This window comes from Paenibacillus sp. FSL M8-0334 (assembly GCF_038000405.1).
In the GTDB taxonomy this organism is placed as follows: domain Bacteria; phylum Bacillota; class Bacilli; order Paenibacillales; family Paenibacillaceae; genus Paenibacillus_AQ; species Paenibacillus_AQ campinasensis.
In genome coordinates, this window is the sequence record NZ_JBBOCH010000001.1 from 1,498,060 (window position 1) to 1,555,730 (window position 57,671).

General features: G+C 53.8%; 48 protein-coding genes and 1 riboswitch (1 of these 49 running past the window's edge). Of the genes, 14 read left to right on the plus strand and 34 right to left on the minus strand.

Features of this window, described 5'->3' with window-relative positions; translation table 11 throughout:
• Window positions 1-112: 112 nt before the first annotated feature.
• The 11 genes from MKX64_RS06515 to bcp form a co-directional block, all read right to left on the minus strand.
• Window positions 113-1,426: an aspartate aminotransferase family protein gene (locus tag MKX64_RS06515; RefSeq protein WP_341035554.1), complete on the minus strand. Its 1,314-nt coding sequence runs from the start codon at window positions 1,424-1,426 to the stop codon at window positions 113-115.
• 102 nt (window positions 1,427-1,528) lie between these two features.
• Window positions 1,529-3,481 (minus strand): peptidase U32 family protein, encoded by a 1,953-nt coding sequence (locus MKX64_RS06520; RefSeq protein ID WP_341035555.1) that lies wholly within the window; start codon window positions 3,479-3,481, stop codon window positions 1,529-1,531.
• Window positions 3,482-4,066: 585 nt separating this feature from the next.
• Window positions 4,067-5,437: an NCS2 family permease gene (locus MKX64_RS06525; RefSeq protein ID WP_155618769.1), complete on the minus strand. Its 1,371-nt coding sequence runs from the start codon at window positions 5,435-5,437 to the stop codon at window positions 4,067-4,069.
• Between the two features lie 151 nt (window positions 5,438-5,588).
• Window positions 5,589-5,689: riboswitch (purine riboswitch) on the minus strand.
• Window positions 5,690-5,946: 257 nt separating this feature from the next.
• Window positions 5,947-7,485 (minus strand): glutamine-hydrolyzing GMP synthase, encoded by a 1,539-nt coding sequence (gene guaA, locus MKX64_RS06530; protein ID WP_095266037.1) that lies wholly within the window; start codon window positions 7,483-7,485, stop codon window positions 5,947-5,949.
• A gap of 78 nt (window positions 7,486-7,563) precedes the next feature.
• Window positions 7,564-10,026, minus strand: coding sequence for a transglutaminase-like domain-containing protein (locus MKX64_RS06535; protein WP_341035557.1), 2,463 nt, complete (start codon window positions 10,024-10,026; stop codon window positions 7,564-7,566).
• The gene (locus tag MKX64_RS06540; RefSeq protein ID WP_341035558.1) at window positions 9,995-11,836 is read right to left on the minus strand and encodes a DUF58 domain-containing protein; all 1,842 of its coding nucleotides are present in this window, start codon (window positions 11,834-11,836) and stop codon (window positions 9,995-9,997) included. The genes MKX64_RS06535 and MKX64_RS06540 overlap by 32 nt, the downstream gene beginning before the upstream one ends.
• Window positions 11,833-12,843 (minus strand): AAA family ATPase, encoded by a 1,011-nt coding sequence (locus tag MKX64_RS06545; protein WP_341035560.1) that lies wholly within the window; start codon window positions 12,841-12,843, stop codon window positions 11,833-11,835. The genes MKX64_RS06540 and MKX64_RS06545 overlap by 4 nt, the downstream gene beginning before the upstream one ends.
• A gap of 544 nt (window positions 12,844-13,387) precedes the next feature.
• Window positions 13,388-14,566 carry an NAD(P)/FAD-dependent oxidoreductase gene (locus MKX64_RS06550; protein WP_095266058.1) on the minus strand — a complete coding sequence of 393 codons (1,179 nt, stop codon included), beginning with the start codon at window positions 14,564-14,566 and terminating at the stop codon, window positions 13,388-13,390.
• Window positions 14,567-14,599: 33 nt separating this feature from the next.
• A complete protein-coding gene (locus tag MKX64_RS06555; protein ID WP_095266034.1) occupies window positions 14,600-15,064 on the minus strand; it encodes a DUF1641 domain-containing protein in 465 nt (154 codons plus the stop codon).
• A gap of 280 nt (window positions 15,065-15,344) precedes the next feature.
• Window positions 15,345-16,607: a polysaccharide deacetylase gene (locus tag MKX64_RS06560; RefSeq protein ID WP_341035562.1), complete on the minus strand. Its 1,263-nt coding sequence runs from the start codon at window positions 16,605-16,607 to the stop codon at window positions 15,345-15,347.
• Window positions 16,608-16,944: 337 nt separating this feature from the next.
• The gene (gene bcp / locus MKX64_RS06565; protein ID WP_095398587.1) at window positions 16,945-17,418 is read right to left on the minus strand and encodes a thioredoxin-dependent thiol peroxidase; all 474 of its coding nucleotides are present in this window, start codon (window positions 17,416-17,418) and stop codon (window positions 16,945-16,947) included.
• Between the two features lie 145 nt (window positions 17,419-17,563).
• On the opposite strand from bcp, the gene MKX64_RS06570 reads away from it, so the two are divergent.
• From MKX64_RS06570 to MKX64_RS06580, 3 genes are all read left to right on the plus strand, one after another.
• The gene (locus MKX64_RS06570) at window positions 17,564-18,634 is read left to right on the plus strand and encodes an LCP family protein (protein WP_155618775.1); all 1,071 of its coding nucleotides are present in this window, start codon (window positions 17,564-17,566) and stop codon (window positions 18,632-18,634) included.
• An 80-nt stretch (window positions 18,635-18,714) separates the two neighbouring features.
• Entirely contained in the window at window positions 18,715-20,034 is a 1,320-nt protein-coding gene (locus MKX64_RS06575) for a glutamate-1-semialdehyde 2,1-aminomutase (RefSeq protein ID WP_095266032.1), read from the plus strand.
• 316 nt (window positions 20,035-20,350) lie between these two features.
• On the plus strand, window positions 20,351-21,223 hold the full coding sequence (locus MKX64_RS06580) for an aminoglycoside 6-adenylyltransferase (RefSeq protein ID WP_341036266.1): 873 nt from the start codon (window positions 20,351-20,353) through the stop codon (window positions 21,221-21,223).
• 98 nt (window positions 21,224-21,321) lie between these two features.
• Here MKX64_RS06580 and MKX64_RS06585 read toward each other — a convergent pair whose 3' ends face one another.
• The 7 genes from MKX64_RS06585 to MKX64_RS06615 all read right to left on the minus strand — a co-directional run bounded on the left by MKX64_RS06585 (window position 21,322) and on the right by MKX64_RS06615 (window position 28,012).
• A complete protein-coding gene (locus MKX64_RS06585; RefSeq protein ID WP_155618777.1) occupies window positions 21,322-22,587 on the minus strand; it encodes a stalk domain-containing protein in 1,266 nt (421 codons plus the stop codon).
• 166 nt (window positions 22,588-22,753) lie between these two features.
• Window positions 22,754-23,026 carry a hypothetical protein gene (locus MKX64_RS06590; protein WP_095266029.1) on the minus strand — a complete coding sequence of 91 codons (273 nt, stop codon included), beginning with the start codon at window positions 23,024-23,026 and terminating at the stop codon, window positions 22,754-22,756.
• Between the two features lie 89 nt (window positions 23,027-23,115).
• The gene (locus MKX64_RS06595) at window positions 23,116-23,973 is read right to left on the minus strand and encodes an inositol monophosphatase family protein (protein WP_155618779.1); all 858 of its coding nucleotides are present in this window, start codon (window positions 23,971-23,973) and stop codon (window positions 23,116-23,118) included.
• A gap of 187 nt (window positions 23,974-24,160) precedes the next feature.
• Window positions 24,161-25,162 carry a UV DNA damage repair endonuclease UvsE gene (gene uvsE, locus MKX64_RS06600; protein ID WP_095266027.1) on the minus strand — a complete coding sequence of 334 codons (1,002 nt, stop codon included), beginning with the start codon at window positions 25,160-25,162 and terminating at the stop codon, window positions 24,161-24,163.
• Window positions 25,159-25,476 (minus strand): hypothetical protein, encoded by a 318-nt coding sequence (locus tag MKX64_RS06605; protein ID WP_095266026.1) that lies wholly within the window; start codon window positions 25,474-25,476, stop codon window positions 25,159-25,161. Before MKX64_RS06605 ends, uvsE begins: the two co-directional genes overlap by 4 nt.
• Window positions 25,477-25,802: 326 nt before the next feature.
• On the minus strand, window positions 25,803-26,897 hold the full coding sequence (locus MKX64_RS06610; protein WP_095398583.1) for a D-alanine--D-alanine ligase: 1,095 nt from the start codon (window positions 26,895-26,897) through the stop codon (window positions 25,803-25,805).
• Window positions 26,898-26,992: 95 nt separating this feature from the next.
• Window positions 26,993-28,012, minus strand: a complete 1,020-nt coding sequence (locus tag MKX64_RS06615; RefSeq protein WP_095266024.1) for an amidase domain-containing protein — start codon at window positions 28,010-28,012, stop codon at window positions 26,993-26,995.
• A 308-nt stretch (window positions 28,013-28,320) separates the two neighbouring features.
• Between MKX64_RS06615 and acnA the strand changes: the two genes are divergently transcribed.
• From acnA to MKX64_RS06635, 4 genes are all read left to right on the plus strand, one after another.
• A complete protein-coding gene (acnA, locus tag MKX64_RS06620) occupies window positions 28,321-31,038 on the plus strand; it encodes an aconitate hydratase AcnA (RefSeq protein ID WP_095398582.1) in 2,718 nt (905 codons plus the stop codon).
• A gap of 200 nt (window positions 31,039-31,238) precedes the next feature.
• Complete coding sequence (locus MKX64_RS06625; RefSeq protein ID WP_176475578.1) at window positions 31,239-31,391, plus strand: hypothetical protein; 153 nt, start codon at window positions 31,239-31,241, stop codon at window positions 31,389-31,391.
• Window positions 31,392-31,525: 134 nt separating this feature from the next.
• Entirely contained in the window at window positions 31,526-31,927 is a 402-nt protein-coding gene (locus MKX64_RS06630) for a GntR family transcriptional regulator (RefSeq protein ID WP_095398581.1), read from the plus strand.
• Window positions 31,924-33,024 carry a DUF1648 domain-containing protein gene (locus MKX64_RS06635; protein WP_341035564.1) on the plus strand — a complete coding sequence of 367 codons (1,101 nt, stop codon included), beginning with the start codon at window positions 31,924-31,926 and terminating at the stop codon, window positions 33,022-33,024. Before MKX64_RS06630 ends, MKX64_RS06635 begins: the two co-directional genes overlap by 4 nt.
• A gap of 144 nt (window positions 33,025-33,168) precedes the next feature.
• Here MKX64_RS06635 and MKX64_RS06640 read toward each other — a convergent pair whose 3' ends face one another.
• Window positions 33,169-33,909, minus strand: a complete 741-nt coding sequence (locus MKX64_RS06640; protein ID WP_095266020.1) for an IclR family transcriptional regulator — start codon at window positions 33,907-33,909, stop codon at window positions 33,169-33,171.
• A gap of 209 nt (window positions 33,910-34,118) precedes the next feature.
• Between MKX64_RS06640 and MKX64_RS06645 the strand changes: the two genes are divergently transcribed.
• From MKX64_RS06645 to MKX64_RS06665, 5 genes are all read left to right on the plus strand, one after another.
• A complete protein-coding gene (locus tag MKX64_RS06645) occupies window positions 34,119-35,108 on the plus strand; it encodes an alpha/beta hydrolase (RefSeq protein ID WP_155618781.1) in 990 nt (329 codons plus the stop codon).
• 130 nt (window positions 35,109-35,238) lie between these two features.
• Window positions 35,239-36,609: a Fe-Mn family superoxide dismutase gene (locus MKX64_RS06650; protein ID WP_341035565.1), complete on the plus strand. Its 1,371-nt coding sequence runs from the start codon at window positions 35,239-35,241 to the stop codon at window positions 36,607-36,609.
• 380 nt (window positions 36,610-36,989) lie between these two features.
• Window positions 36,990-37,298, plus strand: a complete 309-nt coding sequence (locus MKX64_RS06655) for a hypothetical protein (RefSeq protein ID WP_095266017.1) — start codon at window positions 36,990-36,992, stop codon at window positions 37,296-37,298.
• A gap of 24 nt (window positions 37,299-37,322) precedes the next feature.
• Window positions 37,323-38,561: a lipase family protein gene (locus tag MKX64_RS06660; RefSeq protein WP_341035566.1), complete on the plus strand. Its 1,239-nt coding sequence runs from the start codon at window positions 37,323-37,325 to the stop codon at window positions 38,559-38,561.
• A gap of 32 nt (window positions 38,562-38,593) precedes the next feature.
• Window positions 38,594-38,866, plus strand: coding sequence for a hypothetical protein (locus MKX64_RS06665; protein ID WP_095398577.1), 273 nt, complete (start codon window positions 38,594-38,596; stop codon window positions 38,864-38,866).
• Window positions 38,867-39,032: 166 nt separating this feature from the next.
• Here MKX64_RS06665 and folE read toward each other — a convergent pair whose 3' ends face one another.
• From folE to MKX64_RS06710, 9 genes are all read right to left on the minus strand, one after another.
• Window positions 39,033-39,626 (minus strand): GTP cyclohydrolase I FolE, encoded by a 594-nt coding sequence (gene folE, locus MKX64_RS06670; protein WP_095266014.1) that lies wholly within the window; start codon window positions 39,624-39,626, stop codon window positions 39,033-39,035.
• 120 nt (window positions 39,627-39,746) lie between these two features.
• A complete protein-coding gene (locus MKX64_RS06675; protein ID WP_095266013.1) occupies window positions 39,747-39,980 on the minus strand; it encodes a YneF family protein in 234 nt (77 codons plus the stop codon).
• Between the two features lie 140 nt (window positions 39,981-40,120).
• A complete protein-coding gene (gene queG / locus MKX64_RS06680; RefSeq protein ID WP_341035568.1) occupies window positions 40,121-41,971 on the minus strand; it encodes a tRNA epoxyqueuosine(34) reductase QueG in 1,851 nt (616 codons plus the stop codon).
• Between the two features lie 36 nt (window positions 41,972-42,007).
• Window positions 42,008-42,610: a signal peptidase I gene (gene lepB, locus MKX64_RS06685; protein WP_095266011.1), complete on the minus strand. Its 603-nt coding sequence runs from the start codon at window positions 42,608-42,610 to the stop codon at window positions 42,008-42,010.
• 204 nt (window positions 42,611-42,814) lie between these two features.
• Complete coding sequence (locus tag MKX64_RS06690; protein WP_095266010.1) at window positions 42,815-43,240, minus strand: GNAT family N-acetyltransferase; 426 nt, start codon at window positions 43,238-43,240, stop codon at window positions 42,815-42,817.
• Between the two features lie 371 nt (window positions 43,241-43,611).
• Window positions 43,612-44,718 carry an efflux RND transporter periplasmic adaptor subunit gene (locus MKX64_RS06695; RefSeq protein ID WP_155618789.1) on the minus strand — a complete coding sequence of 369 codons (1,107 nt, stop codon included), beginning with the start codon at window positions 44,716-44,718 and terminating at the stop codon, window positions 43,612-43,614.
• 35 nt (window positions 44,719-44,753) lie between these two features.
• Window positions 44,754-46,028, minus strand: coding sequence for an ABC transporter permease (locus MKX64_RS06700; protein ID WP_230875816.1), 1,275 nt, complete (start codon window positions 46,026-46,028; stop codon window positions 44,754-44,756).
• 68 nt (window positions 46,029-46,096) lie between these two features.
• Window positions 46,097-46,888, minus strand: coding sequence for an ABC transporter ATP-binding protein (locus tag MKX64_RS06705; RefSeq protein WP_230875817.1), 792 nt, complete (start codon window positions 46,886-46,888; stop codon window positions 46,097-46,099).
• A 30-nt stretch (window positions 46,889-46,918) separates the two neighbouring features.
• A complete protein-coding gene (locus MKX64_RS06710; RefSeq protein WP_155618790.1) occupies window positions 46,919-49,489 on the minus strand; it encodes a hypothetical protein in 2,571 nt (856 codons plus the stop codon).
• A gap of 291 nt (window positions 49,490-49,780) precedes the next feature.
• Between MKX64_RS06710 and MKX64_RS06715 the strand changes: the two genes are divergently transcribed.
• Complete coding sequence (locus MKX64_RS06715) at window positions 49,781-50,389, plus strand: superoxide dismutase (protein ID WP_095266007.1); 609 nt, start codon at window positions 49,781-49,783, stop codon at window positions 50,387-50,389.
• A gap of 121 nt (window positions 50,390-50,510) precedes the next feature.
• On the opposite strand, the gene MKX64_RS06720 is transcribed toward MKX64_RS06715, so the two are convergent.
• The 6 genes from MKX64_RS06720 to MKX64_RS06745 form a co-directional block, all read right to left on the minus strand.
• Window positions 50,511-51,749 carry an MFS transporter gene (locus tag MKX64_RS06720; RefSeq protein WP_155618791.1) on the minus strand — a complete coding sequence of 413 codons (1,239 nt, stop codon included), beginning with the start codon at window positions 51,747-51,749 and terminating at the stop codon, window positions 50,511-50,513.
• A gap of 63 nt (window positions 51,750-51,812) precedes the next feature.
• Complete coding sequence (mutY, locus tag MKX64_RS06725) at window positions 51,813-52,961, minus strand: A/G-specific adenine glycosylase (protein WP_095266005.1); 1,149 nt, start codon at window positions 52,959-52,961, stop codon at window positions 51,813-51,815.
• A 27-nt stretch (window positions 52,962-52,988) separates the two neighbouring features.
• Window positions 52,989-53,387: a holo-ACP synthase gene (acpS, locus tag MKX64_RS06730; protein ID WP_095266004.1), complete on the minus strand. Its 399-nt coding sequence runs from the start codon at window positions 53,385-53,387 to the stop codon at window positions 52,989-52,991.
• 182 nt (window positions 53,388-53,569) lie between these two features.
• Window positions 53,570-54,379, minus strand: a complete 810-nt coding sequence (gene nadE, locus MKX64_RS06735) for an ammonia-dependent NAD(+) synthetase (RefSeq protein WP_095266003.1) — start codon at window positions 54,377-54,379, stop codon at window positions 53,570-53,572.
• 89 nt (window positions 54,380-54,468) lie between these two features.
• Window positions 54,469-54,903, minus strand: coding sequence for a BrxA/BrxB family bacilliredoxin (locus MKX64_RS06740; RefSeq protein WP_095266002.1), 435 nt, complete (start codon window positions 54,901-54,903; stop codon window positions 54,469-54,471).
• Between the two features lie 478 nt (window positions 54,904-55,381).
• The gene (locus MKX64_RS06745) at window positions 55,382-57,121 is read right to left on the minus strand and encodes a two-component system sensor histidine kinase NtrB (RefSeq protein WP_341035571.1); all 1,740 of its coding nucleotides are present in this window, start codon (window positions 57,119-57,121) and stop codon (window positions 55,382-55,384) included.
• A gap of 214 nt (window positions 57,122-57,335) precedes the next feature.
• Here MKX64_RS06745 and MKX64_RS06750 point away from each other — a divergent pair, with 214 nt between their 5' ends.
• Window positions 57,336-57,671: the 5' end (the start) of a BaiN/RdsA family NAD(P)/FAD-dependent oxidoreductase gene (locus MKX64_RS06750; RefSeq protein WP_095398571.1), read on the plus strand. It continues 939 nt past the right edge of the window; only the first 336 of its 1,275 coding nucleotides appear in the window; it begins with the start codon at window positions 57,336-57,338; the stop codon falls past the right edge of the window.

Sequence of the window (57,671 nt, forward strand, 5' to 3'; positions counted from 1 at the left end):
TCCATTCCTTGAGGTCCAACCTGCATCAGTCCGAACCTCTCTAGCGCTCACGAAACCTTCTGAATCGCCAAAAACAAAAACAGCTCATAAAAAATACAGCCCCTATCCCACATTACAGGGACTGGTAAGATTCAGCCGATACGTCAGCCAGTACACCATCAAGCGCTCCCAGCATGCCATCAATATCGTCCGCAGAAATGATCATCGCTGGTTGAAAAGCAAGCACATTCCGCTTCACGCCATTTTTGCCGATAATATAGCCGCGGTCCTTCATCCGTTCCAACACGGTATCCGTCATCTCCGCGTCTGTTCGTTCGCCGCATCCCTTCAGCTCAGCGCCAACCATCAGCCCTTTGCCCCGCACCTCAGCCACGATGTCTGGGTATTTCTTCTGCACAATGCACAGTCCGTTCATTAGCCGTTCCCCCAACACCATCGCCTGATCCACCAGCCCATGCCGCTCAATATAGTCCAGTACAGCCAGGGCCGTAGCAGAGGACACCGGATTGCCTCCAAACGTCGAAGCCGAAGGCCGGTTATAACTGGCCGCAATCTCATCCGTCATCGAAAAAGCGCCTATCGGCACCCCATTGCCAAGCGCCTTTGCCATCGATATGATATCGGGCGTCACCTCATAATGCTCCATCGCAAACATCCGCCCAGTGCGCCCCATCCCGGTCTGGATTTCATCGGCAATGAGCAGAATGCCATGCTCCTCGAGCATCTTCTTCAGCTCCCGGTAATACCAGTCAGGCGGCGTGATGATGCCCCCATTGCCCTGAATCGGCTCCACGATCATCGCGGCGAATGTCTCCCCCTTGTCCGCCAGCACAGCGGCCAGCGCTTCAAGCGAGCGCCGGGCAGCCGCATTCGGCTCGAGCCCGTCGCACCACGGGCGGGGGATAAAGGTCGCCGTATCAGAATCAAACCAGTCGTCAGCACGCCACATCGGAATGCCGGTTACGTTCATCGTCAGAAACGTGCGCCCATGCAGGCCGTACTCCAACGCCAGGAAATTTCGCCGTCCGGTATGCAGCCTTGCCGCCAGGAGCGCCCCTTCATTCGCCTCCGATCCGCTGTTGCAGAAGAATGTCCGACGCACTGCCCCGGGCAGAACATCCGCAAGCCGTTCGGCAAGCTCAACCATTGGCTGGGTCAAATAAATCGTAGACGTATGCTGCAGCCTCCGCAGCTGTTCGACCGTTCGCTCCGTAATCGCCTCATTGCAGTGACCGCAGGCCACAACCGATACCCCGGTGAAAAAATCAACATACCTGCGTCCCTCCTGATCGTACAAATACTGCATGCTGCCCCGAACAATATGCGGAGGATTGCTGTAGAAATGGGCGGTGCAAGGCAGCCCATACTTCTTCCGCCGCTCCACAATCGCCTCTGGTCCCATCATGGCTCCTGTAGGATCAAGCATGGCTTTCATCTCCTTTTTTTCTCTATGTTGATCCATCTCTTCAACCATCCAACAATCACCCGGATCCCTACCATTTCATCATTCCGTCTGCTGGCGCCGGGCTTACCCGAACTGAAGCGCCCCCAGCGTATATCCGGCATACACCGGCTTCATCACCGCAAACTTGTCACCACACAGCTCCAGCTGCTCCAGTGCCTCACGGTACGTCCGCACCAATTCCCTCAGCTGATCTGTTGTATACGACTTGCCCTCAATTCGGAAATGACGCACACCTGCTTCATACAGTTCCTTCAAGAACGGCATGCCGCACAGCTCCTTCGACAACGCCAGATGATTGCGCCCGTCCTGATCACGGTATACCGGGTTTTCGCCCTTGTCGGTCATCAGAACGAGGTGCTTGTTGTCGACATATCTGTTGTCTTCCTGACCGATCGGCTCCATATACTCTGCGTTGGCATACAGGTCCAGGTCCAAATACATCACAATCGGGGAGCCATGAACAATCGCCTCGACCGGCAGCGGAGCGTGTTGAATCAGCTTGGCATAATCCTGCAGCGGCAGCTCCAGCGACGGCGTCATCCGAACAGCACCAAATTGCTTTTGATATAACGAAGCCGCCATATAATTGTAGATATTCAGATTAAAGTCGGCGATCATCGGCAGTCCCAAATACCGCAGCCGCCGAAACGCGCCCAGATTCGATACCAGCAGACCATCGATGCCGTAGAAGCCGGATACCTTCCCCATCTCGAGAAAATGCTGATATCGGTCCAGCTGCAGCTCATTCATCATGCGAGGCATGCCGAGCACCAGTTCCGCATCACCTTTGATGGCCGCAAGCTCCTCAATCTCTTCTCTGCCAAAAGGCTGATCCGGCTGGAACACATCCCCCGCCAGATACACCACCTTCGCCCCTTCCTCCATAGCGGCACGCGCCTGCTGCACATTGTTCACATGAACCGTAAGGGCTGGAGATATTCCGGCCACGCCAGAATCCCGCTTGACCTGTCGCAGCGCTTCCTTCACTTCCTCCACTCTGTCGGCCTTGATCTCCCGTTCCGCTGTCGGCGTGCTGAACACCTTGCCTGTGCTGTAGAACTTCCCGGTTCCTTCATAACGGCGATTGACGAAATCAAGCCCCGGATTGCCAAACGCATAGGCCGTTGAGAAATCCCGCTTCCGGTTCTGGTGCAGCAGCTCCGCATCCTTGCGGCGGTCGAACCCAAGCGGATCGGCGATATAACGATCAATCGCATCCCCATAGCTGTTCACCAGCATCAGCAGAAAATCTTTGTCGCGCATGCGCCCTTCGATTTTGAAAGAGGTGATGCCCGCCTGAATCAGCTCGGGAATATGCTCGTACATATACATATCTTTAGCGGCCAGAGGGTATTCCGTCGGATAGACCTCTCCATCCTTCTTCACCCGATAGTCCCAGCGGCATGGCTTCATGCAGCGTCCGCGGCTCGAGCTGTTTCCGAACAGCAGCGCGCTGTAATAACAGTTGGCCCCATGAACCGTACACATATCACCATGGATAAAATATTCAAATTCCATCCCGCTCTTCGCCTGCAGCACCTCGCATGTTTTCAGATCCATCTCCCGCGAAGCCACGATCCGGCTGACGCCCATATCCCGAACCGCCTTGATCATATCCAGATTGTGAACGTTCATCATGACCGAGGAATGCACCGGGATCTTGGCATCATTCAACTGCTGAATCAGCGGAAACACGGCCATGTCCTGTGCGATGATCGCATCGGGCTGAACCTCGTTCAGAAAGGCAAAATACCGTTTCGCCTCGTCCAGATCCTCCTCGTTCAGTAGATTGTTAACGGTGATGTAAGCCCGCTTTCCCCGATCATGCGCCATCTGAACCGCCCTCGCGACCTCCTCATAAGTGAGATTGTAGCCTTTTCGCATCATGCGCATATTCAAGGACGGTCCGCCAAAATACACCGCATCACAATTGGCATCAATCACCTCGGTAAAAATGTCATAGGTGCCAGCAGGAGCCAACAATTCAACCTCTTTGCCGTTAAAATATCTCGCCATACGCCAATCCCCCTGTACTTATGCGTGAATTTGTTAATGATTGCCGACATCTCTTTGATTGTGAAATTAATCACATTAAAGTGGGTATGATTGCACTTGTGCCAGTCCATGCTCATCTGGCTGTCTCTACCGGTTCATACCACGGTTAACGCAACGCTCCTTGACGGCTTTACGATGGCGTCCCTTGCACCGTTCGTTTGCCTCTCGTTCCCTCTCGTTCGCCACCCACTACGCTTGCGTCATATTTCGACATGCTTCCGCTAAATCCGTCAGCAATCCTCCCTCACGTCTACTCTACCAAATCTGCGCGGCTTCAAATGCAATATTCATCACACCCAGCCTGGCCCTCGACCCTGAATGTAGTTACCACACCCTCGTTCATAACCCGTTTCTTCTATAATAAGAAGTACGCCAATAAGAAAGATCTGCACGCTCCCGCTCACACGGGAAATAGAAAAGCCCGCTGCAGTCTGTGCCGCCCTATTCGGCGAACAGCAATTGCAGCGGGCTTTGCTTTGTGAACCCTTAATAATAAACCCTTAATAACTCCATACTCGGAGGGCGCAAACGCGAGTTTTGTGTATGTTACTCTGCGCCCATGAAGGCATACCGTATGAGGATAATTACGAATAATATCCACATCAGCCAATGCACCTTCGCATTGATGCGTCCAGTCGCCTTACCGATTGCCGCCAGAATGACAAAGGAGATAATCCCTGCCGAGATCCCGTTCGCAATGCCGCCGGTGAACGGCATCAGCACGATTGTCAGGAATGCCGGGAACGCCTGGAAGAAATCGTCCCAATCGATTTTGCGAACCTGATTCATCATCAGCACGCCCACAACGACCAGCGCCGGAGCAGTCGCCGCCGATGGAACCACCAGCGCGATCGGAGCCAGGAACAGCGCCAGAATGAACAGTATACCGGTCGTTACTGCCGTCAGACCTGTGCGTCCGCCTTCAGCGACGCCCGCAGTACTTTCAACATAAGCTGTGATCGTACTTGTACCAAGGAATGCACCGGCGCTGACGCCGCCTGCATCAACGAGCATCGCTTTTCCAAGCTTCTTCTCGCCTTCTTCCTTGTTCTTCAGCAGCCCTGCGCGTCCCGCCGTTCCGACGAGCGTGCCAAATGTATCAAACAGCTCTACAAACGTAAAGATAAAGATCACTTCAAGAAGTCCAATGCCAATGGCACCCTTCAGATCCATCTGACCTACAGCCAGGTTCTCAAAAGAAGGGAACCAGCTTGCACCGTTCAGGCTGGACAGATCCGTAACGCCCATCGGAATCCCGATCAGCGTAGTCAGTACGATACCGATCAGCAAAGCGCCTTTCAGCTTCAGCACCATCATGACCGCAATCAAGAGCAGACCGATCAGGGCCAGCAGCGTATCCTTATGATCGATAAAATTGCCCATCCCCAGATTGAAAGCTCCGCCCGCAACAGGCTGGCTCACATCTGTCCCCGGATTGATCGAGACCGTCACCAGATTACCGAGCTTCAAACCGATGATCGTAATGAACAGACCAATACCGACCGTAATTGCAATTTTCAGGTTGTCCGGCACGGCTGTTAACAAGATCTGACGAATCTTCGTAACGGTCAGAATCAGGAATACGATACCGGATAGAAATACCGCACCAAGTGCAGCCTGCCACGTAATCGCCCCGTTCGAGCTTAGAACCACCGTCATGAAGTATGCGTTCAGACCCATACCAGGAGCCAGCGCGACCGGAATGTTAACAAACAGACCCATCACAATCGTCACCAGACCTGCGCCGACAGCGGTGGCGAAGAATACGCCTTCTGCCGGAATTCCTGCGCCATCAGGGCCGAGGAACAGGTTGTTGACCAAGAGGATGTAGGCCATCGTCATGAAAGTCGTCAAGCCTGCAATCATCTCGGTTCTGACATTGGTCCCGTGTTCCTTTAACTTAAAGAAACGTTCCATTGTAGAGATATCCCCCTTAAAAGTATGTACGAATGAACACGATGTGAACGACAAACAACCCGGGTATATCCTAATTCCCCGGGTCCTCGCTGTAAGCACGGAAAAGGTACAGGTCGCCTGAACAAGATTGCTCTTCTCCAAAGCACAACCCTCTATCCTCATCCCTCTTCGTAGCCAGATCATTTACGGTGACCTCGTAGAAACTTCCGGGCCAATTCCCGGAATTATACGAATTGCTATTCCTATTGTCAGGCGTTCCCGCCATCATGTTCCATCAGTTTCACAAATCATATTGTAGGCATGTCCGTTCAGGTTGTCAATGAAAAAAACGAATATTAAATCTATTTTTACATTTTAACGTTCGTGATTTTTACAAAAGCTATTACTTCCAGTATTTCCAGCCTCCTGAGGAATATAAGCAGCCAACGCAAAAAGTGCGGCAGCGAAGGACTCGCTGCCGCACTACATCGGATTCAGATCAAACGTTCAAACCTTCGTTTTTCGTGGTCTTATTCCCACTCAATCGTTGCTGGTGGCTTGGACGTCACGTCATACACGATCCGGTTGACGTTCTCCACTTCGTTGACGATACGCACCGAAATCTTCTCCAGCACGTCCCACGGAATACGCGCCCAGTCGGCGGTCATGCCGTCGATGGAGGTTACGGCGCGGATGCCGACGGTGTAGGAATAGGTACGGGCATCCCCCATAACACCAACACTCTTCATGTTCGGCAGGGCGGTGAAGTACTGCCAGATCTCACGGTCAAGGCCAGCCTTTGCAATCTCTTCACGCAGGATGTAATCGGAGTCGCGCACAATTTGCAGCTTCTCCTCGGTAACCTCGCCCAGCACCCGAATCGCCAGACCCGGACCCGGGAATGGCTGACGGTGTACGATTTCGTCCGGCAAGCCCAGTTCGGCACCGACCTTGCGAACCTCATCCTTAAAGAGAGCCTTCAGCGGCTCGATCAGCTTAAACTTCATGTCCTCCGGCAGTCCGCCGACATTATGATGCGACTTGATCGTATGTGCCGTGTCCGTGCCGCTCTCCACAATGTCGGTGTACAGCGTGCCTTGTGCAAGGAAAGCAAAATCATCGAACTTGCTGGATTCCTCGTCAAACACATAAATGAACTCGTTGCCGATGATTTTCCGTTTTTTCTCCGGATCCTCCACGCCCTTAAGCTTGGACATAAAACGATCGCGCGCATCGATCTTAACGACCTTCATGTCGAACTTGCCGACAAAAGTGTCCATGACGCTCTCCGCCTCGCCTTTGCGGAGCAAACCGTGGTCGATAAACATACAGGTGAGCTGATCGCCAATCGCTTTATGAATCAGCATCGCCACGACGGAAGAATCGACACCGCCGCTAAGCGCACACAGCACCTTTTGCTCCCCGACCACTTCACGGATCTCGCGGACCTGGTCCTCGATGAAGGTTTCCATGCTCCAGTTGCCTTCGCATTGACACACTTCATACAGGAAGTTCTTGATCATCTCGTTACCTTGAACGGAATGGCGTACTTCCGGATGGAATTGCACCGCGTACATCTTCTTCTCTTCATTGCTCATCGCCGCGATTGGAGCAGATTCCGTACCGGCATCCAGCTTGAACCCTGTTGGCAGCGTGACGACATGGTCGCCGTGGCTCATCCATACTGTCTGCTTCAGCTCCAGCCCTTTGATCAGCGTTGTATCCGGCTTGAACTCCAGCTCGGCCTTGCCGTACTCGCGCTTGGACGCGCGCTCTACCTTGCCGTCCAGCTGCTGGGCCATCAGCTGCATACCATAGCAAATGCCGAAGATCGGCACGCCCAGATCATAGATCGCAGGATCGACATGCGGAGCATTCTCCGAATATACGCTGGATGGTCCGCCAGAGAATACGATTCCGCGAGGCGACATCGCCTTAATCTTCTCGACAGGCGTATTATATGGCAGCAGTTCGCTATATACGCCCAGATCACGAATGCGTCGTGCTATAAGTTGGTTGTACTGTCCACCGAAGTCCATAACTACGATGATTTCATTAGGCTTGTTCATTACCGGGCCTCCCTTGATTAATGAAATTAATTATACGCAACCTGAATTCATACCGTCAAGAAAGAGGCCCCGACGTTTTCATACCAGTTTTTTGACAATCCGGATACATTGCCGCAAAAAGGCTGTCTTTTCCGTGCGCGACCACCGCAAATCCACATAGGCCGCCCGCTCCCAGCGGGATGCAAACAGCGCGATCTCCGCTTTCAGCTCATCGTCAGCAATCGGCAAGGCATCCATATATTGACGCATGGTCTGTCCCTTTCCAAGCGGGCCGAAGGACTTCTGCAGCCTGTCCAGCACCAGCTGGGCGGCAGACAGCAAGCCATCCCGTCCGGTGACAGCCATATGCCGGGCAAGCCGCGCAAACGCCAGCGCCAATCTGAGCTTCGGCAGCAGCATAACTGCGGCAGCGGCCGCCGGAATGACCAGCAGCAGAACAACCGCGAGCAGCAAGGGACGCACCCCGGTTAACCACAACTGCACAGCCAGAGCCGTCTTCCGCGCGAAGCCGATCAGGCTCTCCATCATATCAGGAGTTGTCTCCACAACAGGCTGTTCCGCCTCTGTGACAGGCACCTGTCCCGGTTCAAAGCCAGGCGTAGGATCGAACGCTACCCAGCCATGCTCGGGAAAATAAACCTCCACCCAAGCATGGGCATCCTTATATGCAATCTGATAGAATCCGCTCTTTCCCTGAACCGGCTCTCCCGGGGCAAAACCTGTCACATACCGCGCAGGAATGCCCTCGCTTCGGAGCAGCACCGTCATCGCCGTAGCAAAATGAGAGCAGTACCCCTTCCTCGATTCAAACAGGAAATCATCGACAAAATCACTGCCCGCCGGAGGCACACTGGTGTCCAGCGAATAGGCGTAGTTCCGCTCCAGATAGGCTTCGACCGCTGAGACCCTCTCATACCGTCCCTCGGCTTCTGACGTTATTTCTGCAGCAAGCTCCCTGACCCGCTCCGGAATATGCGCAGGCAGCTGCAAATACAAGTCTTGAATCGCCGCAGGGTCTCCCCCTGCTGACCGGCGCAGCTCCTGCTCCTTCGGGCGGTTCAGCTCGGCCTTGACCGTATAGCCGCTGATCGGGATCGCCGCTCCGCCCTGGATAGCTATCGTCTGTGCCATACGGTCCACGGACAGCCTCTCCACCTCGCGCCGGACAGTTTCCAGCTCGGTTACCTCCACGATGCTGCCGCCGGACAGCAGCGTGCTTAGACCCGTTTCCGCCTTGGCAAACGTAATCCCCTGAACGACAGTCTCCCGGCCCGCTCCCCCCCAATCCGGCAGGACCGATCTCAGATCAACGCCGGTCTTCACCGAGGACAAAGCAGGCCGGTGCGGCAGCCACTTCCGCCCGTCATATCGGCTGTACACATCACCGCGCCAATACGTCGGCACCGGTGTGGACGCCGTGAACAGCAGCGCATCGTTCATTTCAAGCGGCCCGCCCAATTCCGCATCGGAAGCATCATAGCCAGTCATGGTTACGGTTGGCACCAGCTCGATCTCATGGCGCAGGCTGGCAGCCCAATCCGCGACCGTCATTGCCATTTGCTGCGGAGTCACTCCGGTCCCGGCAGCGGGCTCCGCGATGCCTCCGGCTAAATGACCCGCGCCCAGCATAATGGCAACGGCCACCGGCACAACCGTACACCAGCGCAGCAGCGGGACTCGCCCCGGCTGATGCCGGATGGCGCGGCCGCCCCCAGCACGCACCACAGGGCGAGCGGGATCCAGCCAGAACCTCTGCTCCTGCCCCTGTTGCGAACCCTCGCTCCGTTGCTCGCGCAGCTCTGCCTCCTGCCCCTGTCTTAGTCGGAGCAGCTGCATCATTCCCTGCGCCAGCAGCATAAGCCCTAGCGTATAGGCGATATAGCGATAAGCGCTCTCAATGACAAACAGCTCCAGCAGCAGCAAATACACCAGCGTCGAGACCGAAAACAACCATATCGTCCGGCGATACACCGCCATCATCTGGACTGCCGATACGAGAATGGCCCAGCCTGTAAGCAGGATCAGCGTCCTGCTCTCCCTGCTCAGCTCCGTAAACCGAAGCGTTTGCCTGAATTGCCCGACATCCGTTGGCACGATATCAGCAGCATAGGATACTACCCAGTCTAAAGCCGGCCCGCTCCCGGACAACTGGCCACACAACAGGATAAGGATCACAAGGTTGAGCGGCAGCCAGACACATCCGCTTACCGTGAACACCCCTTGGATGATCAGCACCGCCGCCCATAAGGCAAGCGTGTCAACGACCCGTCCGCTGTCACCGCCCAGTTCCAGCAGCGGCAGCAGCCACTGGGAGAGCAGCCCTGCTACAGGCAGCGTAATCAATATACGATAGATCAGCGGCCCCGGGGACATGCGCAAGAATAGGCTGCTGTGAGGCGGCTCATTTCCTGCAGCAGAATCGTAGGACCACGAAGAATTCCTTGAAGCTTCAGGCTCCTTGGGCAACACCATTCCCCCAGGCATAACACTGCCGACAGGAGCCGCCTGATCAATAGGCAAACTTTTGCCGCTTGTCTGCATCCTGATCACCTCCATAGTCGGGACCCAGGCGAACCGCAGCGGCCCGCTCGAATCGTCCCTCCGCAACGTTCAGCACGAACAGCCTGCCGCCGAGCGCAAGGAACCGCTGGATCCATTCCTCACTCCCTTCGTCACGGTGCGGCTCCGCTGCAGAAGCGCCAGATTCCATGCAGCCTGTGCAACAGATCGTAACGCTTCGTCCGGCTGACTGGATGGCGTGCGCCATCTGCGCCAGCGATCTGCTGACCGTACCGGTAACAATGATCCACGAGGAACGGTCATGCCCCGGTCCTGCATAAGCCGACTTGTAAACCGAACCCGCATGAACCTCTCCAGCGGCAAATAGGCCAGCATCAGCCTGGTTAGCAGCTGACCGCCCAGCGGTATATTGAGCTGCGTCCGAGTGGTTTACAGCAGTTCCTCCAGCGTTATATGAAGCTGCGTTTGACTGGTTTACAGCAGATCGTCCAGCAGCATATCGGGATGCGTCTGACTCGTGTGCAGCAGCTCCTCCGGCGCCATGCTGGCTAACGTCATATTGGTTTGCATCGAGATGACCAGCCGCAGACTGAGCGTCATATCCCAGCTCCGTCTCCCCCTTCTTCCCTGCTGCACCCGTTGCCGCCGCAGGTTCATAGAGTCGGGCGCCGGCCAGCATCTTCAGTGCATGAGCATAGCGCTGCTTCCCGGTCTGCACGCGGCTTGGTTCAAGGGGGGGTTCCTGCGAGCGGCTTGCCCGCATCTGGCTCATCTCTCCATCTATCCGCGCAGGGATCGTCTGTGCATGATAGGTTGTCTGTGTATGGCTTGTCTGCGTATGGCTCGTCCGTGTGTGGCTCGTCTGTGTATGACTTGTCTGCATGCTTGGCCGCGTGTGGCCGTCCGGCACATCCCTTAAACTCTTGCTGCCTAAGTTCATAGGAGCGATTGGATAGGCTGGACCCTTCGTACCCTGGGTAGCAGCAGTGCTTAACGTATACATGATGCCAATGGACTCCAGGTACTCGGCCAGACCCGCCGCGGCCGAAACCGCCAATTCATATGCCGCCTGCTGCTCGGAAGCTGTAAGAGCGGGATAACCGTCGCTGCCGCTGTATAGCCAAATGTTTGTATTCGAACTCCACCCGCTGCTCGGAAGCATCGTTTGCAATTTTCCGGAGCGTGCGGAATTTTTCCAATGGATGCGGTTCAGCGGATCACCGGGCATATAATTCCGAACCCCGCCCCCTGGATATTCGGCTCTCCTCACAGATGCGGCCATCTCGGCCTCCAGGCGCACATCACCGCCATGACCTGCATAATCCGGTATCGTCACACGCATAGGCCGGGGGTGAACCGTCAATGCCGACTGACCCGGCAGACGGCGCCGGACCCTATACCAACCGAACAGGTCCCCCCATAGGATTTCACTGTCGATATCGGTCCATTCCCCGCGCGGAATATCTGTCAGAATGCAGGTAAAGCTTGCTTTTTGCCGCCAGCCGGGAAACAGCACCTTCGTTGCTCTCTGCTCCCCCACCCGATGCACCACGATCATCCACGGAATCGGAAGCCAGCTTCTCCAGCTCAACTCCACCTGCAGTTCAGCCCGATCCCCGGCCTGTACAACAGAGGGAGTGAACATGCGGCGGACCTGGATTCGGGAAATGCCGAACAGCCGAAGCAATACGCCATAGGCCAGCATAATGGTACTGATGTACCATATCATCCTCAGGGAAGCTCCCCCAAGCCATAGATAAGCCCCTAGCGAAAGACCCCATAGACCAACGGCACGCAGAAGCTCCAGTCCGCCCTTGCCAAGCCAGTTCATGCTCGACCACCCCGGCGGCTGCGCTGTCGCGGCAGTTCAAATTGGGTCAGCAGCGACGCTATCATTTGGCCTTGAGCCCCGGCCACGGACCTCACGCCGCGATGCAGTTGAATCCGGTGAGCCAGCACCGGCACAGCCGTCCGCAAGCAATCGTCCGGTATAACATACATGCGTCCGTCCAGAAAGGCTGCCGCCTGGGAAGCTCTCATCCATGCCAGCGTCCCTCTCGGGCTTATGCCCAGCGCCACATCCTCCTGGCTTCTCGACGCATCAGCTACCGTAGCCATATAACGCTTAATGCTCTCATCCACATAAACGCGCCGCACCGCCTGCTGCATCGATACCATCTCCGTTCCCGTGAGCATCGGCTTCACCTGCTGGCTTAAGCGAGCGCCGTCGAGCCCCCTCTCCAGCAGCACCATCTCCTCCTCAATCCCCGGATACCCAAGGGATAAGCGCATTATGAACCGGTCGACCTGCGCTTCGGGCAGCGGGCTCGTTCCCTCGAACTCATACGGGTTCTGTGTCGCCATAATGAAGAAAGGCGCCGGCAGCGGATGCGTGTTGCCATCCACTGTCACATGTCCCTCCTCCATCGCCTCGAGCAGCGCTGATTGGGCCCTTGGCATCGCCCGGTTAATTTCATCGGCCAGCACGATGTTGGACATCACAGGGCCCGGCCGAAACACAAACTCCCCTGTATGCGGATAGTAGACCGAAGTTCCGGTAATGTCCCCCGGCATCAGGTCATAGGTAAACTGAATTCTGTTGAAATCACAGCCCAGACAAGCCGCAATCGTCTTTACCATCATCGTCTTTCCGACACCGGGCACATCCTCCAGCAGCACATGTCCGCCAGCCAGCATCGATATGAACACGAGCGATATTTGCTCCCGATGGCCAACCACGACACCTCCCACCCGCTGAATAACCCGGTTCAGCAGTTCAGGCGCCCAATCCGGCACATTCGGTTCTTCTGAATAAACGGACGAGCCTAACAATAACATCCCCTCCATACCTCGAATAACGTCACAAGATCCGTCATAATATTAAATCTATGAATAGGTTTTCCAAGAATTGAGAGAGTTAGACCTTCAAGAAGAGAAAAGAGGGAATGAAAGCAGAAGGGAACGTGAAAGAGGCGCAGGATCAGGATAAAGATAAGGATCAGATCAGAAACAGAAACAGAAGCAGGAATAGGAATGGTAACAGGGAAGAAGAGCAGAAAAGCAAAAGGGATCCGAAGCCATTATGAGATTCCGGCGGTCGAGCGGGTGTTTGTTTCCGCTGGGAAGGTCGTTCCGCAAGTTCATTCGATTTGTAAATTCATTGGTTCCGCAGATTTGAATGCCGTCATACTGTCCGCCCTAAATCCAATCGTAAGCGACAATAACGCCGAGAAATGGGCTTGCAAAATAAAAAAACGGACCCGGCCGGATAACTCCAACCAGATCCGTGTTTATAAAGTCAAGGGCAGGCTGTCCCTGTGCTGTGAAACAACTGCGTGTGGACAGCCTCTGTCCCCTGCATATCAAGCGGCTGACGCCGGTCTTAGTATGCCAGAGTGAACAGACCGTTGATGTGGGACAGGTAGCGCCAGTTGCTCGCTTCCTTCATCAAGGTTGCAGGCAGACCCTTCAGCTGGGTTTTGTTGGCGCCGATCGTACCGATCGCGTCCTTGCGGCCCAGACTTCCAAGCGTACCGGAGAATACCGGCGTGAACTCGGCTTGCGCACCGCCGTTCAGGTAGGCGAACATGTTGTAGCCGATCAGCTCGCCCATCTGCCAAGCCAGCTGAGCTGTTGGCGGGTATGGACGTCCTTCAGGACCCATAACGACTGCGCTGTCACCAGCAACATAGACGTCAGGATGGGAAGTCGATTGCAGGAATTCGTTAACCACGGCGCGTCCGCGGTTCACTTCGATGCCGCAGTTGGCAACAACGGAGTTGCCTTGTACGCCGCCCGTCCATACGAGCGTGCTTGTCTCGATGGTGCTGCCGTCTTTCAGTTCTACTGTCGAACCTTCCATCTTCGTGATCGGAAGACCGGTCAGGAAGTTAACGCCGCGTTTTTGCAGGCTTGTCGTTGCACGGTCAACCAGCTCCGCAGGGAAGCCCGGCAGAATCGAAGGTGCTGCTTCCACACAGTACAGCGTGATCTCTTCCGGATCAATGCCGTACTTGCGAGCAAGCTCGGTTTTCATGTCCGCATACTCGCCGACAAGCTCGACGCCAGTCAGGCCGCCGCCGCCGACAACGATCGTAGCGTCCTTTTTGTTTTTCGTTTTGCTGTATTCCGCAATGCGGCTTTCCACATGCTCGCGAAGACGGTTGGCGTCGCTCACGGATTTCAGGATGAAGCTGTTCTCCTGAAGTCCAGGAATGCCGAAAAATGCTGTCTCACTGCCCAGGGCAACAACCAGCACATCGTAAGTAAATTTACCGCCATCATCCAGAGATACCGAACGCTCGTCAGGTTTGATCTCCTTCACATTGCCGATGCGAAGATCCACATTGGCGTTGCGCAGCAGCTTATCCAATGGAAGAGCAACCGCCTTCTCGGCGATATTGCCTGCAGCCAGACGATGAAGCTCTGTAATAATCTGATGGGTCGGGAAACGGTTGACCAGGGTGATTTTTGCGCCATCGACGCCAAAATGCTCGCGCGCAGAAAGTGCGCTCAGCAGGCCGCCATAGCCACCGCCCAAAATTAAAATATGTTTAGACATGACCATCCTCCGTTCTTCTAGTGGTTAGTGGAATTAACGTTTGCCTTGCTTCTCACGTTCGTTCAATACATCCATGAATGCTTGCGTGAAACGAAGCGCCTTTTGAACCTGCGGGTCCTTCAGCATCTTCATCAAACCGAACAGGCCGATCTGACCTTGGTCGCCTTGCTCATGAATGCGGTCACCTGCTTCAATGGCTGCGGATGCAACATTTTTCACTTTGTCGGTTACAGGTTTGGTAAACCCGGTCAGGGAAGCCATCGTGTCTTCTGCAAGCACAGGGTCAGTCGCAACGGATTTGCCAAAATCATAAGCTTTCGTCATGAATGTCAGCATTTCAGTCAGCTTAGGAAGGTTATCCACAAGGACGGTCAGCGACTCCTGAACCTCCGGCTTCAGCAATTGTTCAAGCACGTCAAGACGGCCCGCCGACGCTCCCTGATTTCCGGCAAGGTTCTCCGGCGTTTCGGACGGTTGCGGGGAAGATGTTTCAGTCATAAAGAATTGCCTCCTTTTCTCTAAGTAGGTTCCCAAGATGAACTTGGCGACGATCGAACCGGTTAGCTATAATTTTCGGTTAACCGGTATCTATTATTCATCCCTTGCCGAAGGGATGCACAGGTGATCTCACTCGCGCCAAAATAAAGCAGGGGGAAGTCTCCCCCTCCTTTACGGAACACACATTCTTTGGGATTGTGATATTTATCTCTAAGTACAGTCTATAACTTGTTCCGTATAATTACAAACACAAATTACAATTTTCGACTAAAAACTTATGCTAAAAAATGGATGCTCCAAACGCGATCACGCGCAGCTCCGTATCCGACGCGGTCAGCGACCTTACCGGATGGCTCGAGAAGGCCAGCGCGTCCCGCAGCGGCACCCACACTGCACCTCCCCGAAGATGAACGCCCGAGGGGACCGGCGGCTCGCCCGGTTTGCTCAACAGGCCGTTTAGCGGGTCTGCCTGCCACGCTGCGCCTCCGAGGCGCACCTGTACCGTTTTGCTATGCTGATTCCAGGCCACTTCCCCTCCGAGCCGCTCCACCAGCGCCCGCAGCGGAACATACAGGCTGCCGTTTACATTATCGTATTCCCCCGGTTCGAACGCGGTTTCCATCCCGCCGAATTCAATCGCCAGCGTTTTGCCCGGTGCGAACAACGCGGCATTGCCCGCAATATGATCCTTAATCCACTGCTGCGATGGCGCAGGACGATCCGGCAGTTTGCCACTGACCCTGAACTGTACCGGGGCGGTCTCCGGTTCAAGCGCCTTGAAGCGATAGCCGTGCTGCTTGTAATACGCAATAATGTGCGGCAGAGCCTGAACCGTCTCTTCATGTCCGATCCCGTCGTGCAGCAGCACGATCGCTTCATTGCCGGCTACGGGCGTCGTTGCCCCTTGGACAATTTCACTTGCCGGCACCCCTCTTCGCCTGGAATCGCCGCTGTCCACATTCCAATCGAACACCCGATAGCCCGCCTGGTGAAGCAAGCGGAAATACATTTCGTCGAAATGACCAGCCGTTCCGCCCGGCGCACGGACAAGCTGCGGCCTTTCGCCCGTAATGAGCCGAATGATTTCCTCCGTCTGCTTGATCTGCTTCCAGAAATCCTGGAAGTTCCCGTATAACTTGTCATAACGGTGATCATACGTATGATTTCCAATCGCGTGGCCTTCATCATAAATGCGGTTTATCACCTCTGGACGCTGCTCCGCATACTGTCCCAACACGAAGAAGGTAGCGGGCACCTCATGCTCCCTCAATATCGCCAGCACCTCATCCGTCAGGTCGGACGGTCCGTCATCAAAAGTCAGGTACACCGTCCTGCCAGATTGTTCCGTCCCGGCCTCAGACTCCGGTACCGCTGCTGCGGCCTCGACGGACGCCGTTTTCTTCACAAGCTGCTTATATGATAAAGCCGGTGAGGTGAGAGCTGATGAACTGGACACCTGTACATCCTGATCGGGCGCTCTTGTCACCCGCCCCTCCAATACCGGCGCTTCGCCGGACATTGTCGATTCAGATTCTGCGTTCATCCCAGCCATCACCCCTCTCCATCCTTCCGTCCCTGCCATCAACAATAACGCCAACATGCTAAAAAAGATAAGCGCTGCGCACGCATGACCCGCTCTTCTCATCACAAAACTCTACCTCCACCGTTTCTATGAGTTCGGCTTTCTGGTAGATTATATGGAGATGCTTCTAAAAAAAGACTAGGCGCTGATGATGTTTTACGAAAATATCCGGGTCAGCTGCCAGCGAACCCGGCACACGATTGCCGCTAGGGAAGGCACAGCCAAAGGCATAAACAAAGGCATAGACAAAAGGCCCGCCCTGCATGCAGGCATGCGGACGGACCTTATCATCATATAGCTATGACATCACGGCATCCAATACGGACTGCACATGACCCTTCACCTTAACTTTGCGCCATTCCCGAACGAGCACACCCTCTTCGTCAATCAGGAAGGTGGATCGGACGATGCCCATGTACTGGCGGCCAAACATCGATTTCTGCTGCCAGACGCCAAACATTTCGCTTACCTTGTGCTCCTCATCAGCAAGCAGTGTATAGGGTAAACTATGCTTGTCGATGAATTTGGCATGGGACGTGAGCGGATCGGGACTGATTCCAAGCACGACGGCACCGGCTTCCTTCAATGCCGAATAATGATCGCGGAAGTCGCAAGCCTCCTGCGTACATGTCGGGGTCATATCTTTCGGATAAAAAAACAGCACGACCTTCCGTCCGCGAAAATCGCTCAAGGAAACATGGTTTCCGCCTGAGGACGGTAGGGTGAAATCCGGAACCGTGCTGCCGGTCGTAATGGGTGATGATGGTTCCATGGATAGCTTCAACTCCCTGCTACACGGGCGTTTATGCCCGCAAAATTGATTGTATTGCCAAAAAAAATTATAATAGAGTGAATGTCGAATGTTCAAATCTTCTATCGAAATTATTCATCAGCGTTATCCGAAAGGAAAGAACCCAATGACTAAAAAAACGAAGAAAACCTTAATATGGAGCGTGTGCATCTTTTTTGCAGCAATCCTCGGGTATGGCACTTATTACGGAGTCTCCTTTTACGATGGATTGCAAAGTCTCCAAAAGGAAGGCGAAGCTTCCCCTTTCAAGGATCTTGAAAAGGTGGATGCGAAAGTTCCCGGCCCGCCGGAATGGGAGGGCACCGAGCCTGTCAACATTCTGATGATGGGCGTTGACGCTCGCGGCTTTGAGGAAGGCGAGATTCCTCGCTCGGACAGCATGATGGTTGCCTCCATTGATCCTGTCAACAAGAACATGTATCTGTTCTCTATTCTGCGCGATACATACACCGATATACCAGGACATGGAAAAAATCGGATCAACACCGCCATTACCCACGGCCCGAATACGGCGATGAAAGCGGTCAGCGATCTGCTAGGCATTCCGATCCAGTATTATGTGTATACGGACTTCCAGGGCTTCATCAAGCTGGTTGACTCCGTTGGCGGCGTCGACTTCTATGTGGAGAAGGACATGTCCTATTCCAGTATTGCCGACAAGAACGAATATGACATCGACCTGAAGGAAGGCATGCAGCATCTCGATGGCGATGCAGCGCTCCAGTACGTTCGCTTCCGCTATGACAAGATGGGTGACTACACCCGGACCGAGCGGCAGCGCGAGCTGATCAAGGCGGTAGCCAAGAAAATGCAAACCACCACTTCCATCATGAAGCTGCCTGATATTCTGAAATCGGTCAGCCCATACATCGATACCAACATGGATGTTGAGGACATGTGGAAGCTTGCCAACGTCGCATACAAGAGCAATATGAGCGGCAGCGAACAGGTTCCTCCGATGAAGCTGCTGCGAGAGGAAACGATTGGCGGCGCGGCCGTATTGACCGTTCCGAACGAGGATAACCTGAAAGCGTACATCCAGGAAGTGATGAATCCGCAGGCTGAAGAAGAACCGGCCGAGGGGGACTCTTCAACAGACGATGGTCAAGACTCCTCTGGAGACAGTCCGGATTCCAAATCCAATTCAGCTTCGCTATCCGCCGGAGCAGATAACTAACTTGATTCCATACAACAGTCAGGACAGGCCGCGTTCAAGCAGCCTGTCCTGCTTCATTGAAGAAAGGATGTTTAAAATTTATGACAAAATCCAGACCACGTTCAGAAGCTTTGTATCAGGAAGCCCTTCAGCATATCGTCGGCGGGGTCAACAGTCCCTCCCGCTCGTTCAAGGCAGTAGGAGGCGGCGCTCCCGTATTCATGAAACGGGCGAGCGGCGCCTATTTCTGGGATGAAGACGGAAACCGTTACATCGATTATCTCGCGGCATACGGACCGATTATTACCGGTCATGCCCATCCGCATATTGCCAAGGCCATCAGCACGGCCGCCCAGAACGGCACGCTGTATGGAACCCCGACCGAGCTTGAGATTACACTGGCCAAAATGCTGAAAGCCGCTATTCCGTCTATGGACAAGGTCCGCTTCGTCAATTCCGGCACCGAAGCGGTCATGACGACGATCCGCGTCGCTCGCGCTTATACTAAGCGGAATAAAATCGTCAAGTTCGCCGGCTGCTACCACGGCCACTCCGATCTCGTGCTCGTTGCCGCCGGCTCCGGCCCGTCCACGCTTGGCATTCCGGACAGCGCCGGCATTCCGGGCAGCATCGCCCAGGAGGTCATTACCGTGCCGTTTAATGACCTGGACGGTCTGCGCGCTGCCCTGGAGCGCTGGGGCGATGACGTTGCCGCCGTGATGGTCGAGCCGATCGTGGGCAACTTCGGCATGGTGATGCCGAAGCCGGGATTCCTGGAGGGCCTGTGCCAAATGGCGCATGACAACGGCTCCCTCGTCATCTATGACGAGGTGATCAGCGCCTTCCGCTTCCACTATGGCTCTGCCCAGACGTATCCCGGCCTTGAGAACCACGAGGCTATTCAACCGGACTTGACCGCGCTTGGCAAAATTATCGGCGGCGGTCTTCCAATCGGAGCCTACGGCGGCCGCAAGCATATTATGGAGCAGGTCGCCCCGCTCGGCCCTGCATATCAGGCCGGCACGATGGCAGGCAATCCCGCTTCCATCGCAGCGGGGATCGCCTGCCTTGAAGTTCTGCAGGGCGAAGGCGTATACGAAGAGATGGAGCGGCTGACGATCAAGCTGACCGAAGGGCTGCAAGCATCAGCCGAACGCTGGGATGTCCCGCTGACCATCAACCGCATCCGCGGCTCCTTCTCCACTCATTTCTGCGATCATCCGGTTACGAATTATGACGAAGCGCAGGATACCGATGGGGAAGCGTTCGCTGCCTTCTTCCGCCATATGCTGGATCGCGGCATCAATCTCGCGCCGTCCAAGTATGAAGCCTGGTTCTTAACGACCGCCCATACCGAAGCGGATATTGAGACAACCATTAAGGCCGCGGAGGAATCCTTTAAGGCCATGAAGAATGAATAACATGAACGATTCCATAACGACCATCACAAGTTCACTTAAAGCAAGTTTCTGAGGGATTTCTGAACGAAAGGAGATGCCGTTGAATGAAAAAGCTGCTCGATAAATTATAACGCTCGTGCCTCTCGGCCTGGCTGCCCTCCCATGCTCTATGTCCATCCGGAGGATCGACCGCAATTCGAGCATGCCATTGCCAGGGATTTCTCCGGTCCCGTCCGGTTACGGGAGGCCTGCAGCCTGCTCGCATACGGGCCCCTCCTGGCACCTATTCGCTTCATGCCGCTTACGTCCAAACCAATAATGGAGGGATTTCGCCATGATGAGAAGTGAAGAACAGATGATGGAACTGGTGCTGGAGGTTGCAAGACGGGATGAACGGGTGCGTGCGGTGACACTCGAAGGCTCGCGGACGAACCCGAACGTGCCGAGGGATATTTTTCAGGATTACGATATCAGCTACCATGTCACCGAGATGGACAGCTTTCTGAAGGATCCCGGCTGGGTCGATGTGTTCGGCGAGCGGGTGATCATGCAGACTCCTGAGGATATGGCTATGTTTCCTCCCGAGCTTGGAAACCGGTTCTCGTATCTGATGCTGTTTACAGATGGCAACCGGATTGACATGACCCTGATTCCGATTGAAGAGAAAGAAGCCTATTGCCAGGAAGACAAGCTGCTCAAGGTTCTGCTCGACAAGGACGGCACCTTTCCTGTTATCTCCCCACCGACAGATGTGGATTATTGGGTCAAGCGCCCCTCGGCGGCCTACTATGCCGATTGCTGCAATGAGTTTTGGTGGGTATCCACCTATGTGGCCAAAGGGCTGTGGAGACAGGAAATCTTGTACGCCCAGGAGCATCTCAACAACTATGTCCGGGCGATGCTCATGAAAATGCTGGAATGGGAGGTCGGCACCCGGACCGACTTCTCGCTCAGTGTCGGCAAATGCAGCAAATATATAAAGAACCATTTGCCGGAAGACAGGTGGCAGCTGCTTATGGATACCTATGCCGGGGGATCATACGAAGCGGTGTGGAATGCACTATTCGCAAGCGGACGTCTATTCCGTCTAACAGCCAAGGATGTGGCAGCCCGTCTCGGCTATACGTATCCACTCGAAGAGGATCAGCGGGTGACGGACTATCTGGAGCGCGTCCGACAGCTTCCGAAGGGAGCAACGCAGTTTAGATAACAAGAGCGGCCGCTCGCACAGACAGAGATTCTGTCGGTGCGGGGCCGCTTTTTTTCATACGGGGCGGAACATGACAATCCATTACTTACTGAAGTGAATTACAGATTAATAAAGGCGGTCCGCAGTTTGGCGACATATTGAACGTCAAGGCCTAGCCCTGTTGCAATCGCCGCTAGCGGAACATAGGTTTTGTCTTCTTTACCTACCTTGTGCAGGAACGCCGGGGCTTCAATCGGAACGTCCGCACCGTTCACCTTGATCGTGTTAGCGCCGATCTTGACCACAACCGTCTGATCTCCGTACGTGATGGTCGCGCTGGAGGTTTTGTTGTCCCACTTCGTCGCGGCTCCAATCGCGTTCACGATATCCTGGATAGCCACATAATTTCGATTGCTCCGCATAATCGGCTGGTACGGTGTGATCAAGTCCTCGCCTTTGACCACAATCCGCATCGGCTGCCCGGATTCCGGGACCGGTGACAGCTTGTAGCTTCCCCATATCGTTCGGGCGAATGCCTTGGCAATCGTTTCATACCCGTACTGGTTCGGATGAATGTCCTCTTTCAGAATATGGGTCATCGTCAGCTCGGAGCCGACGAACTCCTGTGCCACATGCGCCACCTTGATCTTAACGCCCCGCTCGCCGAATTCCGCAGCCATCTCGTCAATCATGCGGGTGAACTCCCGCGTAGCTTCAACAAGCTGAACATAGGTCGCTTCGCCGGCAATTTTCGGAACCGGATTATACTGGTCGGCCAGTACGATAAGCGCATCCGGGTTGAGGGCATGAAGCTGGGTAAGCACAGCGGTTACGTTCTCTCTGTACAGCCGGAACATCTCCTGCAGGCGCGCTGTCAGCTCTGCCTCGCTAAGATCGCTGGCGGTATGAACAAGCTCGATCAGGTCATTGCCGCCAATCGTTACGGTGATCAGATCCGCTTGAACCAATACCGGCTTCAGTTGGGCTGCCCCTGCGCCAATCTGCTGGGCGCGTGGATCAATCTGGGCCAGTCCAGGCTGAATCTCTTCCGCCCGAATAGTGCGGCCTTCGGATATCGCCCGGACGTAGTTTCTCAGTCCGCCGGTTTTCAATCCGCCGATGCCCAAGTTGACGACCTCGGTCCGTCCATGGTAGAGCGCCTGCTCATGCACTCGCTCCACGAAGCCGTAAGGTCTGCTGCCTGGCTGCATGCCGGGCTCATACCCTACGGTCAGCGAATCGCCAAGCGCGATGATCCGGTATGTATGCTGCTGTGCCAGCTGCGTATTCGCGGATACCGATGCCGCCCCGGGACCGAGCCAGGTTGCTGCGAGCAGCATTGCGCCTGCGGCGACAGCAACGCATTTTTTCCAAACTTTTCGCATATCCTCACTCCCATAACGATAAAATCTATGAACATCCTTATTTTACCACTCCCATTGATAGAAAGTACATTGCCAGCTTGATCGCTTTTGTCTGTAAAAGCATAAAAAATGGACAGCCCGTTGCTCGCTGCCCATTCCTGAATAAAACCGATAACTTCACTAACCATCAAACATTGTCTTTGTCATCCTTCGGCTTCGCTTGATCCTTATGGCCCGCCTGCTTCATGTACTTGTCATACCGACCGTCCACTTCCTTGGCCATGCTGCGGAATTTAAGCGTTTCTTCCACAATCGGATCAAGCTGGGTTTGAATCCGGATTTCATATTTCGGGGAGACGAGACGACGCTGCTCCTTTTCCCGGTCCTTGTCCTGCATCTCGCCTTCCGTCAACATCTCACTAAGCTGGCGCTCCAAATCTTGTTCCGATGAATCATGCATCGTGTAGAAACCCTCCTTTTGCCTTAGTGTTCCGGCTGGATGGCGACATTATCCGCTGTTGATCCCAGTTTTCGACTCTATTTCCGGCTTCAGCTCCCGGTGCTTGCTTCCTTCAGTACATCCAGGATCGCATTGTGAATGCGCCCATTGGTTGCGACGACATTGCGCACGGATAGCTCGTACGGACGGCCATTCAGATCAGTTACCGTGCCGCCGGATTCCTGAATGAGCAAGGAGCCTGCCGCAATATCCCATGCATTCAGGCCGACCTCCCAGAATCCGCTCAGACGCCCTGCGGCGACATAGGCCATATGAAGGGCTGCCGATCCTCCGGCTCTGACATTGCGAACCTTCGGCACCAGCGCCTGAAGCGCGGCCATATTTTGCGGCAGGAGCGTTGACGTTTCCACCGGAAAGCCTGTGGCAATCAAGCTGCTTGACAGCTTCTCTTCCTTCGATACCTCGGTCGGATTGCCATGAACATAAGCGCCCTTGCCCTTCTCCGCCACGAACAGCTCATCCCGGGAAGGATCATAGATGACACCGACGATCACTTCACCCCGATGCACAAGCGCAATGGATACGGAGAAGAACGGAAAGCCGTGCACGAAATTCGTCGTTCCGTCCACCGGGTCAATGATCCATAAATACTCTTCCTGACGGGCGGCCTCCAGCGCTTGGGCCGAAGCCTCCGGCCCCGGCTCTACCCCTTCCTCTCCCAGGATCGCATGATCAGGGAAATGGGTCAGGATCAGTTTACGGATCATCTGCTCTGCGCCCTTATCGACCTCTGTCACCAAATCTTGAGCGGATGTCTTGGTGCTGAGCTGCGCAACCGTGCCAAGTCTGCTTTTGATCCACTCGCCCGCCTTCGCGGCGCAATTGATCGCCACAGCCGTGTAACTCTTGCTGCTGACTACATAAGGTACTTTATCCTTCTCGTTCAAATGGCTCACTCTACTTTCTATATCAATCTATGATATTACATCGTATTCACTTCATCCCCCGTAGGTAAGGGCTACATTCTATTCGGATACAAAATGGTAGATAGACCGTCAGGCCTTTACACAAACGTACCTTAATTTCCATAATTTTGCAACCTATAGTTTTACTTGACTAGACCTAATCCAGCGCTCACGGTTCAATCCGAACCGAAGCCCCATTTACGATTTCAACGCCCTCTTCGCGATAGCCTGCCAGATCCTCCATCAGCTTAAACAGCGCTCCGTCCTTCCTCTTGGCCTCTATCATGACATCCAGCCTGGAGGTTGTTCCGGCGATGCTCCGAAGGAAGCCCAGAAGCGGTGCCACCTCCACCTCATCCGCATGACTGCGGGGATCTGACGGACTTTTGGGACTGGACACGTGAATCTTGGGCGGAAGCGGGTGGTCAGGCTGTGAGCCCGCCTGAGCAAGCGGGGTGGTCCATGTCTGCACAATGTGCGGCCACAGATCCGCCGGCGACTCCCCATCATGATTTACCCATTGGTGATGAAGGTCCAACACCATCGGCAATCCGGTTGCTTCACATACCGCCAGCGTCTCCTTGGCCGTGAAGGTTTTATCATCATTTTCGAGCGTCAGGCGCTCCTTGATCTCCTGGTCAAGTTCGTGAAAATGCTCCACAAATCTCGCCGCAGCGGAAGGCTTGTCTCCATACGCGCCACCGATATGTATATTATTCTTCATGTCGGCGTCAAGCCCCATCGCCTTCAGCATGCGTACATGCTGCTTCAAGTCGCCGATTGAATTCCGCAACACTTCGGGTCTAGGGGTGCTGAGCACCGTGAAATGATCCGGATGAAAGGACACCCGCATCTTCTGTCGCTTAACGTAGCTGCCTATCTCCAAGAATCCTGCCGACAGGGCCGGGAACGGATCCCAATCCTGCATGTCCTGATGTGTCGCCAGTGGAATCAGCTTGGAGGAAAAGCGGTAGACCTTGATGTCATGGGCCTCGTTATGCTTGAGCAGACGGAGCGTATTGTGGAGGTTCTCATTCGCGATCCGTTCAAGCTTTCGCAGGCCTGCCTCCCTGTCCTCAAGCTTTGAGAAACTTTTCATGGTCATCGTCCTGGAAGGCGATGCATTCTCAATAACGGTTGACATAGCCACATAGCCGAAGCGGACAATCACGCATGGTCTCCGAAGAACATTTCATGGGCGAGCGCGGTCTGCATCTTGGACTCTTCTTCCGTCAGCCTGCGCACAAGCTGCAGCTCCACCGACGTCACTTCCTGTCCCTGAAAATTAATCTCGGCAACACATGCCGTAATCCGCACGATCGCCACCGCAACATTGTCCGGAGAGTAAGCGATCACTTTCTGTCCGGTTGGAAACACCCGAAGGCCCTGCTTCAGCATCTTCCCCCGTCCATACTCCAACAGCTCGTACAGCTCCTGCTCATTCTTGAACTTGCAAACGGAATTGAACTCGGTTTGAAATCCCATGTGCCAGCTTCCTTTCGTTATAAATTTATACTCAAAGGGAGCCGCTGCAATAGACGGACTCCCCCCGGCGTTATCTATATTGTTATTCCTTGTACACCATGATAAACCTTCTTCGGCTTGACTGCACATGTACAAATTCCATAGATTGCGGAACAAACCAGCTGGACTTCGGATCGCTCCTGGATCCAGATTTCTTCACTTATCGCCTTGGCGGTGGAACTTGAAAGGGGACATAGGCGAGCGCCTTGCTTCTTCAGCCCCTCTTCGCCTTCGCTTCCGGCCGTTATGCTGTCCAGCACGGATGAATGGGCTTTATTCAACTTCTATTAGAATTGATTCTCATATACCAGGGACTGCTTGCTGTTGTAGCGCTCAAGGCCTAGCTCAATCATTCGGTCGAGCAACTCCCGGTAGGAGACACCTGTCTCTCTCCACAGCAGCGGATACATACTGAACGGTGTAAAGCCAGGCATCGTATTGACTTCATTGATCATAATCGCGCCGTCCGAGCGACGGATGAAGAAATCGGCGCGGGTAATGCCGCTGCCTTCAATCGCCTTGAATGCCTGGATCGCCAGCTCGCGCAGCCGATCGGCCGTATCCGGATCAATGCTCGCCGGAATCTGCATCTGCGATTGTCCGTCGGTGTACTTGGCAGCATAGTCATAGTATTCGCTGGAAGAGACGATTTCACCCGGCACGGATGCCATCGGCTCATCATTGCCAAGCACGCTGACCTCCACTTCACGGGCATCCACAAATTGCTCGACGATAATCTTGTTATCGAATTTCAGCGCCGTTTCGATCGCGCTGGTCAGCTGCTCCCGGTCTTTCGCCTTGGATATGCCGACGCTCGACCCCAGATTCGCCGGCTTGACAAAGCAGGGGTACCCCAGCTTATCCTCAATGCTCTGAAGCACATCATGCTGGCTGCGATTCCACTGGGTGCGATTGAAATAGTCGTAATCGCATTGCGGCAGTCCGGCGATCTCGAACAGCTTTTTCATCACTACTTTGTCCATGCCTGCTGCCGATGCCAGCACGCCGGTTCCGACATAAGGAATGTCCGCCATTTCGAACAGTCCTTGAATCGTGCCGTCCTCGCCAAACGTTCCGTGCAAAAGCGGGAACATGATGTCGACCTTCGGCTGCTCGCTGCCATAGAGCCGGCTGAATACGGCATTCAGCGCCGCCTCAGTTCCTTCCCCTTGCGAAAGCTTCAGCTCTTCCTGCTCCGAGAAAGGAGCGGACATGACTGCGCCTACCTTCCACGTTCCCTGCTTCGTAATATAAAAAGGGAGGATCTCGTACTTCTCATAATCAAACGCGTTCATCACGGCAAATGCCGTCGAGAGCGAAACCTCGTGCTCCCCCGATTTCCCGCCGTATACCAAACCAACCGTCAATTTGTTCTGTCCCATGTCAACCTCTCTCTTGTCCGTAATGCAGCTTGTTCATGCTGTCTCCCATGCGTAAACGGCTTTCATCCTTTTACAGCGGAGCTAATGATCTATCCTTAAAATTCATCAGGGATATGGTAAAAACGATACTGCGTCCGATCGTTCCATGCATAAGAATCCCGGTAATCCCAGTAGCGGTGCCGGCTGCTGACCGTATGTGCGTTCACCAGAGGCATCCCCTCTGCATCGAACGCGGTCACGATGGTGCTGTGCTGATAAGCCCCGTCTCCGTTCCAGTCATACAGAATTACATCGCCAAGCATGAGCTGCTCGGGCCGCTCCACGAGCTCGCCCCGAAGCCCGGATGCACTGGTGCCTAAATAAATGGCCAGGCTGTTGGATACCGCCCAGCTATAGCTCCACCACTCGCGCTTATTGATATAGCCTTTATACCACCAACCCGTTTCTCTTTTACCAGTATAGTGGATTGGGGCTTTGCCTGCAAAGAGGCATTGCGAGACATAATTCGTGCAATTCACATCGAATACGGCAAACTCCGGATTGCCGGAATCCCACCAGCGGTCCGCATAAGCAGCCGCGGCTTCGCGGTCATATCGCCCCGATCTGGGATGACTGCCTCCGGCATATACGCGGTTATTCAGCAGCGGAATTGAAGGGAGCGGTTCCCCGCCGCTAGCCTCTGTCTTGGCCTCCAGATTCCAAGCGGGATGGCGTTCGTCCGACAAGCGCTCGATACCGACGATAAGCCAGGAATCCCCGTCCCGCACAAGCGTAAGCCGCTCCAACTGAATGGTGTCCTCCCGGTGGGTCACCCCTCTTTTATCATAATAAAACAGGCTGTGAAGCCTTACGTCCACGGTAACGCTATCCTCGGTTTCATGCACGACGCGCTGCAGCTTCGCCCGAGTCTCGCTCTTCAGCGGCAATACGCCTCTTTCCTCAAACCACGCCGCCAGACGAGACTGGCGCTCTCCGCGTTCCATTAAATAATCCAGGTCTGTGACGATCTGCTCTTTCAGCCCTGAGGAGTAATCAATCCGGTTCTGATTATACTGATTGACATAGGTATATAATGCGTTTTTCCACGGCTGTTCCGCTTCCGTTACGCTGCTCATTGCCATTCCCTCCTTCAACATCAGCCCTATTCCCTATCACAACTATATGAAGTAATCCGCTCTGCTATGAACCTCCTTCCGAATAGGCTTCACTACCGCTTCCTTTCCTCTATCTTCCCCGCGTCCCCGAAGCCTTGAAATACGCCCTGAATCAGGCAGTATGTCTACAAAATCGGGCTTCTCGATCTCTCAAAAAAAACTTTACGTACAGGGGTGAAAACGTTATACTTAAAGTATGTTGAATTTTGAAATTGAGTTTCATCTGGTGGAACTACAGCCAGATTGACAGCACACAAGGAGGATCATGTATGCCAGTAAAGGATCAGTTCTCTATCTCCCGTAATCTTACGGTAGGGGGCAAGGAATACCGCTATTTCAGCCTGCAGGCCCTCGAAGAGCAAGGACTTGGCCAAATCTCCAAGCTGCCTTTCTCTATCCGGGTACTGCTTGAAGCAGCTGTCCGCCAATTTGACGGACGGGCAATTACCGAAGATCATGTCAAACTGCTGACCAAATGGAATGAAGGTCTAGGCAGCAATAAGGAAATCCCATTCATTCCAGCTCGTATCGTTCTCCAGGACTTCACCGGCGTACCGGTCGTTGTTGACCTGGCGGCTATGCGTGACACCGTTAAGAAAGCCGGCGGAGATCCGAAGCAGATCAACCCGCTCGTTCCGGTTGACCTTGTCATCGACCACTCCGTCATGGTTGACGCGTTCGGTACCGATCAGGCACTGGAATACAATATGAAGGTTGAATTTGAGCGTAACGAAGAGCGCTATCGCTTCCTGCGCTGGGCTCAAACCGCATTCAACAACTTCCGTGCGGTGCCGCCGGGAACAGGGATCGTTCACCAGGTTAACCTGGAGTATCTCGCATCGGTTGCCGCCACGAAGACTGTTGACGGCGAAACGCTGGTCTTCCCTGACTCCCTCGTAGGTACGGACTCCCATACGACCATGATCAACGGTCTTGGCGTTGTCGGCTGGGGCGTTGGCGGTATCGAGGCTGAAGCCGGCATGCTCGGTCAGCCGCTCTATTTTGTAACCCCTGAGGTTATCGGCTTCAAACTGACAGGCAGCCTTGCGGAAGGCGCAACGGCAACTGACCTTGCCCTGACTGTAACGGAACTGCTCCGCAAAAAGGGCGTTGTCGGCAAATTCGTGGAGTTCTACGGCCCTGGCCTTGCGAACATCAGCCTGGCTGACCGTGCAACGGTTGCTAACATGGCTCCGGAATACGGCGCTACGATCGGCTTCTTCCCTGTCGATGACGAGACGTTGGCTTACCTTCGCAACACCGGCCGTACCGATGAGCAGGTAGCGCTCGTTGAGAATTATTACAAAGCGCAGAACATGTTCCGCACAGCGGATACGCCGGATCCGGAGTTTACCGATGTGATCGAGCTGGATCTGGCTTCGGTTGTACCAAGCTTGGCTGGTCCGAAGCGTCCTCAGGACCGCATCGAGCTGACCCAAATGAAAGAGAACTTCAACAACATCATCCGCACCCCGATCGAGAAGGGCGGCTATGGTCTGAGCGATGAGAAAATCGAGCAGAAGGTTGAAGTTACCCATAAAGACGGAAGCAAGAGCACTATGGGTACAGGCGCCGTAGTTATCGCGGCAATTACAAGCTGCACGAACACTTCAAACCCTAGCGTTATGCTCGGTGCCGGTCTCCTTGCGAAAAAAGCGGTGGAGCGCGGCCTGACGAAGCCAGGTTACGTGAAGAGCAGCTTGACTCCGGGTTCCCTCGTCGTTACCGACTACCTGGAGAAAGCCGGATTGCTCCAGTACCTTGAAGCACTCGGTTTCTATGTAGCTGGTTATGGCTGCGCAACATGTATCGGTAACTCCGGTCCGCTTCCGGACGAAGTAAGCGAAGCGATCGCTGACAACGACATGACGGTAGCTGCCGTGCTGTCCGGTAACCGGAACTTCGAAGGCCGCGTGCATGCACAGGTGAAGGCGAACTATCTGGCTTCTCCTCCGCTCGTAGTTGCTTACGCACTGGCAGGTACGGTCAATATCGACCTCCAGAACGATCCGATCGGCTACGATCCGAACAACCAGCCTGTATATCTGAAGGATATCTGGCCTACAAGCGCGGAAATTCGCGAAGCGATCGGACTGTCCGTCAGCGCAGACGCATTCCGCAAGAAGTACGAAAATGTATTTACTGCCAACGAGCGCTGGAACCAGATCCCTGTTCCGGAAGGCGAACTGTATGAGTGGGACGACAAGTCCACTTACATTCAGAACCCGCCGTTCTTCGAAGGACTGGGCAACGGGCTGTCTGACATTCAGGACATCAAGCAGGCTCGCGTACTCGCCCTTCTCGGCGATTCCGTAACGACCGACCACATTTCGCCAGCAGGCAACATTGCGGTGAACAGCCCGGCAGGCAAATACTTGACCGAGCACGGTGTGGAACGCAAGGACTTCAACTCCTACGGCTCCCGCCGCGGTAACCATGAGGTCATGATGCGCGGTACATTCGCGAACATCCGGATCCGCAACCAGGTTGCGCCTGGAACCGAGGGTGGTGTGACAACATACCTGCCTACCGAGGAAGTGATGTCGATCTATGATGCTTCGATGAACTACCAGGCTGGCGGACAGAACCTGATCGTTATCGCCGGTAAAGAGTACGGTACCGGAAGCTCCCGTGACTGGGCTGCCAAAGGAACCTTCCTCCTCGGCGTCAAGGCGGTTCTGGCTGAAAGCTTCGAACGGATTCACCGTTCCAACCTCGTCGGCATGGGCGTGCTTCCGCTCCAGTTCCAGGATGGCCAGAGCTGGAAGAGCCTTGGGCTGACCGGACGTGAAACCTTTGATATCGAAGGGCTGAGCAATGACGTCAAGCCAGGGCAAGAGCTGAAGGTGGTCGCTACCCGCGAGGACGGCACGAAGTTCGAATTCCCTGTAACCGCTCGTCTTGACAGCATGGTTGATGTGGATTACTACCATAACGGCGGCATCCTGCAAACGGTGCTCCGTCAAATGATCGCTTCGAACCAATAAGCAGGTCATTCGTACTCCTAACATCCAAACACAGGCTCTAGGCATATATCCCCAGCATCCATGACCGGATGCCGGGGATTTTGTTTATTCCGTAATGCGATCTTCCTGAATTTCAGACAAGGGGTTTCGCTGCGGGCCATGCGGGTTATATCCTTGTAAAGGCCGTTTATATCCCTGGCGGCTATGGGAGGACTACCGCTATGATCAAAATCCATCATCTTATGCCTTATCACTATCAATATCCTAGACCGTACTATATATCCGCAAGCAAAAAGGCCAATGACGCTAAACCGACCTTTCAGGAAATACTGAATCAGAAAATGAAGGAATCGCAGGCAAAGCGCAAGCCATAATACACGTTAAGGAATGCCCGATCATAAATCGGGCATTCCTTTTTTATAGTTTCATCTATATATTTTTTGTTCCATCTGTTATACTATAAATATAACAGTTAGAACTATACCACGAACGGGACGGTGAGCATCTTGTGATTATTGAGCTGGATCTCCAGTCGGACACTCCGATCTACACCCAATTGATGAACCAGATTATCGAAGGCATAGCCAGCGGCCGTCTCCAGCCGGGCGAGCCGCTCCCCTCTGTTCGCAGCCTGGCCGCTGATATCGGCATTAACCTGCACACGGTGAATAAAGCATACACGCTGTTGAAACAGGAGGGCTTCATTCAGATTCACCGGCAAAAAGGCGTTGTCGTTCAGCCTGACGCACTGCCTGGCATGACTAGCGATTACGCACATCGGCGCGATGCCCAGCTGCGGCCGATTATCGCGGAAGCGATCTGCCGCGGCATGAATGAGCAGCAGCTGCTGGCCGTCGTCCATGACCTATACAGCCACATTACAACCAATGAAAGGAAGGATGCCCCATGAATTTCGCAGCCGCTTTAGTATTGACTTGTCTACTTGTTCCCATAGCGCTAACGCTGGCTTTTATGCCTCTATTCACCAGGGAAACCATCAGCTTCGGCGTCTCTGTCAGTGAGGAGATGAACCGCAGCGAGCCGCTGAACCGTCTGCGCAGAAGGTTCATCCGGATCAGCTGCATCGGCTACGCGCTGATATTCGCAGCTTCCCTGACCGGCATGATACGCCTGGACATGAACGGGCAAGGATGGCTCCTGACTGTCTGCATTACTGCCATGCTTGTATTTCATACGTTCCTGTACCTGCGCTTTCACTTCATGGCCAAAACGATCAAGGAGACGCTCCCTCAGTCCTCCCCGCAGCGTCAGATCGTCGCGGTAGATACCAGCTTCCGCAATACGAAGCTGGTGCTGAGCAACCTGTGGTTTCTCATCCACGCCGCCATCGCCGGGATTAGCGCCGTCTGGACGCTGACATATTACGACCGGATCCCGGATACGCTGGCGATGAAATTCGATTTTGCCGGCAATGTCACGCAGACAGCCGCCAAGTCTTACCTGAATGTGTTCCTTCCGAACATTCTGCAGGTCATTATGATCTTGGTATTCCTGATGATCAACTGGTCTATCGGGAACAGCAAGCAGCAGCTTGACCCGAATCGCCCGGAGCAGTCCAAAGCGCGAAACACCATCTTCCGCAGAAGATGGTCCCTGTTCAGCATCATGTCCGGCCTGTTGATTGTGCTGCTCTTCTCCTGTATTCAGGTGAACATGGTGCTTCAGCTGGATCCGAATCTGCTCACGGTTGTCAGCCTGATCATCCCTGTCGTCATTGTCGTTGCCGCGTTAGGGCTGACGATCACAACCGGCCAAGGCGGAAGCCGGATCGGAAGAACGCCGGATGCTTCGCCTTCGACATATCATCCGAATGACGATAGACACTGGAAGCTCGGTCTCTTCTACTTCAACCGCCAGGACCCTTCCCTGTTCGTGGAGAAAAGAATGGGCGTCGGCTGGACGATCAATCACGCCCATCCGCTGGGCTGGCTGATCCTTCTGGCCCCGATTGTCCTGATTGTGCTAGTGACGCTGTTAGCCAGATAAAACGATACTCAAAGCCCTCACCAAGCCCCGGGGCGGTACAAGCACCTAAAGGCCAGCCAGAAGTATCTGGCCGGCCCAATAATACGAAGGGCCTCAGCTTCCACTGTAGCATGGAAGACTGAGGCCCTATTCATTATTCATGTTCTAAATCATCATTCCCATCTCATGCGCTGCTTCTTTCAAGATCGGGGCATATTCGCGCAGCTTCTCCGCCGACAGCCGGGTCACCGGCCCGGACATAGACAGCGCGGCAGCCACCTTCCCGTTCCGATCAAAGATCGGCACCGCAACAGCCGCTGCACCCGGCTCGCGCTCCTCCATGCTGATGGCATAGCCATCCTGAATGATATCCACCAGCTGCTTCCGATACGCGTCCCGATCTACCGATTCAGGCCAATCCGGGGCGTTTAACAGCTCCTCCTGATCCGCCGGCGCAGCAAAGGCGACCAGCACCTTGCTCGAAGCCCCAACGGAAAGCGGCAGCCTGGCCCCGACCTGGGCGACCCGGCGAATGGCCTGGTTGCTCTGCACTGCCTGAATACGTATCCGCTCTGCGCCATCCCTTAAATATAGGCTGACCGTCTCTCCGAGCCGGTCGCGCAGCGATTCCATGGCAGGCAGCAGCCTCGCTGCCGGATCGTCGCTCTGTGACATATGCACAGACAACTCCCATATTTTCAAGCCAAGGCGGTACTTCTCCGTCTCGCTGTTGCGAACGACAAATCCTTTATCCTCCAGCGTAGCCATCAGCCGGTGTACCGTGCTTTTATGAAGTCCGATCAACGATGCAATCTCTGTTAGCGCCAGCTCCTTGCTCTTCGTGAAACACAGCAATATATCCAATGCCCGTTCAACGGCACGCACAGTCAATTTGCGGTCCTCCATACCGACCTGCTCCTCTCGCGTTTCATTACATGAAACCTGGTTACAAGAATTATATGAAAAAATGGCCCAGAAGTAAACCGCATTCATAGACATTACAGTTGTCTAACAATCTATGGATATCGATTGACTTTCATTACTGCCCGGCATACGATGATACAAACAGCCTTTTTCATGTTAAGGAATTTATATATGGTAAGGAGGGGCCAGACATGAGCATGATTACTGGTAGAAACGCCCCACTCTCCCAAACGAACAATCCAACCGAGCTGTCACCCAGCCTGGTTCGATTCAAGCATATCGCACTCGCTCTTGTTCTTTCGGTCGTCTTTTTCCTTATCTTCTGCTTTATTGCGCTCCATGCCTATATCGCCTGGGTGTTGTCTAACCCGACGGTCGCTCCGCTCTATTCCAATCCGAAGCTAGCCAAGGATATGAATTATGAGAACATCACCTTTCATTCCATCGATGGGAAGCGCGAATTGGACGGCTGGTATATCCCTGCCAAGGATTCCACAAGAACGATTGTGCTGAGCCACGGCTATGGGGCCAACCGGGAAGAGACCTGGGTTCCGATGTACGATATTGCCCATTACGCCCACAACATGAATTTTAACGTCCTCATGTTTGATTACGGATTTGCCTCCCAGACCAGCCGCGCAGCGGCGACAGGCGGCAAGGAAGAGCGCAGGCAGCTTCTGGGCGCGATCGAGCAAGCGAAGCAGCGCGGTGCGAAGCAGATTGTCGTATGGGGCTTCTCGATGGGGGCCGGAACCGCGCTTCAGGCAGGCCTTGACACCAAGGATGTGGACGCCATGATTCTGGACAGCACATTCCTGCTTGAGCCGGACACACTGTACCATAATATCCAAAATCACATTAATCTGCCGAGACATCCATCACTTGAAATATTGGAGCTGCTGTTCCCGGTACTGAACGGCACCAGTCTCGACCAGATTCCATATAGCGAAGTGAGACGCCATGATTATCCGTTCCCGATCCTGTTCATCCACGGCACGCTCGACGACAAAGCCCCTTATCCGATCGCCGAGAAAATTGCCGCCAATCAGAGCCATGAGGATTCGGATGTGTGGATCGTGGAGGATGCTCATCACGAGCTGATCTACCGGGCGCATACACGCGAATATTTACGGCGTGTATCTACCTTTCTCGACAAACTGCCGGTTCCTGAAGGCACTTAATGAAGCCCAATTCCCTTCCCCGCTGTCATGCATTCGACAGCGGGGTTATTTATTGAATCCTGTCTCATAGTACAAGCCTGCCTGCGAATACAGTATTTATAGTGAGCACAGGAACAGGAGGGAAGGAAGAATGTTATATATTTACGGAACCAAACTCCCCGCACGGATCCTGGAAGAGATCCGCTTCTGGAAACAGCAAGAGATGGAGCATACAGACGTCATTCAGGCGATTGTGCCGACACTGGAACAGCCTTACGTCAAGCTCCTCAATGAATGGCATGTCGTCTTTGCGGAGACGGAAAGAGCCGCCGACGGACTTCTCCGCCAGGTCCTGCATCACAGCGCTTCGATCCCTGCTCCGCTGATCAGCCAGGTGGAACAGCTGCTCAGGGTATCCTTTGACCAATCCCAGCATTTCATCCGCCAGCTGCATGACTTGCGAAATGCCAGCTCGGCTGTACAACAGGTGCCGCTGGCTGACAAGGTGCTGCTGCACATTATTCGCGAATCCGAGTATTTCCTGCGCGTGCTCGAGCCCTTGAATGCTCCTGGAGCGCTTGAACGATGGATGGCGAGCGCCAAGTCGGAGCAGACGCTCCACCCGCCTCGGGCCGAAATCCAAGTTCCCCAGGCTGCCCAGGACGCCGCGCCGCATCCATCGGACACCCTAGAGGCGGGGATCACCTCTGCCCCTGAGGGGACGGGCAGCAACGCCCCGGCTGCGGCGATATCGGCAGCCACGGAGCCCGCCAAGGCAGCTGCCACGGCGGATGCCCGGGCCGAGGGGGAAGCCGAGGCCGAGGCCCGGGCCGCCTCGGATCATGCGCCCGGCGGTAACGGTCCTGGCTCGGTCTATGGCCCGGCGGGCAGCAAGCCTGTTCCGATAGGCGGGCACAAGCTGCCGCCGCTTCCGTACCCGTACAATGCGCTGGAGCCCCATATTGATGAGGCTACCATGCGCCTGCATCATGATGCCCATCACCAAAGCTATGTAGACGGGCTCAACAACGCGGAGAACAAACTTGAGGAAGCGCGCAAAACCGGCAACTTCGAGCTGGTGAAGCACTGGGAACGCGAGCTGGCATTCCATGGAGCCGGTCATTATCTGCACACGATCTTCTGGAGCATTATGAACCCGAAAGGCGGAGGTGCGCCGACAGGGGAACTCGCTCAGCAGATCAATCAAGACTTCGGAAGCTTCGAGCGTTTCAAGAAGCACTTCACCGAAGCTGCCGACAAAGTCGAAGGCTCCGGCTGGGCCATCCTCGTCTGGAGCCCGCGCAGCCATCGCCTGGAAATTCTTCAGGCCGAGAAGCATCAGAATTTATCCCAGTGGGATGTCGTCCCGCTCCTCGCGCTGGATGTATGGGAGCATGCCTATTATTTGAAATATCAGAACAAGCGCGCCGACTATATTCGGAGCTGGTGGAATATCGTGTACTGGCCTGAGGTGGCCGAGCGCTTCCGCCACGCCCGTACTCTGAAGTGGCCGCCATTCTGATAAGGAAATTCCAGTAGTCTTGCATAACCGATGCTTCAAACTTCGCATAACGGGGTATTAAGCAGAGTACAGCCTGCCCTTCTCGCTAGCGGTAAGCGTGGGGCGGGCTTCCTTCTCCTCATGAACTATGCCGAGGCTCGTCTCTCCGAGAAGCCGCAACATCCAGGTCCAGGGACACAATCCAATCTTAGGCCTAATTCACCAAATTTCTGGTTAATTCTCCCGTTGAATGGACCTGAATACTGGATTATGATACCGGTAAGCCAATCGATGAATATCAAGGGGATGATAGGGTTATGCCGAGCCGCACTCGCTCCGGATTCCGGATGCTGCTTGCGATAGGGATGTTATTTACGATCGTATTAGGAGGTTGCCAAAGCATGAACGCCCATGAATCCCCGAATAATGGGGGCCAGGTAACACCTGCAACAGAGGAGGAAGCCTTGCTTGAACAAGCCAAGGAAACGGTGATCAAGCACTTCCGGGAGGAGTACGGCCTCGAGGTCCAGATTACCGGTGCCAAGAAGGTCCCTTCCTATGTTGCGGATGAAATTGATGTTGAAGGCTATGTACAAGGGCATGAGGACCAGACCTTCAATCTGTCCGTCAATTTCAACACACAGGAGACCAAGAATTTTGTCATGAGCCCGCAATTGAAAGAAGCGCTTGAGGCTCAAGGCTCGAAATAATGTATTCATTCGGAGGACCGCAAGATGGTAGATGATGAAACATATCAGAAGTTATCCAGACTCGCGTACAAGGATCTGAAGGAAGGTGAACAGATCGGGGATCTTCCAGGCTGGGAAGTTCTCGAGGATACGAAAAGCTATCGGGTATCCGGCTTCGATGCCGTCACCTTCGTCAACCGCAACTCCGGTGAAGCGGTCATCGCTTACCGCGGCACCGAGGGCAGCGAGGGGCTGAGCGCATCCGTTCCCGATTACATCACCGATGCCGGCATCGGCATCAACGAGATCAAGCGAAAAACCGAGGTCAAGCGCCCGTTTGATGAACATCTAACGAAGATCGAGGATACGGTTGGCCTTACCACGGTCAAGGACTGGTTCGGCGAACAATCGCGCAAGTGGGACAAGACCACTGATTTTATTGGCAAAAACCAGCTGTACCAGGCTGAGGATTATGCCAAGGACATGCAGAAGAAATACAAAAATTTCGATTTCTCGATGACCGGACACTCGCTGGGAGGCGCGAACGCGCAGTACGCAGCAGCCTATACCGGCATACCGGCCGTCACCTTCAGTGCTCCCTCCGTCATCGGAAGCTTGTCTCCCGAATACCGAAGAAGAGCCGAGAACGGCGAATTTAACGACCTGATCGTGAACTATGCCCACCCGGGCGACATTATCGCCAGCGGAGCGTTCGGTGGGTATGAGGGGCATGTCGGCTCCACCTACTACATAGATTCCAGTTATAGAGAGGCTAACGACGGCTTGAGCATCAAGGACAAAATCGCCAATACCCTCGGCGGACCGAACTATCATCAGCTGGACCGCTACCAGTTCGAGAACGGGTATATCTCCAACCCGCTGTACGATGGAGCAACCGATAAACGGGTTGACTTCTCAAGAGCGCCATGGGCGAGCGGCTACCCTGCCTTGAGCCTGTTTGGCCAAGCGATGCCTTGGTCTTTAACCGGCGGTCTGGCAGGCCTCTCAGCCGGGACGATTCAGGTGACGCCAGCCGAGCTAAGAAATGTGGCCGAACGGTGGAGAGCCCACGCCCAGCACAGTCACAACGAGCTGCAGGGCATTCGCCAGCGTCTTGCCCGATACTTGAACTCCAGCCACAGCCGGCGGCTGCAGCCGATCGTACAGCAGCTGGATGCCTCGATTGTGTCGATGAGCCAGTGGCATTTGCAGCACACGACCGATATCGTGAACTACATCAGTTATAAAGCCGATCTGTTCGAGCGAACGGATCGCAGCAGCTAACAACCTTCAACTAACCCCTGGGGAGGGATTATATGAACCGGGAAATATTACTCGAGCTGGACGATTTGCTGCAGGCCGAGCGCGAGCTGACCGGGCTTTTGGCAGCGATACAGGCCGATGAGCGGGAGGCGCGCATGCTGTACGCCCGTCTGCAGGACTGGAAAGGACAATCGGCTCTGCTGCTGCGCGATGAGATCGAGGTGTTCTTCACCGAAATCGCTCGCCGCATCCAGGACATTGAACAGCAAAAAAGAGTGCTGGTGCAGTACGTGCAGGAGATGAAGCGTGTGGATGGCGCCTCTTGAAGCAGGACCTACCCAGGGCACCGCTGCGGATGCCTCTGCGTCTTCCATGTCAAAACATATACTGGGGATTCGCTCCCTGACATTCTAGCTTTCGCATCCAGCTGCACACACCAAAAAGGGCTTTGCCATCACAGGCAAAGCCCTTCCTTATGAATATATGACCCACTCAGTCCTTGATCAAGGACAGAAACTCGGCACGCTGCGCAGCATCGCTCTGGAACGTTCCGCGAACGGCAGAGGTCACGGTTTTGCTTCCAGGCTTCTTCACGCCCCGTGCACACATGCACAGATGCTCCCCTTCCACAACAACCATCACGCCATTAGGCTGCAGCGCTTCAACCATAATATCCGCAATCTGCGCTGTAATCCGCTCCTGTACCTGCAGGCGGCGGGTAACGGCCTCCACCAGACGGGCCAGCTTGCTCAACCCGGCAATTTTACCGCTCGGTACATAGCCGATATGAACCTTGCCGAAGAACGGCGCCATATGGTGCTCACACTGGCTGTAATACACAATATCCTTCACGATCACCAGCTCTTCATGGTTCTCGTCAAAGGTAACACCCAGAACGTCTTTCGGGTCCACTTCATACCCTGCAAAAATTTCCTCGTACATTCGGGTCACTCTTGCAGGGGTTTCGAGCAGTCCTTCCCGACTTGGATCTTCACCGATCAGCTTCAGTATCTGCTCTACATGATATTCAATCTGCTCACGATGCTGACCCACTTTATGATTAACGTAGTCTTTAACGCCTGACACGGTACATCCTCCTTCCGTTTCCGAATACAACGGGCAACATTTCCGCTGTTAGCGGTATTTATAAAGAGAAGCGGCCACCACCGCCCCATGCTTCAAGCGGGATTGACGCTTCTGTCATGATTATTTACGTTTGCGACCTTGCCCTTTGCCAGGAAGCGGTTGATTCTTCATCATTTGCTGTGCGCGCTGCATCTGTTTGCTGTTCATATTATAGCCCATTTGCTTCGCCATCTTCTGCAGCATTTCCGGATCACTCTGCATTTTCTCCAATTGCTTCCGCAAATAAAACGCACCGATGAAAAATCCGGCCACCAAACCCACAATTAACGTGATAATCGGAATGACAATATGCATCACTTGACCACCTTTAGACACTAATATTCTCCACTCGTTGTCGCATATACGACGAACCTATCATAGCATGTCCTCTAAAAGACGGCAAATAAGAAATATGCCGCTAGGCATATTTCAGTAAAGACAAGCCGTGTTCCCTTCTACCGATCGGCAATAGCTCCTTCAAGCACCAGCAGTGTTCGCTTAAGCTCCACCCCGCCGCCGTAACCGATCAGAGAGTTGTCCGCCCCGAGCACGCGGTGACATGGTACCACAATCGGAATCGGGTTCTTGTTGTTTGCGCCGCCGACCGCCCGCACCGCCTTCGGACGTCCAATCGACTCCGCAATGTCTTTATATGAGCGCACCGAACCGTAAGGAATGGCCTTGAGCGCCTCCCATACCTGGAGCTGGAAGGAGGTGCCCCGCATATCAAGCGGCAGATCAAACGCCTTCAATTCACCGGCAAAATACTGCTTAAGCTGCTGCGCTGCCGGAGCAAGCCGCTCCGGATCCCGCTTGTACCCGCCGTTGCCGGCCCAGGTCCGGGACCATTGCTGAATGACGGCTTCCTTTACATAAAAGCTGCCGAATTCAATCAAGCACAGGCCTTTGTCGGTTGCGCACAGCGTCAATGGCCCGACGGGCGATTGGATCTCATCATAATAGATCATCTCCGGACCGCCTTCCGGGACGGCCATCGGCTCGGCTCCCTGAACAGGCGCATCAGCCGGGCCGCTGCCTTGCTGTGCTCCCCCTTGTCCGGAAGCGCCGTGCGCTTCCGCATTGTCAGTCTGCGATCCCGCCTGCTCATGTTCCGCAGCCGGTGTATCGGTATTCGATGCCGATTTCAATTTGGATAAGGCTTGCTGCAGCATGTTCCGAACCTGACTGTCTTGTTCGGAAGCCATGCCTTTCTCTAAGTTGTTCATTGCTTCTTCGCCTCCAATTCGGCCCAGAGCCCACGCAGCGGTACCGCGCAGCTCCGGGCGCGGATCTTTCAGCAGCACCTCGCTAAGCTTCGGTACTGCCGAAGCGTCTCTAAAGTTGCCAAGCGCAATTACAGCGTTGCGCTGGATCGGCTTTCTGCCTCGCCAGGCCGCCGCCGTATCCCCGTAAGTTTCCTTGAATTCGCGGTTGCTCAGATCCAGAATCGGCAGCAAGAGCGGCTTCGCCTTCTCCGGATCAGGCTGAAGCGCCGGATGATGGTCCCAGTTCTTCCCCCGGTTCTTCGGGCAGACGATTTGGCAAGTGTCGCAGCCATACAGCCGGTTGCCGATCTTGCGCATAACCTCCTCGTCCAGGAATCCCTTCGTCTGGGTAAGGAAGGATATGCAGCGCTGGCTATTAAGCTGCCCGGGTCCGACGAGCGCGCCAGTCGGGCAGGCATCAATGCATTTCGTGCATTCGCCGCAGTCCTCGGTAACCGGCGTATCCGGCGGAAACGGGATATTCGTCACCATCTCGCCCAAGTAAATCCATGATCCATACTTCGGGGAGATGATCGCACAGTTTTTGGCGCTAAAGCCGATGCCCGCCCGCTGCGCTACAGCGCGATCGACCAGCGCGCCTGTATCCACCATGCTCTCGAGCACCGCATCAGGCACTCGCTCACGAATAAAAGCTTCCAGACGGCTCATCGCCTCCCGAAGCACATGATGGTAATCCCGCCCCCACGCTGACCGGGCCATAATGCCCCGATATTTGCCGGGCTCCGACTTCGGCGGATTGGCCATCTTCGACGGATAAGCCACCGCAATCGCAATAAGTGACGCCGGCTCGGTCCCCGGGAGCATAGGCGTCACCCGCTTGTGCAGGTCCGGCTCTTCAAAGCCGGACTCATAGCCTTTATCACGATGCTGCTGCAGGATGGACTTCAGCGACACGAACGGTTCCGCTGAAGCGAATCCGATATCATCAATGCCGAGCTCCGGCGCAGCCTGCTTCAGCTCCGCTTTCAATTCCTCCCAAACCGAAGGCGGAGGAGCGTAAGAGCCTAGTCTGTCTGTCATTCTCCAGCGCCTCCTTTCACCGTTTGAGAAACAGCGTTATAATTTTTTAATTTCCGAAATCGGCCAGAAGATGAACTCCGCCCGGCCAACAATGTCGGATTCCTTCACACTTCCGAACATGCGGCTGTCCTTGCTCTTTCCAAGATGGCGGTTATCCCCCATTACAAAGTAGTGGCCTTCCTCCAGCGTAACCGGCTGGAAACCGGGATCTTCAATCGGAACATCCGTATACGATTCCACCTGGGCTTCACCATTGACATACAGCTTCTGGTTCTTCACTTCAATGGTATCCCCCGGAACGCCAACAATACGCTTCACCAGAAATTCCTTCTTGTCCGGCCCTTGGCTCGGATCTTTCAGCACAACAACATCTCCTCGCGCAGGCTTGGAGAAATGATACACCACTTTATTAATGAACAGTCGCTCCGATGCCACCAGCGTAGGCTGCATCGACTCCCCTTTTACCATGGACAGATTGAAAACATACATATTAAGAAGCACCATGATAACAAATGCAATAGCAATCGTCTTGATCCAGTCCCACAGCTCCGTAGCCCATCCATTACTGCCGGTCTTAGGATTCTCAGGACCGTTACCCTCTCCGCGATTGGGAGATTCCGGTGGAATTACTTGTTCCATAATACACCTTCCTTGTGTCTTTTTCACCTGGGAAGCACCGGAAGACGATGCCTTCACCCAAATACAGGTACATTAATAGAAAAGCATATCTCCCACCCATTTGCAACGGCTGAAAGATATGCTCATATTGTTTAACGGTCCATTCATGTCTCTATGGAAGCCTGCAGGCCTGCTGTTCTAGGGGCTTATTTTCGCGATATGTACCTATTGTTGGCTCACGATGCTAAGCTTCTGGAACGACTTCAGGATTTGGTTAGCTCCGTAACCCAGAGCCTCATAAAATGGCATAGCGGCAGCATTGTGCTCATCACCCGCAACGAGGATCCGGCTGACCTTGCGCGATTGAAAGCGTTGCTCCATAGCCGAAACAAGCGCTTTGCCAATTCCCTTTCTGCGATGATCAGGATGAATGGCTATGCGGTAATAGCAACCATGATTGCGCTCAATCGTGCCGATCAAGGCACCGACGATTTCCCCGTCTTCTTCCGCTACCATAATCAGGTCCGAGTCCCAAGCGAGTTGTCTTGAGAAGGGCTTCATCGTATTCTCGTAGCATTCTTCCGACAAAGCGATTCGCAGAAGTTCTGTTACCGGGTTACAATCACTCAACTGAAAGGAACGAACATGCATCTCCCAATCTCCCTTTTCGTTAACATGATGCGGTTTACAATTTTATCGTCTTGCGTTTATGCAAACCTAACATTTTTCAATACTACAAAAATGGCCATAATCCTTTTCCCTTGTCCATTAAACCACAATTTCCGCAGAAATTCACGAGTTTTCTTCTGAAAGCGCTTCATATTAAGCGTTTACATTTTTAGGGAAACATTTATTTCCATATTACACAGCGAAAATATTTGATAAAACCGGGGTATTTATTAGCTGAACGTTAAATGATAAGATCCAACATTTCCCGCGCTTTTTCGATCTCTTTCTTGCATCCTTATATAAAAAGCGCCCTTCCGGTGTGCCCGGAAAGACGCATGGTATACTGTTATGATTTATTGTAGGACAACCGTGTCCCCCGGCTGTAGCCCGGATAATACCTCTATCTTGTCCAGTGTCTGCATCCCGGTCTGGATATCCTGCCGCTCGATATGTCCGTCGCCCTTATCCACCATAACGTAGGTGGTTTCGCCTTCAGTCAGTACCGCCAGCTTCGGAACAACAACAGCCTTCTCCTTGCGCTCGGTTACGATGTCCCCGGTCAAGGTCAGTCCGCCGATCAAGCGATCATTTTCAGGTAGAGAGATGATGACCTTGAACTGAGGTGCCTGGGAGGTCTGTTTCTCCTGGGAGATCGTCTCCGCGAATTTGGCTACCTCCTTCACCTCCCCCTTCAGTCGGATATCTTTCAGAGACGAATGCTTCACCTCGACTTCCATGCCCGGCTTAATGCTGAACACCTCATTTTCCCCGGCATAGGCCACAAACTGAAGCGAATTCAGATCCACAATTTTGCCTATATATTGGTTCGCTGTAAGGGATTGCGGCTGCTGCTCTGAGTTGCCGAACAGAAAAATACCTGCTGTAGGCGATGTGTAGGTCGATTTCTTCAGCCGATCGTTCAAATCGGTGATCGTCTGTTCTTCGATCAGCTCGTTCACAGAATCCAGCTCGCCGCTAAGACGCGCGCTCTCTTGGTCAGCCAGCATCTTCAAGCGCTCTGCCTCCGTCGCTCCCATCGGCGCGTTGTCGAGCTCCTGATTGAGGGTGAATTCCTTCAATTCCTGCTCCATCTCCCTCTTTTCCTGCTCCAGCTTCCGCTTTTTCCGTTCGGCTTCCTTCTGCTGCAGTTGCTGGCGGATGGGCTTTTGGTCCAGCTTAAACATGACATCGCCCTTCTTGACCTGCTGACCGTTCGTGACGTTCCAAGCCTCCACTGTACCTTCAAAAGGGGCATACACCATCGTTTCATGTCCATACTCCGAGGCCCCCTTAACCTGTACAGTCGATACGACGGTCTCTTCGGTCACTGGAAAAGAGATAACCTGCGGCTCCTCCATCATGAATACTTCAGGCTCCCCCGGCTTCATCTGCCCATAAATCCAATAGCCGGCCACAGCCAGCACCGATACAATGACCAACCATTTAATGACCTTTTTCATACCGTTTTAGCATCCTTTCCGATGTCTCTCATATCCTAATCCCGCTTAATCGCCAGCAGCGCGTTGGTCCTAGCCGCACTGATCGCCGGGTAAATCCCCGATAGAATTCCCGTCATAACTGCGAATGCGATTCCGATAGGCAATGTATCCAGGGTCACGGCAATTTGCAGCCCGGCTATCCCTGCCGATGCCGTAATAAACGAGTTCAACCCGTTAATAATCAAAAAAGCGAAGACGATCCCAAGCAAGCCACCAAGAAAACCGAGCACACTGGCCTCCACAATAAACATGATCCGAATCTGACCCATATGCGCTCCGAGAACCTTCATAATACCGATTTGGCGACGGCGCTGATGCGTGGACATCGTCATAGCCACAATAATCGAGATTGAGGCCAGCAGCAAAATGAAAATACCGATACCCAGTGCAATTGCCTTGAACGTATTCAGCTGAGAAGCAATTTGGTCCCGCGCCGCCAGATTGTCGGTGGCATTCAGGGCCAGCTTGGATATCAGCTCTTCAAGCGGCCTGATGTTCTGAAGATCATCTACCTTTACCGTCAAGGTATCGAAGGTCCGCCGCTTTGTGGAAGAGTTGTCTTCAGGGTTTAGATAGTCGCTCAACCACTCCGCCGTTTCAAAGGAGATATAAGCCCGGCGGTCATACATGGCATACATCGGGTTTTGACCTTTCTCTACCTCCAGAATGCCTCCGATATAAAGCTGCGGGCCGAGCACCATCTTCTCCCCAATCATCTGCTCCGGCTGAAGGCTCTTGCCCATCATATCTGTGATGTTTCTTTCATACATTTCATATTCTTCCCACAGCATCGGGTTATTGCCGTCGCTATTGATCATCTCCATTAATCTTTTGGCTGTCTCCGAATCCTTCCAGCCTGTTGTGGCTCCGTAATTAAGCACAACGGCACCTACCTGATCGAGCGGACCGCCCTGCTGGAACTGATTCCCCTGCTCCCTCAGTTTCGACAGATCCACAGCCATGACATTGATCCCATCATGGACCAGATTGTCGGAAGAGACAAAGCGAAGATATCCAAGCTGCTTGGATGGAATGACAGATTTTACGTGGCGGAAACCCTCAATGACTTGAAGCTTGTCCTCGGTCAGCAGTCCCCGCTCCAGTCCATCCTGCTCCTCGCCACCTCTATTTCCTCCCATGCTCTGGGGGGTTACCGTTATTTCATCTAATTTCAAACCGCCTATGATTTCCTTATCCAAATAACTTTGAGCGGCATTGCCTATGCTGATCGCTACAATGATCGCCGCGCAGCCAATCGATATACCTGTCATACACAAGGCTGTAACGACTTTACGGCGCTTGATCTGCCCCCACGCGAGCCGCATACTGTCTGTTAGTTTCAGCTGACGTCACCTGCCTTCTCCGCGCTCTCCGAATCATCTTGCATGTCAGATTCATCAGCAGAAGCCTGCAGATCGCCTCCAGGAAGCGATGGAGCATGAGCCAGCATCGGCTGCTTCTCATCCGGACGGACCAAATAACCGTCTCGAAGCATGATTGTTTTTTTCATCTGGGCGGCAACTTCCATTTCATGCGTGACGACGACAAATGTCGTATTCATCGATTCGTTAAGATTCATCATGATCCGAATAATCTCTTCTTCCGTACGGGTGTCCAGATTACCCGTTGGCTCGTCAGCAAAAATGACCGAGGGCTCCGTAATCAGCGAACGGGCAATGCTAACCCGCTGCTGCTGGCCTCCCGAAAGCTGGGAAGGATAAAGGCGGGCCTTGTCTGCGATTCCCGTCATTTCCAAGAGCTCCAGTGCTTTTTTCCGGCGTTTTGATCCAGAAACCGATTGGAAGACTAGCGGAAGCTCCACATTTTCCAATATCGTCAGCGTAGGAATCAGTTCATAAGCCTGAAATATAAATCCGATATGCTTGCGCCGAAAGACGGCGAGCTTGTTTTCACTGAATTTGACGATATCCTGGCCGGCGATATAAATATGGCCCTCCGTCGGCTTCATCAGCCCCGCCATCAAGTTAAGCAATGTGGACTTCCCCGAGCCCGAGCTGCCAAGCAAAGCTATCATCTCGCCTTCCTTCACCTCGAACTCGATATGGTGAAGCACCTTCAGCACTTCACTGCCGTTCTTGAAGCTGTGCGATACATTTTCCAAACGTAACATGTTCGCTCGATTCCTTTCCTTTGCTCATCGTTACCACTCCGAATCCGGCACCGAATTCGGATAGAAGGTCAGGTTAACGGTTTGGCTTCCCATAATAATCCGTTCATTCTGGAACTCATCCGACAACGTCAGGCTAAGCCATCCACCCCGAAGCCTCTTATACTGCTCGTCCGTTAATTCAAGCGAAACCGTCCGGGTTCCCGGCACCTGGATATCGGTTCCCGGGGTAAGCACCCGCTCCTGTGTCTGACCCAGGCTGTCCTTGATCGTTAAGATCAGCTTATGCCCGGCATCGGCTGCGGTGATGCTGTCAGTCCGTTTAACATCAAACGTTAGATTCAGCGAAATGGTCGGGCTTCCCTCCTGCAGAGACCCTGCTAATTTCGTAACCGAAATGTTGTAAGGATACCAGTCCAGCTGAGTCAGACTTCTGCTTGTGGCCGGTCGAATCGGATTCAGCGTCAGCTTCTTCACGCTCATTATGCCGGTTGCTTCTGTCCCCGACTCTGCCAGTTTGTTCCCCGTCATCGCTGTACCCAGAGCCAGCTGCAAATCGTTTCCGGCCCCTTTCGGCACTCTCGCCCAGAAGGTAACCAACTGCTTGGCTCCGGGTTGAAGCGGCGTTTCCGGCTGTACCGTTTCGGCCTCGTAGATCTGTCCGCTGGTCCCCTGGAAATACCCTTTCATTAATGGAGCCTGGATCCGGCGCTGCTCACTGCTGGCCAAGGTAAATTCAGAATAAATGATGTCCGAGTCTGTTCCTTCATAGATGATCGTTCGCCGCTCCTGCAATTCCGACCTCTTGCCGGCGGTCTTGATTGAATAAGGCTTTCCTTGTTCCAGACGCTCCACGGATTGGGCGTGACCCGAAGCGGTCCATGTCAGGAAAGGACTTTTGGCGCTATCCTGCTGCGTAGACAATCGGAAGCGCAGGGTTTGAATATCATTTGTATATGGAATCTTTGCCATGACATACACTTCTGTCGCAGCTCCTGGTGCGATCCGTGATCCTTGTTCCTCGGCAATCACTTCTGGAGCCGACAGCAAGACCTTTTCATCCGCTATCACCTCCGCCGTCAGTTCAGGCAGCAGAATCGAATTCGTCTCATGGGGATTACGCAAACGAAGCTTCGCCACCACAAGATCCGTATCCTGCCATGGAAGCCGCTGGATGGATTCCAGTGTATAGGCGAATCCTTGCGGGCTTTGTGGAGGATACTCCACGCCGATCGAGGATCTGCGCTCGGTTTGATAAGGGATGCTGAAATAGGCCAAAGGCAGGTTAATATGAGCCATTTCCGTAGGAGCAACAGGGCTGCCTGATTCCTGATCTGCGGACTTACCGATTGTCCCGTACTCCCCGGATGGTGCGATCATACGGAGTCTCAGCCGTTCCTGATCCAATTGAGCCGGCAGCGCCATATCGAGTGTGATTGCGCGCTCCTCCCCCGGGCTGAGCTTGATGGTCAGCGCGCCCCGATCCTCTGCCTCATAAGGATACAGAGAGCCCTCCGAGGCTTTGATGGCATAATCATAGGCAGGAATCGTCACCGATTTCTTCCCGTTGTTCTTGAAGGCCACCTCGATATTCCATATTGCCTGATCGCCTGAAACCCGCAGCAATGCCTGGCGGACGCTGGCTCTTACCGGCTGTCCGGATATCGTCAAGGCCTTGGCCTCTCCCTCAGGCACATCCCACTGGGGCGTTATGGCCTTAGGCAGCTTGAAAGAGGCCACCGGGAGATCCAGTTTCAGCGTATCGTCAGTTTCCGTCCACAAAAAACGAAGATCGGTTGTTTTAAGGTAGGAAGGGATTTCTGTTATGTAGTAAACCTTTTTCCGTTCTTTGGGCTGCACAGGGACTCCTTCCGTTCCCGCTTCCCGCTGAAGCTGGAACGCACTCCCGCTGCCTGTCGCCAAATACGGATTCAGTGCATTGTCCGTCCAGACGCGGCTTCCGTGATTCGTCAGCGACATGCCGACCTTGGCATATACCTTGCCGTCATACTTGATCACCTCCAGCGATTCAGCCTTGACCGTAACCGGGGTTCCCCCTAAACTGAGCTTCCGGGCTGCCCCGGAAGCAACCGCAGCCGAGTATGTAGCCGGTATTCTATAAGACCCGACGCGCTCCAAGTATCCTTTTACCTTCGGGTTCCACACGTCCATAACCAGCTTCATCCCGGAAATGGATGCCTGCTCCGTTTTTACATAGTAGGTCACACTCAGGCTCTGGCCCGGCTCGACCTTCTTCTTCGCCAGATCCTTCGTAATCGGATTGGCAGCTTTGACGTCCCCCCCGGGAAGTACCGCCTTAGGAAAATAAGTTACTAGTCGTGCAGGGCTCTTGCCTCCGTTCCTGTAGCGGAGAGTAAAGACAGCCACATTGCCGCTATCCTGATTCCATACGTCCGCTTGTTCCAGGGATGCGGTTACCCCGTTGCCCAGCTTTACGTTCCAGTTAAGGGACGTGTTAGCAGCCGGCGCCGTCTCCCTCGAACTTGTAGTCCCATTGTTAGATGCACTAGCCGTCGGAGAGACGGCCATGGCAGCAGCCAGCAGGATGACTGCTGCTTTGAAGTTTTTACTGTTGATAGGCATACTAGGATGCTCCTCCTTCCTTCCCACCATCCCTGATTTTTCTACGGGTGGATGGGCTATACTACAATAACGACAGATTTCCATAATAAGTTTCAAAAACATCTTCATCCCCTCTTCATGGACTTTTCAAACATAAATGTTGATTTAATCCCCTCAAAAGGTTTAATATATGTAGTGTAGTCAACATTACATATGGGCTGGCTTCGGATGATAAAGACTTCCTCCACTTTATAATGAAGGAAGTGCTTTGATCATAACCAAAAACTATATAATATCAGGAGGTATTTCATTATGGCATTCCAATTACCACCGCTTCCTTACGCAAATGACGCGCTCGAGCCACACATCGACGCACAAACGATGGAGATCCACCATGATCGCCACCATAACACCTATGTAACGAACCTGAACGCAGCTCTGGAAAGCGCTCCTGAACTGCAAAACAAAAGCTTGGAAGAGCTGATTGGCAACCTTGACGCTGTACCTGAGAGCATCCGCACTGCGGTTCGCAACAATGGTGGCGGACATGCCAACCACTCCCTGTTCTGGGAAATCATCGGGCCAAACGGCGGCGGACAACCTACCGGCGCACTGGCTGATGCGATCAACAACGAGCTTGGCGGCTTCGACAAATTCAAAGAAGATTTTGCGAAAGCAGCTACAACTCGCTTCGGCAGCGGCTGGGCATGGCTGGTTGTAAAAGACGGCAAGCTTGCAATCACCAGCACGCCTAACCAGGACAGCCCAATCATGGAAGGGCAAACGCCTCTCCTTGGTCTGGACGTATGGGAGCATGCTTACTACCTGAAATACCAAAACAAACGCCCTGACTACATCGCTGCTTTCTGGAACGTTGTAAACTGGGAAGAAGTTGGCAAGCGCTACGAGAACGCGAAGTAAGTTACGGTCTATATAAGAACAGGCTGCCTGTAGATGATTTCTACATTGGCAGCCTGTTTTTATATGCATATTCATAACCACACATCATTCATCCTGCACCCGCCCGTCTATCAACCGGGGGCTACGTTGCCGCACTTCTGTTAGATGCCGGAGGCTCATAATGATGCGCCCTGGAAGGCGCATATACCGCCACAAGCACAGCCACCGATACGGCAACGGCCGCGCCGGCGCCGATCAGACAAACCACCTGCAATGACCACAGGTCTGCGGCAAAGCCGAGCAAGAGCGTCAGCACAATTTGCAGCATTCCTTCCGCCAGCCGGGTTACACTGCTAAAGCGTCCCATTAGCTCAATCGGCACCTGATTCTGAAAGAACGTGGTAAAGCCCGCATTGGCATAGGAAGAGAAGAATCCGAACAGAATGAACCCCGCCGCAGCAACCATCGGGCCGGACGACGCATAGAACAATAAATAACCGAGACTCGACAGCAAAGTGCCCGCACTGATGAACATCCGCAGGGACAAGAGCTTCACGGAAAAGGACGCTGCCGCTGAACCGGCCAAGTAGCCTGCACCCGCCACGCTCACCAGCAAGCCGTAGCCCTCATCGCCAAGCAGCAGCACCTGCTTGATAAAGGTGGCCTCCTGCGAATCCAGCGCGAACCCGAGCAGCATCGCCGTCTGGAATAAAATATACACCGTCACGAAATACTTCGCCGCCTGACCGAACCGGATGACGGACCTCCAGTCCTGAAGCCAGACCTGCAGCGTCAGCCGCTGCTTCGGCTCGCCCTCGGCAGCCTTCTCCTGATCCACATCAGGCAGGAGACGGATCACCCATGCGCAGAGAAGAAAGGATATCGCATTGATGAAAATACATACCCGAATATCCGTGTAGGCGATAAGCAGGCCGGATATGCTCGGTCCGAGCAGCACGGCTCCCGATGTTGTAAAGCTGGACCAGGCATTGAATCGCTTGCGGTCTTCGGGTGCAATCAACTTGGTTACGTAAGTCATCGAAGTCGGGCCAAAGAATGCGCCAGCCACACTGACAAGAAACATCACCGCATAAATCGCCCATACCGACGACAGGAAAGGGATGACTGCGATAAGTATCCCACGGATCACATCGGTCATGATCATCAGCCTTCGCTGATTCATCCGGTCGATCAGGCTTCCGGCCCATGAGTTGGTCAGCAGTACGGCCAGCGGACGAATGATGAACAAGCCGGCCACCGCCGCCGGAGACCCCGTCATATGCAATATGAGCAGGTTAATCGCAACCAGATAAATCCAGTTTCCCAAATTGGAGATGCCAATCCCGACAATGTACAGCAGTGCCTGCCTCCAGCTCTGCAATGCTTATTCCCCCTATGTCCCTCTAAGTCCAAACAGACGAGTGCACCTTGGCTCTCGGTCCGTCTAGGATGCAAAATATGCGCCTAAAATGCGGATAAATACATTAGGAAACGCATAGCGCTCCATGTCCTGTGCATCGATCCATTGATATTGCGCTTCTGGTGCCTCATAAGCGGCTGCCGTCTCGGCTACCCAAGCTTCAGCGGAGGGCAGCTCCTGATATTGGCAGCGGTACACCCGCATATGCCAGCGGATATGGCTAAAGACATGCTCTGCATCCATGAAATAGCTGGCCGCAGTGGCAGGAATGCCCTCTTCCCGCAGCGCGCCTGTCAGGCGTTCCATAGCGGCCTCCTCCGGCAATGACGCCAGATTCGCGCTGCCATCAGCCGATACCGTCACATGCGGCAGCTCCCACATCCCGGCCAGAAGGCCGGTTGCAGGACGCCTGCGGACCAGGATCTTGCCCTGATGCTGGCCGCTCCCTTCGACAATCGCCGTCAACCGATACTCTGGTCTTGGCGGCTTCGCCTTCGTCTTGATCGGCAGCTGTTCTTCCTTCCCCTCGAATCTGGCCGCACAGTGATGCATGACCGGACACGTCAGGCATTTAGGCGACTTCGGTGTGCACACCAGCGCACCCAGCTCCATCAGCGCCTGACTGAAATCAGAGGCCCGGCCCTCCGGAATGAGCGTCATGACCAGCTCCTCCATATGCGTCCGGGTCCGAACCTTCATAATATCCTCTTCGATCAGAAAGTATCGGGACAGTACCCGCATGACGTTTCCATCGACCGCAGGGGCCGGAATATTGAAGGCAATGCTGCGGATCGCACCCGCTGTATACGGACCAACTCCTTTGAGGCCGGCCACCTCATCCTTGCCGCTTGGCATCATGCCGCCATACTGCTCCTTGACCTGACGGGCAGCCTGCTGCAAATTGCGGGCACGCGAATAATAGCCGAGCCCCTCCCAGCATTTGAGCACCTCATCCTCGGGGGCATCAGCCAGCGCTTCAATCGTCGGGAAGCGCTCAATAAAACGCTGGAAATATGGAATGACCGTATCCACCCGGGTCTGCTGCAGCATAATCTCCGACACCCATATATAGTAGGGGTCCCGGTGGCGTCTCCAAGGCAAATCACGTTTGTTTCTGTCGTACCAGTCAAGCAGCTCATGGCTGAAATATCGTTTATGTTCTGTATTGTACATATTTAATAGCGGTTCTCCTTCATTGAACTATCCCACATTCTTTTCGACAACGGCAAAAGCGGAGGCCAGCTCGGGCTGATGGGAGATGCTCAGATGAATCGTGTAGCCCTGGGGAGAGCCCAAGCCGAGCCTCGCCCATGCATCCGGCGACAAAGTAACCACCGGTTTACCGCAGGCATCCGGCAATATTTCCATATCGAGAAAGCCGATCAGCTTGCCGATACCGCAGCCGAACGACTTGGATATCGCTTCCTTTGCCGCGAAGCGCCCGGCCACGAATTCCGTACGCTTGGCGCCCTTCCTCTCTGCGATCACCCGCTCCGCCTCGGTAAGCACACGCTCTATAAATTTTTGACCGTGCGGTCCGGTCAGCAAAATCTCCATTCGCCCGATTTCCAGGACGTCATGGCCGATTCCGTATATCACGAGATCTACTCCCCTTCTTCTCCAATATGCCAATATGTCGTTTGGGAAAATAAAAAACATCTTCTCTATTGTATCAGTCCAAGCCCGCTTAACGCGAGCCTGGGCAGCAAAAAAGGCATCTCTTAAGCCTATAATGAGACTTAAAAGATGCCTGTCGTTCCTGTTTATGTAACGGATCGGGATTAAATCCCGGGGATCTGGTTCCGTTTGTGAGCCGTCTTCACATACATGCGCTCCAGTTTCTCCTGAACCTCTGGACGGATCGTTTTGCCTTCAAGATAATCGCTGTTGTCATCATAGCTGATGCCCAGCTCCTTCTCGTCGGTCTGCCCTTCCCAGAGCCCTGCCGAAGGGGCTTTGTCCAGGATCGATTGAGGCACGCCCAAATAAGAGGCCAGCTGCCGCACCTGGCGCTTGTTCAGCGATGTGAGAGGAGTAATGTCCACTGCGCCGTCGCCCCACTTGGTATAGAAGCCCGTGATCGCTTCGGAGGCATGGTCTGTACCGACAACGAGCAGATTCTGCTCAAATGCCAAGGCATACTGCATCACCATGCGCACACGAGCCTTGACATTGCCTTTGCCAGGGATGCTGATATGCTGATTCACACCGATGTTCTTGAGACTATGCTCAACCTCAAGCGCGATCTCATTCACCGCTTCCTCGATATTCGTCTCCACGGTGTACTTCAGATCGAATGCTTTGGCCACCGCATAGCTGTCTGCAATATCGGCCTGTTCGCCATACGGCTGGAATACGCCAAGCGTCTTGTACTCCTGATTGCCCTCCTGAGTAAGCTCGTCCGTTGCACGCTTGCACAGACCCGCTGTAACCGCGCTATCGATCCCGCCGCTGATCGCGATCAGCAGACCGGATGCTCCGGCATTCTTCACATAAGATTTCAGAAAATCTACCCGCTTGCGGACCTCTTCCTCCACGTTAATAGCGGGCTTGACACCCAGCTCAGCGATGATTTGTTCTTGTAGGCTCATCCCTCACGACTCCCTTCGAGAATAAATGAGAAAGCCCCGCAGGCATCGGATATGCCGAATGCATCGGGGCCTTGCAAAATGCTGCCGAATTACTGGCAATAACGCTCGAACGCGTCCACAAGATCCGCCGCAATCTCTTCTGCCGAGCGGTTCTCAACCTGATGGCGCTCGATAAAATGTACCAGCTCCCCATCCTTCAAAAGCGCAATTGAAGGAGAAGATGGCGGATATGGAGCGAAATATTCACGGGCTTTCGCCGTTGCTTCCTTGTCCTGTCCGGCAAATACGGTATATAGGTGATCCGGCTTCACCGTGCTCTCCAGCGCAAGAGCGACTCCCGGACGCGCTTGACCTGCTGCACATCCGCATACGGAATTGACCACGACAAGCGCCGTGCCTTTAGCATTCGGAAGCGATTGTTCCACCTCTTCAGGTGTGGTCAGCTCCTGGATCCCCAGACGGGTCAGTTCATCCCTCATCGGTTGAACCATATCGCGCATATATCGATCAAAAGACATACCCATAACTGCTTTCACTCCTTATATAAACAAGATTGTTCAATGTATAACAGCTGTTCGCTATCTATATTATACAATCACACAATATGAAAGCAAGGAATAACAAGCCGGGAAGGAGCGCCTTTTGACCGGGGCAGGCCTGGCAATGCGTACTTGGGGCCATGATGAATGTTTCATAAAGCCGAAAACAAGGAGGACTCTAGTGCCCCTTGGCCTACGGAATAGACCCGGCTGCCCGCCTCCATCGACATTATAAAAAAGCGAGCGGTATCTGCTCCGTCGCAATACCGCTCGCCCGTCATCCCGGAGTCTAGGTAGCCGGATAGTTCACGCCGTCCTTCTTCTTGTCGGCGATCGGTTCGCCGCGACGCTGTGTATTGTCCCGCTTTTGCTGCTCCTGCTGCTTGGAATCGTTTTTGCTCATCCGATAGTGGCCTCCTTTTCAAGTAAAACTCCACTATATTATGTCTTCTCCAGAAGCAGCTTATTCGGCGGAAGCAGCCGATGCAGCACTTGCAGACGGAAGAACAGACTGGGCATAGGCGCGAAGCGGCAGTCTGATCTTGAAGACCGTCCCCTTCCCTTCCTCCGAATCTACGGCAATCGTGCCGTTATGCCGCTGTACAATGCTAAGGCATAGTGCCAGACCGAGACCGGTCCCTTTGCTCTTGGTCGTGAAGAAGGGCTCAAACAATCGCCCGCGCTCTTCTTCCGGGATGCCGATTCCCGTATCGATAATGTACAGTTCCACGTCATCCTCGGAACGCTTCGTTTCAATCGTGAGCACACCTTTTTCCTTCATCGCTTCCATGCCGTTGCGGCACAGATTCAAGATCAGCTGCTTGATTTCCTTCGGATTGAGCTGCATGTTTGGCACCGCTGTCGCCAGCTTCAGCTCAATGCTCTGTCCGCGCAAGTTCGCATCGGCCCACAGCAGCGGGCTAAGCTCTTGAATAATGTCATGGAGATGACAATCCTCTTTCTCCTGATCACGGTTCTGGGCCAGGGACAGAAAGTCGTTAATGATGCCGTTGGCCCGGTCAAGCTCCTCCATGACGATCCGGTAATAATGATCCAGCTCATCCGGACTCTTCTCCTTCATCAGCTGCAGGAAACCGCGGACAACGGCCATCGGATTGCGGATTTCATGCGTGATGCTGGCCGCCATCTGCCCGACCAGGCTGAGCCGCTCGGCATTGCTGAACTCTGTCCGCATGCGTTCGAGCTCCGTCATGTCGTGAAGGATGCCAACCACTTCGGTGACCTCCTCCTGATATAATCGGCGAAGCGGGAACACACTGACGGAATATACTCTGGAGCCGCAGCGAACGATCTCTCCATTCGTTTCTTCCCCGAGGAGAGCGTTATGAAATTTGGAATGTATGTATTCTTTTTCATGCGTTTGCTCCAGCACGTCAATCAGCGGCTCCGCTGCAAGATCACGGGATGTCAGATGCGGGAAGATCGACTTCAGGTTAGCCATGAACAGCTGGTTGGACGCAATGACGCCACCCTGGCGATCCACCGTAACCATCCCCAGCGGCACCATCTCCAATAATTTTTGCAGTCCATCGCGCGATTGCTGCATCGTATAATAACGGGTGTATATCAGCCGTTCTTGCGTAGTCTCAATCCCATACACGATAAATCCGGCGAGAAAAATACCGGTCAAAACATAAAGAATCATAACCAGCAGCTCATCGGGGTCCAGATGATAGTTGTTGATCTTGCCATCCATCACACGGGAAGCAATAATAATCAGCATGGCCGGTATGAGTCCGCTCCATAACCAGCCGACCTTCTCCATCTTGGAGCCTTTGCTGAAATGTGCTGAGTACCATGGGAGGAAGGGATAAGCGATCCAGACCGCAAGCAGCGGGATCAGAATGTACGAGAATTCGCCGATCCATGCCAGAAGCATAATATAGGTGGCAGCAAGCACAATTCCATCCCTTCTGCTGCCGTATAAAATACCGATAAACAAAGGAACGATCCCCAAATTCAGAGGCACGTAAAACTCATTCATCGAGGAAATCAGAATGCATAGCAGCATGCTGACTCCGCATGTGATGACAAAATGCTTGCGATAACGGAAGAAATCCATATCCTTCTCTTTATGCCTGTTCAGACTTTTCCATTGTCTGTCTAGGAGGAGCGGGACCTGAAAGATCAAAATGGCGGATAGCAGAACTTGCAGCATAATATCTTTCAACAGACCTAGCACAATGCGTCATCACCTCAATTGGTCAATGCCCTCAGTTATTTTTGATTAAAACACAGGCGACATGAGAATACAATATGTTCCAGAGGTGTAGGCAAGTATATCGAAACGCTGTCGTGGGCCATCCTTGTCCGAAGGTAGGAATGTTATACGCATGTGGATATAATAGAGTTACAATAGATGAACATATATACCCTTAAAGGAGCTACTATCAAACATGCCTGATTATGATGTAATTGTTGTCGGCGGCGGTCCCTCCGGGCTGATGGCCTGTGTCGCTGCGGCGGAAAGAGGCGCTTCTGTGCTTCTTGTAGATAAAGGGGACAAGCTGGGGAGAAAGCTCGGCATTTCAGGCGGCGGAAGATGCAACGTCACCAACGCCAAGAACGAGGATGAGCTGATTGCGAATATTCCGGGCAACGGAAGATTTTTATATAGCGCTTTTCAGAACTGGAATAACCGGGACATCATGGTCTTCTTCGAAGGACTCGGCATTCCGCTCAAGGAGGAAGACAACGGAAGAATGTTTCCGGTGACCGACAAGGCTTCAAGC

What these genes read in the sequence shown, in the direction of transcription:
- MKX64_RS06515 (WP_341035554.1), bottom strand. Translation starts at nt 1,426, where the DNA reads ATGCTTGATCCTACAGGAGCCATGATGGGACCAGAGGCGATTGTGGAG.
- MKX64_RS06520 (WP_341035555.1), bottom strand. Translation starts at nt 3,481, where the DNA reads ATGGCGAGATATTTTAACGGCAAAGAGGTTGAATTGTTGGCTCCTGCT.
- MKX64_RS06525 (WP_155618769.1), bottom strand. Translation starts at nt 5,437, where the DNA reads ATGGAACGTTTCTTTAAGTTAAAGGAACACGGGACCAATGTCAGAACC.
- guaA (WP_095266037.1), bottom strand. Translation starts at nt 7,485, where the DNA reads ATGAACAAGCCTAATGAAATCATCGTAGTTATGGACTTCGGTGGACAG.
- MKX64_RS06535 (WP_341035557.1), bottom strand. Translation starts at nt 10,026, where the DNA reads ATGCAGACAAGCGGCAAAAGTTTGCCTATTGATCAGGCGGCTCCTGTC.
- MKX64_RS06540 (WP_341035558.1), bottom strand. Translation starts at nt 11,836, where the DNA reads ATGAACTGGCTTGGCAAGGGCGGACTGGAGCTTCTGCGTGCCGTTGGT.
- MKX64_RS06545 (WP_341035560.1), bottom strand. Translation starts at nt 12,843, where the DNA reads ATGTTATTGTTAGGCTCGTCCGTTTATTCAGAAGAACCGAATGTGCCG.
- MKX64_RS06550 (WP_095266058.1), bottom strand. Translation starts at nt 14,566, where the DNA reads ATGTCTAAACATATTTTAATTTTGGGCGGTGGCTATGGCGGCCTGCTG.
- MKX64_RS06555 (WP_095266034.1), bottom strand. Translation starts at nt 15,064, where the DNA reads ATGACTGAAACATCTTCCCCGCAACCGTCCGAAACGCCGGAGAACCTT.
- MKX64_RS06560 (WP_341035562.1), bottom strand. Translation starts at nt 16,607, where the DNA reads ATGAACGCAGAATCTGAATCGACAATGTCCGGCGAAGCGCCGGTATTG.
- bcp (WP_095398587.1), bottom strand. Translation starts at nt 17,418, where the DNA reads ATGGAACCATCATCACCCATTACGACCGGCAGCACGGTTCCGGATTTC.
- MKX64_RS06570 (WP_155618775.1), top strand. Translation starts at nt 17,564, where the DNA reads ATGACTAAAAAAACGAAGAAAACCTTAATATGGAGCGTGTGCATCTTT.
- MKX64_RS06575 (WP_095266032.1), top strand. Translation starts at nt 18,715, where the DNA reads ATGACAAAATCCAGACCACGTTCAGAAGCTTTGTATCAGGAAGCCCTT.
- MKX64_RS06580 (WP_341036266.1), top strand. Translation starts at nt 20,351, where the DNA reads ATGAGAAGTGAAGAACAGATGATGGAACTGGTGCTGGAGGTTGCAAGA.
- MKX64_RS06585 (WP_155618777.1), bottom strand. Translation starts at nt 22,587, where the DNA reads ATGCGAAAAGTTTGGAAAAAATGCGTTGCTGTCGCCGCAGGCGCAATG.
- MKX64_RS06590 (WP_095266029.1), bottom strand. Translation starts at nt 23,026, where the DNA reads ATGCATGATTCATCGGAACAAGATTTGGAGCGCCAGCTTAGTGAGATG.
- MKX64_RS06605 (WP_095266026.1), bottom strand. Translation starts at nt 25,476, where the DNA reads ATGGGATTTCAAACCGAGTTCAATTCCGTTTGCAAGTTCAAGAATGAG.
- MKX64_RS06610 (WP_095398583.1), bottom strand. Translation starts at nt 26,897, where the DNA reads ATGGGACAGAACAAATTGACGGTTGGTTTGGTATACGGCGGGAAATCG.
- MKX64_RS06615 (WP_095266024.1), bottom strand. Translation starts at nt 28,012, where the DNA reads ATGAGCAGCGTAACGGAAGCGGAACAGCCGTGGAAAAACGCATTATAT.
- acnA (WP_095398582.1), top strand. Translation starts at nt 28,321, where the DNA reads ATGCCAGTAAAGGATCAGTTCTCTATCTCCCGTAATCTTACGGTAGGG.
- MKX64_RS06625 (WP_176475578.1), top strand. Translation starts at nt 31,239, where the DNA reads ATGATCAAAATCCATCATCTTATGCCTTATCACTATCAATATCCTAGA.
- MKX64_RS06635 (WP_341035564.1), top strand. Translation starts at nt 31,924, where the DNA reads ATGAATTTCGCAGCCGCTTTAGTATTGACTTGTCTACTTGTTCCCATA.
- MKX64_RS06640 (WP_095266020.1), bottom strand. Translation starts at nt 33,909, where the DNA reads ATGGAGGACCGCAAATTGACTGTGCGTGCCGTTGAACGGGCATTGGAT.
- MKX64_RS06645 (WP_155618781.1), top strand. Translation starts at nt 34,119, where the DNA reads ATGAGCATGATTACTGGTAGAAACGCCCCACTCTCCCAAACGAACAAT.
- MKX64_RS06650 (WP_341035565.1), top strand. Translation starts at nt 35,239, where the DNA reads ATGTTATATATTTACGGAACCAAACTCCCCGCACGGATCCTGGAAGAG.
- MKX64_RS06655 (WP_095266017.1), top strand. Translation starts at nt 36,990, where the DNA reads ATGAACGCCCATGAATCCCCGAATAATGGGGGCCAGGTAACACCTGCA.
- MKX64_RS06660 (WP_341035566.1), top strand. Translation starts at nt 37,323, where the DNA reads ATGGTAGATGATGAAACATATCAGAAGTTATCCAGACTCGCGTACAAG.
- MKX64_RS06665 (WP_095398577.1), top strand. Translation starts at nt 38,594, where the DNA reads ATGAACCGGGAAATATTACTCGAGCTGGACGATTTGCTGCAGGCCGAG.
- MKX64_RS06675 (WP_095266013.1), bottom strand. Translation starts at nt 39,980, where the DNA reads ATGCATATTGTCATTCCGATTATCACGTTAATTGTGGGTTTGGTGGCC.
- queG (WP_341035568.1), bottom strand. Translation starts at nt 41,971, where the DNA reads ATGACAGACAGACTAGGCTCTTACGCTCCTCCGCCTTCGGTTTGGGAG.
- lepB (WP_095266011.1), bottom strand. Translation starts at nt 42,610, where the DNA reads ATGGAACAAGTAATTCCACCGGAATCTCCCAATCGCGGAGAGGGTAAC.
- MKX64_RS06690 (WP_095266010.1), bottom strand. Translation starts at nt 43,240, where the DNA reads ATGCATGTTCGTTCCTTTCAGTTGAGTGATTGTAACCCGGTAACAGAA.
- MKX64_RS06695 (WP_155618789.1), bottom strand. Translation starts at nt 44,718, where the DNA reads ATGAAAAAGGTCATTAAATGGTTGGTCATTGTATCGGTGCTGGCTGTG.
- MKX64_RS06700 (WP_230875816.1), bottom strand. Translation starts at nt 46,028, where the DNA reads ATGACAGGTATATCGATTGGCTGCGCGGCGATCATTGTAGCGATCAGC.
- MKX64_RS06705 (WP_230875817.1), bottom strand. Translation starts at nt 46,888, where the DNA reads ATGTTACGTTTGGAAAATGTATCGCACAGCTTCAAGAACGGCAGTGAA.
- MKX64_RS06710 (WP_155618790.1), bottom strand. Translation starts at nt 49,489, where the DNA reads ATGCCTATCAACAGTAAAAACTTCAAAGCAGCAGTCATCCTGCTGGCT.
- MKX64_RS06715 (WP_095266007.1), top strand. Translation starts at nt 49,781, where the DNA reads ATGGCATTCCAATTACCACCGCTTCCTTACGCAAATGACGCGCTCGAG.
- mutY (WP_095266005.1), bottom strand. Translation starts at nt 52,961, where the DNA reads ATGTACAATACAGAACATAAACGATATTTCAGCCATGAGCTGCTTGAC.
- nadE (WP_095266003.1), bottom strand. Translation starts at nt 54,379, where the DNA reads ATGAGCCTACAAGAACAAATCATCGCTGAGCTGGGTGTCAAGCCCGCT.
- MKX64_RS06740 (WP_095266002.1), bottom strand. Translation starts at nt 54,903, where the DNA reads ATGGGTATGTCTTTTGATCGATATATGCGCGATATGGTTCAACCGATG.